This window comes from Streptomyces sp. NPDC107654, from assembly GCF_055639035.1.
The window spans coordinates 56,672-113,031 of the sequence record NZ_JBVKBI010000001.1; the positions used below are offsets into that span (position 1 = coordinate 56,672).

Here is a 56,360-nt window from a genome sequence, read left to right on the forward strand (position 1 = left end):
GCCATGCAGAGCGTGTCCTTCGACGGCGTGACCGGCAAGGTCTCCTTCGACGAGTACGGCGACGCCACCAACAAGCAGCTCACCGTGTACGCCGTGAAGAACGGTGCCTGGGTTCCCGTCAAGTCCGGTACCTACACCGGCTGATCCACGCCTGACCCACTCACGAGCCGCGCGGGGCGCTGTTCCACTGGCGCCCCGCGCGGACTCGCATCCGGCCACATCCCTCGCACTTTCCGAACGTCTCGGAGGACATGCGGTGAACGAACTGCCGCAGCAGCTGGTCAACGGCCTGCTCCTAGGATCCATGTACGGGCTGGTCGCCATCGGCTACACAATGGTCTACGGCATTGTCCAGCTCATCAACTTCGCCCACGGCGAGATATTCATGACGGGAGCGTTCGGCGCTCTCACGGTCTGGCTCTGGCTCCCCGGCGGCACCAGCATGTGGATCGCGCTACCGCTGATGATCATCGGTGCCGTCATCGTCGCCGTCGCCATCGCCGTCGGGGCGGAACGGTTCGCCTACCGGCCCCTGCGCACCGCCCCGCGCCTCGCGCCCCTGATCACCGCCATCGGCCTCTCCCTCGCCCTCCAGCAGGCGGTGTGGGCCTGGTACCCGGAGGCGAAGTCCGCGCGCACCTTCCCGCAGATCGCGGGCGGCCCCTTCGAGATCGGCAGCGTCACCATCCAGACCGGTGACATCTTCCTCGTCGTCGCGGCCCCGATCAGCATGGCGGTCCTCGCCTGGTTCGTGATGAAGACCCGCACCGGCCGCGGCATGCAGGCCACCGCGCAGGACCCGGACACCGCCAAGCTGATGGGCGTCAACACCGACCGCATCATCGTGATCGCGTTCGCGCTCGGCGCCGCGTTCGCCGCCGTCGGGGCCGTCGCCTACGGCCTGAAGTACGGCGAGATCAACTTCCGCATGGGCTTCATCCTCGGTCTGAAGGCGTTCACCGCGGCCGTCCTCGGCGGTATCGGCAACATCTACGGAGCCATGATCGGCGGCGTGGTCCTCGGCGTGGCCGAGACCCTGGCCACCGCCTACATCGCCGACATCCCGGGCATGGACAAGTTCGGCAGCCAGTCCTGGGCCGACGTCTGGGCCTTCGTACTCCTCATCCTCGTACTGCTGTTCAGGCCGCAGGGCCTGCTCGGCGAGCGCGTCGCGGACAGGGCGTGAGACCGATGACCACACAGACCACCGCATCCGAGACCTCCGGCGCCCGCACGGCCGACGCCCCCTCCGGCCTGCTGCCGCTGCCGGAGAAGGCGGCCCGCGCCCTCGCCCTCGGCGGCAGCGCGCTGACGATCGTCTCCGCCTTCCTCGCCTGGACCTGGACCGCCGACTTCCCCGGCGACCTCACCGTCTACGGCTACCCGGGCGGCCTGCAGGTCCTCGTCCTCGTCGGCGCGGCCCTCGCCACCCTGTTCGCGCTGGCCTCCTACGGCGTGCGGGGCCTTCGCTGGCTGACACCCGCCGGCCCCGACGCGGCCCTGCGGTTCGCGACCCTGGCCACCTTCGCCACCAGCTGGTACACGGTCCTCGCGATCACCGTCGACCTCGGCGGACTCGTCAACCTGGAGCCCGGTGGCTTCCTCGTCGCCGTCGCCAGCCTCGCCGCCCTCGCCGGCGCCCTGGCCCTGCCGTTCCGGCGGCCCGAGCCCGAGCCGATCGACCCGGACGACACCGGCTGGGAGAAGTTCAAGCACGGTGCCGCGTACAAGTGGGAGACCACCAAGGCGGTCTTCACCGCCGGCGCGCCCAAGCCCGCGCCCGCCCTCCCGTCGTACGCCGAGATCCTGGTCATCGTCGCGATGCTCGCGCTCGGCCTGGTCGTCTTCACCTACGGCATCGGCACCGAGTACGACGAGCTGTTCATCGGCTTCCTGATCACCGCCGGCTTCGGCTTCGCCGCGCTCAACAAGGCCGGACTGATCGCCCGCGCCTCGCAGATCGCCTCCCGGCACAGCAACATCACCATCTGCGGCGCCTTCGTCGCGGCGGCGCTGTTCCCCTTCACCCAGACCAACGACCAGTACGCGACCCTCGGCGTCTACATCCTCATCTTCGCCACCGTCGCCCTCGGTCTGAACATCGTCGTCGGCCTCGCCGGTCTCCTCGACCTCGGTTACGTCGCCTTCCTCGGCGTCGGCGCCTACGCGGCGGCCCTGGTGTCCGGCTCCCCCAGCTCGCCGTTCGACGTGCACTTCCCGTTCTGGGCCGCCGTCCTCGTCGGCGCCGCCGCCTCCCTGGTCTTCGGCGTGCTCATCGGCGCCCCGACGCTCCGGCTGCGCGGCGACTACCTCGCCATCGTCACCCTCGGCTTCGGTGAGATCTTCCGCATCACGGCCAACAACCTCGACGGCACCTCCGGACCCGACCTCACCAACGGCTCCAACGGCATCTCCTCGATCCCGAACCTGGACGTCCTCGGCTTCGACTTCGGCGCCCAGCACGACATGGGCGGCTTCACCATCGGCCGGTTCGCCAACTACTTCTTCCTCATGCTGATCATCACCGCGGTCGTGGTGCTGGTCTTCCGCCGCAGCGGCAACTCCCGCATCGGACGCGCCTGGGTGGCCATCCGCGAGGACGAGACCGCCGCGCTCGCCATGGGCATCAACGGCTTCCGGGTCAAGCTCATCGCCTTCGCCGTCGGCGCCTCCCTCGCCGGACTCGCGGGCACCGTCCAGGCCCACGTCACCTACACCGTGACGCCCGAGCAGTACCTGTTCGCCGGCCCCATCCCGCCCAACTCCGCCTTCCTGCTCGCCGCGGTCGTCCTCGGCGGCATGGGCACCATCAGCGGTCCGCTGATCGGCGCGGCCCTGCTCTTCCTCATCCCGAACAAGCTCCAGTTCCTGGGCAACTACCAGCTCTTCGCCTTCGGTCTCGCGCTCGTCCTGCTGATGCGCTTCCGCCCCGAGGGCCTCATCCCCAACCGCCGCCGCCAGCTCGAATTCCACGAAGAGGCGGAAGCACCCACCCTCCTGACGAAGGCGGGGGCCTGACCACCATGACCACCGACACCACCACCCAGGACACCGCCCCCGGCGCCGCCGTGCCCGGCGAAACCGTCCTCGACGCCCGCGGCGTGACCATGCGCTTCGGCGGCCTGACCGCCGTGCGCGGCGTCGACCTCACCGTCGGCGCCGGCGAGATCGTCGGCCTCATCGGCCCCAACGGCGCCGGAAAGACGACCTTCTTCAACTGCCTGACCGGCCTGTACGTCCCCACCGAGGGCGAGGTCCGCTACAAGGGCACCGTCCTGCCTCCCAAGTCCTTCAAGGTCACCGCGGCCGGTATCGCGCGCACCTTCCAGAACATCCGGCTGTTCGCCAACATGACCGTCCTGGAGAACGTGCTCGTCGGCCGGCACACCCGCACCAAGGAGGGCTTCTGGTCGGCCGTCCTGCGCGGCCCCGGCTTCCACAAGGCCGAGAAGGCCTCGAAGGACCGGGCGATGGAACTGCTCCGCTTCGTCGGCCTGGACCACAAGGCTGAGCACCTCGCCCGCAACCTCCCCTACGGCGAGCAGCGCAAACTGGAGATCGCCCGCGCCCTGGCCAGCGAACCCGGCCTGCTGCTGCTCGACGAACCGACGGCCGGCATGAACCCGCAGGAGACCCGGACCACCGAGGAACTGGTCTTCGCCATCCGGGACATGGGCATCGCCGTCCTCGTCATCGAGCACGACATGCGGTTCATCTTCAACCTGTGCGACCGCGTGGCCGTGCTCGTGCAGGGCGAGAAGCTGATCGAGGGCGACAGCGCGACCGTCCAGGGCGACGAGCGCGTGGTCGCGGCCTACCTCGGCGAGCCCTTCGAGGACGCGCCCGGCGCCGAGGAGGTGGCCGAGGTGGAGGCCGCCGAGGCACACGCCGGGGCCACGGCCCAGGCGGCCACCGACACTCCGGCCTCGGACGCCGCCGCTCCGGCCGAGGGCTCGGCCGGGGAAACGGACACCGCTGCCGAGGCGACGGACACCCCTGCCGACGGCACGGACGCCCCGGCCGGGGGCACGGACACCTCGGCCGAGGACGCGGACGCCCCTGCCGGGGGCACGGACAGCACGACCGACGCCGCGACCGACGCCGCGACCGGCAAGGAGAACGACCGATGACCGCACTGCTCGAAGTCGAGGACCTGAGGGTCGCCTACGGCAAGATCGAGGCCGTCAAGGGCATCTCCTTCAAGGTCGAGGCCGGTCAGGTCGTCACCCTCATCGGCACCAACGGCGCCGGCAAGACCACCACCCTGCGCACCCTGTCCGGGCTGCTCAAGCCGGTCGGCGGACAGATCAGGTTCAACGGCAGGTCGCTGAAGAAGGTCCCCGCCCACCAGGTGGTCTCCCTGGGCCTCGCCCACTCCCCCGAGGGGCGGCACATCTTCCCGCGCATGAGCATCGAGGACAACCTGCGCCTCGGCGCGTTCCTGCGCAACGACAAGCCCGGCATCGAGAAGGACATCCAGCGCGCCTACGACCTCTTCCCCATCCTCGGGGAGCGGCGCAAGCAGGCCGCGGGCACCCTCTCGGGCGGTGAGCAGCAGATGCTGGCGATGGGCAGGGCGCTGATGTCCCAGCCGAAGCTGCTGATGCTGGACGAGCCGTCGATGGGTCTGTCGCCGATCATGATGCAGAAGATCATGGCGACGATCGTCGAGCTGAAGGCCCAGGGCACCACGATCCTGCTCGTCGAGCAGAACGCCCAGGCGGCGCTCTCCCTCGCCGACCAGGGCCATGTCATGGAGGTCGGCAACATCGTCCTGTCGGGAACGGGACAGGACCTGCTGCACGACGAGTCCGTCCGCAAGGCGTACCTCGGAGAGGACTGACCCCTCCGTGCACGACGACGAGGCCCGCGCCCCCTTCTCCGGGACGCGGGCCTCGTCGTACGAGAGGTCTCAGCCCTTCTTGGCCGCCTTCTTCTCCTCGCTGTCCGCGATGACCGCCTCCGCGACCTGCTGCATCGACATGCGGCGGTCCATCGAGGTCTTCTGGATCCAGCGGAACGCGGCCGGCTCGGTCAGGCCGTACTCGGTCTGGAGGATGGACTTCGCGCGGTCGACCAGCTTGCGGGTCTCCAGCCGCTGGCTGAGGTCGGCGACCTCCTTCTCCAGCTGCTTCAGCTCGGTGAACCGCGAGACGGCCATCTCGATCGCCGGGACGACGTCGCTCTTGCTGAACGGCTTCACCAGGTACGCCATGGCACCGGCGTCCCGGGCCCGCTCCACGAGGTCGCGCTGCGAGAAGGCGGTGAGCATCAGGACCGGCGCGATGGACTCCTCGGCGATCTTCTCGGCCGCGGAGATGCCGTCCAGCTTGGGCATCTTCACGTCCAGGATGACCAGGTCCGGCTTGTGCTCGCGGGCCAGCTCGACGGCCTGCTCACCGTCCCCGGCCTCGCCGACGACCGTGTACCCCTCCTCCTCCAGCATCTCTTTCAGGTCGAGCCGGATCAGTGCCTCGTCCTCGGCGATGACGACACGGGTCGTCAGCGGAGGAACGTGCGACTTGTCGTCGTCGGACACGTCTGCGGGCTGGGGCGACTCGGGGGCGGTCACGGAGGCTCCTTGGTCCAGGGCAGGCACTGCTTCCAGCAGGGTACCTAGCTGCGGTGAGCGGCGGTGAACCGGTACACTCCCGGAAGTGCCGCGCCGGGTTGGCGGAACAGGCAGACGCTGATGTCTCAAACACATCTGTCCGAAAGGACGTGCGGGTTCGAGTCCCGCACCCGGCACTCTGCGAAGCGGAGGATCACCCGCGTGTGATCCTCCGCTTTTGGCTGTTCACGGGCGCGATCGGACACGCCGTGCGCTCATGTCGTCACTTCGGGCTGTCGTCCTCCCCGATGTGGTGGACCCGGACCATGTTGGTCGAGCCGGAGACGCCGGGCGGGGAGCCGGCCGTGATGACCACGACGTCCCCCTTCCGGCAGCGGCCGTACTTCAGGAGCAGTTCGTCCACCTGGTCGACCATGGCGTCCGTGGAGTCCACGTGCGGGCCGAGGAAGGTCTCCGCGCCCCAGGTGAGGCTGAGCTGGGAACGGGTGGCCGGCTCGGGGGTGAAGGCGAGGAGCGGGATGGGCGAGCGGTAGCGGGAGAGCCGGCGGGCGGTGTCCCCGGACTGGGTGAACGCGACGAGGAACTTCGCGCCGAGGAAGTCGCCCATCTCGGCGGCGGCCCGGGCGACCGCGCCGCCCTGGGTGCGGGGCTTGTTGCGCTCGGTCAGCGGGGGCAGGCCCGCCGCGAGCATGTCCTGTTCCGCCGCCGCGACGATCTTCGCCATGGTGCGTACGGTCTCGACCGGGTACTTGCCGACGCTGGTCTCACCGGAGAGCATCACCGCGTCCGTGCCGTCGAGGACCGCGTTGGCGACGTCGGAGGCCTCCGCGCGGGTGGGCCGGGAGTTCTCGATCATCGAGTCGAGCATCTGGGTGGCGACGATCACGGGCTTGGCGTTGCGCCTGGCGAGCTTGATCGCGCGTTTCTGGACGATCGGGACCTGCTCCAGCGGCATCTCGACGCCCAGGTCCCCGCGCGCGACCATCAGCCCGTCGAAGGCGGCGACGATGCCGTCGAGGTTCTGCACCGCCTGCGGCTTCTCGACCTTGGCGATCACCGGGAGGCGTCGGCCCTGCTCGGCCATGATCCGGTGCACGTCGGCGGCGTCGTCGCCGCTGCGGACGAAGGACAGGGCGATCACGTCGAAGCCGGTGCGCAGTGCCCAGCGCAGGTCGTCCTCGTCCTTCTTGGAGAGGGCGGGGACGGAGACGGCGACGCCGGGGAGGTTCAGGCCCTTGTGGTCGGAGATGACTCCGCCTTCGAGGACCCGGGTGCGGACGCGGGGGCCGTCGACGGCGGTGACCTCCAGACAGACCTTGCCGTCGTCGACGAGGATGCGCTCGCCCGGCGTGACGTCGGCGGCGAGACCGGCGTAGGTGGTGCCGCACTGGTGGCGGTCGCCCTCGGCGCCGTCCTCCACGGTGATGGTGAAGGTGTCGTCGCGTTCAAGGAGTACGGGTCCCTCGGTGAAGCGGCCGAGCCGGATCTTCGGACCCTGAAGGTCGGCGAGGACACCGACGCTGCGGCCGGTTTCATCGGCCGCCTTCCGTACGCGCTGGTACCGCTCCTCGTGCTCGGCGTGGGTGCCGTGGCTGAGGTTGAACCGGGCGATGTCCATTCCGGCCTCGACCAGTGCCTTGATCTGGTCGTACGAGTCGGTGGCGGGCCCCAGAGTGCAGACGATCTTTGCTCGGCGCATGGGTCGAGCCTAGGCCTTACCCGCGGGTAGAGAATTGGCGTCGCATGACTACTCAACAGACTTTGGGCAAAGGCTTATTGACAACTGTTGAATTGTGCGGCGCTTCGCTCCTATGAGCGATGGTCACCAGATCGCAACCTCCCGGACCTGTTCTCGGAAGTCATGCTCAGGTCAGAATCTACGCGCGTTGTTGACCATTCGCCAAGGAGACCGAGAGACATGCCGCTGAACCGCCGGAAGTTCCTGAAGAAATCCGCCGTCACCGGAGCGGGAGTGGCGATCGCCGGCGCGGCGGCGGCCCCGGCGGCCGAGGCGGCGGAGGCGAAGAAGCCCGGGCACCCCGTGAAGCGGTACGCCCTGACCGTCATGGGCACCACCGACCTGCACGGCCACGTCTTCAACTGGGACTACTTCAAGGACGCGGAATACGCCGACAAGGCGGGCAACGCCATGGGCCTCGCCCGGATCTCCACCCTGGTCGAGCAGGTGCGCAGGGAGAAGGGCCGGTGCAACACCCTGCTGCTGGACGCCGGTGACACCATCCAGGGCACCCCGCTCACCTACTACTACGCCAAGGTCGACCCGATCACCGCCAAGGGCGGCCCGGTGCACCCGATGGCGCAGGCGATGAACGCGATCGGCTACGACGCGGCGGCCCTCGGCAACCACGAGTTCAACTACGGCATCGAGACCCTGCGGAAGTTCGAGGACCAGCTCGACTTCCCGCTGCTCGGCGCCAACGCCGTGGACGCGAAGACGCTGAAGCCCGCCTTCCCGCCGTACTTCATGAAGACGTTCCACGTGCCGGGCGCCAAGCCGGTCAAGGTCGCCGTCCTCGGTCTGACCAACCCGGGCATCGCGATCTGGGACAAGGCCTACGTCCAGGGCAAGCTGGCCTTCCCGGGGCTGGAGGAGCAGGCCGCGAAGTGGGTGCCGAAGCTGAAGTCCATGGGCGCCGACGTCGTCGTCGTCTCGGCGCACTCGGGTACATCGGGCACCTCGTCCTACGGCGACCAGGTGCCGTACGTGGAGAACGCGGCGGCCAACGTGGCCCGGCAGGTGCCGGGTGTCGACGCGATCCTGGTCGGCCACGCGCACGTGGAGATCCCGGAGCTGAAGGTCGTCAACGAGCAGACCGGCAGGACGGTCGTACTGTCCGAGCCGCTGTGCTACGCCGAGCGGCTCACCCTCTTCGACATCGAGCTGGTGTTCCGCAAGGGCCGCTGGGAGGTCGAGTCGGTCTCCGCCTCGCTGCGCAACTCCAACTCGGTCGCCGACGACCCGAAGATCACCAAGCTGCTCACCGACGAGCACAAGAAGGTCGTCGCGTACGTCAACCAGGTCGTGGGCCGGGCGACGGAGACCCTGACGACCGTCGAGGCCCGCTACAAGGACGCCCCGATCATCGACCTGATCACCAAGGTCCAGGAGGACGTGGTCAAGGCGGCGCTCGCGGGCACCGCGTACGCCTCGCTGCCGGTGATCGCCCAGGCCTCGCCGTTCTCCCGGACCTCGGAGATCCCGGCCGGGGACGTGACCATCCGGGACCTGTCGAGCCTGTACGTCTACGACAACACGCTGGTCGCCAAGCTGCTGACGGGCGCCCAGGTGCGCGCCTACCTGGAGTACTCGGCGGAGTACTACGTCCAGACGGCAGCCGACGCCACGATCGACGTGGAGAAGCTGACCAACGCGGGCGGCCGCCCGGACTACAACTACGACTACGTCTCGGGCCTGTCGTACGACATCGACATCGCCCAGCCGGCCGGTTCGCGGATCAGGAACCTGACCTTCGACGGGGCCGCGCTGGACGACGCCCAGCAGTTCGTGCTCGCGGTGAACAACTACCGCGCGAACGGCGGCGGTGCCTTCCCGCACGTCGCCACCGCGAAGGAGCTGTGGTCGGAATCGACGGAGATCCGCACCCGGATCGCGGAGTGGGTGTCCGCGAAGGGTGTCCTGGACCCGAAGGACTTCGCGTCGGTGGACTGGAAGCTGGTGCGCGACGGCAAGCCCGTCTTCTAGAGGCCCGGCCTCGGCCGGTCGCCCGCCGCCGCTCACCTTCCGTCGACGAGCGGGGTGAGCTGTCTGGCCTCAGGCACCCTGGCCGGGGGCTCCTCCAGGCCGAACGAGGTGAACGCCGTCCGGAGCGGCAGCGGGTACGGCTCCTTGCCGGTGAGGGAGTTGAGGATGGTCGCGCTGCGCCAGGCGGCCATGCCCAGGTCGGGGGCGCCGACGCCGTGCGTGTGCAGCTCGGCGTTCTGGACGTAGACCGCGCCGGTGACCGAGGGGTCGAGGACCAGGCGGTACTCCTGGTCGATGCGGGGGCGCTCGCCGCTGTCGCGGCGGATGTAGGGGTCGAGGCCGGCGAGGATGCGGCCGAGAGGGCGGTCCCGGTAGCCGGTGGCGAGGACGACGGCGTCGGTGGTGAGCCGGGAGCGGCTGCCCTGCTGGAGGTGTTCCAGGTGCAGCTCGATCCGGGTGGTGGCGATCCGGCCCGCGGTGCGGACGCGGACACCGGGGGTGAGGACGGCGTCGGGCCAGCCGCCGTGCAGGGTGCGGCGGTACAGCTCGTCGTGGATGGCGGCGAGGGTGCCGGTGTCGATGCCCTTGTGCAGCTGCCACTGGGCGGCGACCAAGCGGTCGCGGACGGGCTCGGGGAGGGCGTGGAAGTAGCGCGTGTAGTCGGGGGTGAAGTGCTCCAGGCCCAGCTTGGAGTACTCCATCGGCGCGAACGCCTCGGTGCGGCCGATCCAGTGCAGCCTCTCCCCGCCGGCCGGGCGGCGCCGGAGCAGGTCCAGGAAGACCTCGGCGCCGGACTGTCCGGAGCCGACGACGGTGACGTGCCCGGCGGCGAGGATGCTGTCGCGGTGGTCGAGGTAGTCGGCGGCGTGGACGACGGGCACGCCGGGGGCGTCCACGAGGGGCTGCAGGGGGTCGGGCACATAGGGGGCGCTGCCGATGCCGAGGACGATGTTGCGGGTGTGGGTGCGGCCGAGGGCCTCGGCCTCGCCGTCGGCGTCGAGCTGGGTGAAGTCGACCTCGAACACGTCCCGTTCGGGATTCCAGCGGACGGCGTCGACCTGATGGCGGAAGTGCAGCCCGGGGAGTGCCTCGGCGACCCAGCGGCAGTAGGCGTCGTACTCGGCGCGCTGGATGTGGAAGTGCTCGGCGAAGTAGAAGGGGAAGAGCCGCTCGCGGTCCTTGAGGTAGTTGAGGAAGCTCCAGGGGCTGGTGGGGTCGGCGAGGGTCACCAGGTCGGCCAGGAAGGGCACCTGCACGGTGGCGCCCTCGATGAGCAGCCCGGGGTGCCAGTCGAAGCCGGGGCGCTGCTCGTAGAAGACGGCGTCGACTTCGGGCAGGGGGTGGGCGAGGGCGGCGAGGGAGAGGTTGCAGGGGCCGATGCCGATGCCGACCAGGTCGCGTGGGGAGGCGGGCTCGTGGCTTGGTGGGTGGGTCATCCGGGGGTGTTTCCTTCGGCGAGTTCGGCGAGTTTGAGCAGCTGGGACAGGTCGTCCGGCCGGGTGTGGGGGTTGAGGACGGTGGCCTTGAGCCAGAGCCGGCCGCCGAGCCGGGCGCGGCCGAGGACGGCCCGGCCCTCGTGCAGCAGGCCCCGGCGTACGGCGGCCACGGTGTCGTCGTCGGCTCCGGCCGGGCGGAACAGGACGGTGCTGATGACGGGCCGGTCGTACAGCTCGAAGCCGGGGTGCTCGCGGATGAGGGCGGCGAACTCGCGGGCGCGGGCGCAGACCTGGTCGACCAGGGCGCCCAGGCCGCCGCGGCCCAGCGTCTTCAGGGTGACGGCGATCTTCAGGATGTCGGGGCGGCGGGTGGTGCGCAGGGAGCGGCCGAGCAGGTCGGGGAGGCCGGCCTCGGTGTCGTCGTCGGCGTTGAGGTAGTCCGCGCGCTGGTGGAGTGCGGCCAGTTCGTGCGGGCGGGCCACGGCGAGGAGTCCGGCGGCGACGGGCTGCCAGCCGAGTTTGTGCAGGTCGAGGGTGACGGTGTGGGCGGCTTCCAGGCCGGCGAGTCTGTCACGGTGCCGGTCGCTGAACAGGAGGCCGCCGCCGTAGGCCGCGTCGATGTGCAGCCGGGCGCCGTGGGCGGTGCACAGGCCGGCGATCTCGGGCAGCGGGTCGATGAGGCCGGCGTCGGTGGTGCCGGCGGTGGCGGCGACCAGCAGCGGGCCGGGGAGCGTGGTGAGGGCCTCGTGGAGGGCGGCCGGGTCCAGCGTGCCGTGGGGCGTCGGGAGGACGACCGGGTCGGGCAGGCCCAGCAGCCAGGCGGCGCGCGGCAGCGAGTGGTGGGCGTTCGCGCCGCAGACGAGGCGCACACCGCGGTGCGCCTCACGGGCGAGGAGCAGGGCGAGCTGGTTGGACTCGGTGCCGCCGGTGGTGACGAGGGCGTCGGCGAGGCCGGCGGTGCGGGCGAGGGTGCGGGCGACGGCGGACTCCAGGGCGGAGGCGGCCGGGGCCTGGTCCCAGGAGTCGAGGGAGGGGTTGAGGGCGCTCGCGGCGAGGTCGGCGGCGGTGGCCACGGCGAGCGGCGGACAGTGCAGATGGGCCGCGCACAGGGGGTCGGCGGGATCGGCGGCGCCCGCGGCGAGGAGGTGGACGAGAGTGCGCAGGGCGTCCGGGTCGCCGGTGTCCGGCAGGACGTCGCCGAGGGCGTCGGCGACGCGTTCGGCGACGGCCTCCGGTCCGCCGGCGGGCAGGGGGCCGCCTCGCTCTGCGCCGCCGGCCGCGAGCGCGTCGAGGACGGTGGCGAGCAGGGGGCGCAGGGCGTCGGGGCCGGACGGACCGGAGGCGAGGGGCGGCAGGCTCATGGGCTCTCCTCCGGGCAGGGGGACGTCCGGCGGGCCTCCGGGCCCGGGCTTCCGGCTGGGGGTGGAGTTCCAGCTTGTACCGGAAGGGAGCCCTGTGTCCCGGATGCCAGGCGAACGGAACCCGAAAGTGTGTACTGCCGGGCCGGGAAGAGCCGTTGGGGGTGCTCGGGGCCTATGCGCGGAAGTCGTCGGCGTGGTCCCGGGCCCACTGCGCGAAGGTGCGGGCCGGAGTGCCGGTGAGCTGCTCCACCGTGCCGGTGATCTCCGGGGGGACGCCGACGGTCTCCGCGAAGCTCTGCAGCAGCCGTTCGAGCATCTGCGGCGGCACGTGCGGGAAGAGCTCCGGGCCCGCTTCGGCCGGGTCGGTCTCCTCGAACGTCAGCTTGCGGCCGAGGGCCTCGCCGATCGCCGCGACCTGTTCGGCGTTGCTCAGCGCGGCGGGCCCGGTCAGCCGGTGCACGGCGCCCTCGTGGCCGTCGTCGAGCAGGACGCGTTCGGCGACCGCCGCGATGTCGTCCTCGTGGACGGGCGCGGAGAGCCCGTCGGCGAAGACGCCGCGGACGGTGTCGCCGGCACGGATCTGCGGGGCGTACTGGAGGGCGTTGGTGGCGAAGGCGCCGGGCCGCAGGAAGGTCCAGGCGATCCCGCTGTCGCGGATCTGCCGCTCGGCGGTGGCGTGCATGACGTGGATGGGGTGGGTCTCGTCGGCGCCCTCCTGGACGATGGCGCTGGAGAGCAGGACGACGTGCCGTACGCCGTGGTCGCGGGCCGCGTCGAGCAGTGGGGCCGCGTCGGGCAGCGCGTACAGGAAGAGGCTGGTCGCGCCGGTGAACAGGGCGGCGGGGTCGTCCGGCCGGAACCGCACCACCTCGGCCCTCTCGGGCAGCGCGGCCCGCTCGGGGTCGCGGGTCAGGGCCCGGACGGGCTGTCCCGCGGCGAGGAGACGGTCGACGAGGGCTCGGCCGACGTTGCCGGTCGCGCCGGTCACTACGATCACGGTGCCGCCTTTCGGGGGCTGGGTCGACAACTGACCGTACGAGCCTAGGAACGGCGGCCGGTCCCCGCATCGTCGGCGGGGACCAGCCGCGCCCTAGGCCCTCGGACCTACTCCGTCCGCTGCCCTGCCCGTACCCGCAGGGCCCGGGACAGGTCGTCCAGGCGGTCGGCGAGGGTGCGGCGCAGCGCCGGGGTGAGGTCGCCGTCGCGCAGGCAGGCCTCGCCGAGCGCCAGGTTCTCGGCGTCGACGGCATGGGCCGGGAAGCACCAGCGGCCGACGGCGACGGCGATGGCGGGGCCCCGGCGGGCGGCGAGCGCGACCGCGTCCGAGTAGAAGCGCGGCACGTACTCCCGTACCAGATCGGCCTGTTCGGGCTGCCAGAAGCCCTGGGCGGTGGCCGTGAAGAGGTAGTTGGACAGGTCGTCGCCGGAGTACATCGCCTCCCAGGCGGCGCGCTTGGCCTGCGGGTCGGGCAGGGCGGCACGGCAGCGGGCGGCACCCTCCTGGCCGGTGGCGCTGGGGTCGCGCGCCAGCTCGGCGGCGATGGCGTCCTCGTCGGTGGCCCCGAGCACGGCGAGCCGGGCGAGGATGCGCCAGCGCAGCTCGGGGTCGAGTTCCGGACCGCCGGGCACCGTGCCGTCGGCGAGCCAGGCGGCGATGGTCTCGGGGTGGGCGGCCACGGAGATAAGGTGGCGTACGGCGATCAGCCGCAGGCCGGGGTGGTCGCCGTCCTCGGTGCGCCGCAGCAGGTCGCGGCAGAGCGAGGTGAGGGTGGCCAGGGCGGCCGGGCGGTCCTCGGGCGTCAGGTACTGCTCGGTGAGCTGGCCGGCCGCGAAGGCGAGGACGCCCTGGGCGACGGCCAGGTCGGTCTCGTACGGCAGGTGGGCGCGCGCCGCGTCCAGGTAGGCGGCCGGCGGGAGTGCGCCGTCGCGGACGGCGTCCCGCAGGGCGTTCCAGACGACCGCGCGGGTGAGCGGGTCGGGCAGGCCGGACAGTCCGGTGCGGACCGTCTCGAAGGAGGCGGCGTCGAAGCGGACCTTGGCGTAGGTGATGTCGCCGTCGTTGAGGAGGACCAGTGCGGGGCGCTTGCCGATGGGCTGCGGGGCGGTCTGCGGGACGTCGAGGTCGACGCGCTCGCGCAGCACCAGGCGGCCCTCGTCGGCGACGTCGTGGTCGTACAGGCCGGCGCTGAGGCGGTGCGGGCGGCTGCCCGCGCGGTCGGCGGTCAGGGCGCAGGTGCCGCCGGCCGAGGTGATCACCGGGGTGAGCGTGTCGACGCCGGTGGTGCGCAGCCAGCTGTCGGCCCAGGCGTGCACGTCGCGGTCGGTGGCGGAGGCGAGGGAGTCGATGAAGTCGGCGAGGGTGGCGTTGGAGAACTTGTGCCGCTCGAAGTGGGTGTTGATGCCGGCGAGGAAGTCCTTCTCGCCGAGCCAGGCGGCCAGCTGGCGCAGCGCGGAGGCGCCCTTGGCGTAGGAGATGCCGTCGAAGTTGAGCAGGGCGGAGGCCGTGTCGTCGACGTCCTCGGGGGCGACCGGGTGGGTGGTGGGGCGCTGGTCGGCGTCGTAGCCCCAGGCCTTGCGGGTGACGCCGAACTCGGTCCACGGGTCGGTGAACCGGGTGGCCTCGGCGGTGGTCTGGTAGCCCATGTACTCGGCGAAGGACTCGTTCAGCCAGATGTCGTCCCACCACTTGAGGGTGACGAGGTCGCCGAACCACATGTGGGCCATCTCGTGCGCGATGACCATGGCGCGGGTCTGCCGTTCGGTGTCGGTGACGGCGGAGCGGTAGACGAAGTCGTCGCGGAAGGTGACCAGGCCGGGGTTCTCCATGGCGCCCGCGTTGAACTCGGGCACGAACGCCTGGTCGTAGGAGTCGAAGGGGTACGGCTCCTGGAACTTCTCGTGGTAGCGGTCGAAGCACGCGCGCGTGACGTCGAGGATCTCGTCGGCGTCGGTGTCGAGGTGGGGTGCGAGCGAGCGGCGGCAGTGGAGGGCGAAGGGCAGTCCGCGGTGTTCGGTGCGCACCGAGTGCCAGGGGCCGGCGGCGACGGCGACCAGGTAGGTGGAGATCAGCGGGGTGGGCGCGGCCTGCCAGGCACCGTCGTCGCGGCGGGCGGTGACGCCGTTGGCGAGGACGGTCCAGCCCTCGGGCGCCTTGACCGAGACCTCGAAGACGGCCTTGAGGTCGGGCTGGTCGAAGGCGGCGAAGACGCGCTGGACGTCGTCCATGAACAGCTGCGTGTAGACGTACGTCTCGCCGTCGCTGGGATCGGTGAAGCGGTGCATGCCCTCGCCGGTGCGGGAGTAGCGCATGGCCGCGTCGACGCGCAGCTCGTGCTCTCCGGCGGTGAGGTTCCTCAGCGGCAGCCGGTTCTCGCTGAGCGACTCCGGGTCGAGGGGGTGTCCGTCGAGCGTGACGCTGCGCAGCTCGGCGGGCTTCAGCTCGACGAACGTGTCCCCGTCGGCCCGCGCGGTGAAGCGGATCGCGGTACGGGAGTCGAAGGTCTCCGCACCGGTCGTGAGGTCCAGATCGACCGTGTACTGGTGGACGTCGAGGAACTGTGCTCGGAGCTGCGCTTCGTCGCGCGTGAGTACGGACATGCACGCCATGCTGCCTGATGGGACCGACAGCGCACAGGGGCGGACCGGTACACGGCCTTTGTCCCCCGTGCGCGCCCCGGCCGGCCGCCCGGCCGGCTCCCCGGCGAACCGCCGGGCCGTCCCTGGCCAGTGGCTGGTCAGACGCCGGCCGGCCCACGCCGGTCCGTTGTTCAGGCGTCGCGCGCCGGGTGCTCGTTGTGGGTGTCCTCGGCGATCCGCTCGTGGTGCCGGATCACCTCGGCGATGATGAAGTTCAGGAACTTCTCGGCGAACGCCGGGTCGAGCTTGGCGTTCTCGGCGAGGGTGCGCAGCCGGTCGATCTGCCGGGCCTCGCGGGCCGGGTCGGCGGGCGGCAGCTGGTGTTGTGCCTTGAGGCGGCCGACCTGCTGGGTGGCCTTGAAGCGCTCGGCGAGCATGTGGACGACGGCGGCGTCGATGTTGTCGATGCTGTCGCGCAGCCGCTCCAGTTCCTGGCGGACCTCGGGATCGACGGCACCGGAGCCGGTGTTGCTGGTGGTCATGAGGGCCAACCTTATGCGCTGGACCAAACTGCCTCAGGGAGTGTCCGGGGAGTGGATCACGGGTGGATCGGCGGGGTCCGGGACGCGGTCGCTCCAGCCGCCGGGGACGGCACGGCCCTGCTGGGCGCGGAACCGGACGGGGGCGAGGCCGACGCGCCGGGTGAACAGCCGGGAGAAGTAGGCGGGGTCGTCGTAGCCGACGCGGCGGGCGACGGCCGCCACGGGCAGCTCGGTGGCGGCGAGGAGTTCCTTGGCCCGGGCGAGCCGGATGCCGAGCAGGTAGTCCTTCGGGGTGCACCCGGCCGCCCGGCGGACCGCGCCGCGCAGCTCGGCGGTGGTCATCCCGTGCCGTGCGGCGTGGTCGGCGACGCTCAGCGGCGTGCAGGCGTCCCGGGCCAGCGCGGCCAGCACCTGCTCGCCGTCGGGGGCGAGGTCGGCGCGGGCGCGGCGCAGGGCGACGAGGAGTTCGTGGACGGCGGCGGCGGTCTCCACCTCCAGCAGGGGGTTGCCGCGGCGGGCGGCCCGGACGACCCGGGTGATGACCGCGCGCGGGCCGGTGGCGTCGGAGAGCGGGACGACGGGCCGGTCGGGTTCGATGTAGCCGAGTTCGCGGTAGGCCGCGGTGGCGGGCCCGGCGAAGTCGACGAAGCCCTCGTCCCAGCCGGTGTCCGGGTCGGGCGCGTAGTGGTGGGGCACGCCGGGGGTGAGCCACAGCAGGGCGGGCGCGGTGACGGTCGTACGGCGGCCGTCGGCGCCGCGGTACCAGCCGCCGCCCGAGCCGACGACGACGGCCACGTGGTGGTCGAGGGTGCGCGGGCCGACCGTGGGCAGCGCGCCGTGCTGCAGACCGACGCCGAGGCAGACGAGGCCGAGGCGGTGGTGGGCGGGGCCGGGGCTGAAGAACCGCATCCAGGTCCGGTACATCGGCGCTCCTCCTCCCGGCGTTCCGCGCGGCGTGCGTTGTCGTCCGGGCGGCGCGTTGCCATCCGGGCCGCACGTCGTCGGCCGGGCGGCGCCGGCCTCCTTTTGTCCAAGCAGCGCCGATCTTCGTCCATGGCGCCGGTCGCCGGAAGAGGGCGACGGTGGAGCGCATGGACGAGAGCACGGTGGGGCGCGGGCGTATGAGCGCGTTTTCGGTGGGGGAATCGGACTTCCTGCTGGACGGGCGGCCGGTGCGGCTGCTGTCGGGGGCGCTGCACTACTTCCGGGTGCACGAGGCCCAGTGGGGGCACCGGCTCGCGATGCTGCGGGCGATGGGCCTGAACTGCGTGGAGACGTACGTGCCGTGGAATCTGCACCAGCCCCGTCCGGGAGCCTTCCGGGACGTGCGGGCGGTGGGCCGGTTCCTGGACGCGGTCCGGGAGGCGGGCCTGTGGGCGATCGTGCGGCCGGGGCCGTACATCTGCGCCGAGTGGGAGAACGGCGGCCTGCCGGCGTGGCTGACGGGCGAGCCGGGCACGCGCGCGCGTACGCGTGACGAGCGCTACCTGTCCCACGTCCGGGACTGGTTCCACCGGTTGCTGCGGGAGATCGTGCCCCGCCAGCTGGACCGCGGCGGTCCCGTGGTCATGGTCCAGGTGGAGAACGAGTACGGCAGCTACGGCAGCGACACCGGCTATCTGGAGGAGCTGGCCGGCCTGCTGCGCGCGGAGGGGGTCACGGCCGTGCTGTTCACCTCGGACGGCCCCGAGGACCACATGCTGACCGGCGGCTCGCTGCCCGGGGTGCTCGCCACGGTGAACTTCGGCTCCCACGCGCGCGAGGCGTTCGGGACACTGCGCCGCCACCGCCCCGACGGCCCGCTGATGTGCATGGAGTTCTGGTGCGGCTGGTTCGACCACTGGGCCGGCGAGCACGTCGTACGGGATCCCGGCGCCGCCGCCGGAGCGCTGCGGGAGATCCTGGAGTGCGGGGCGTCGGTGAACCTCTACATGGCGCACGGCGGTACGAGTTTCGGGGGCTGGGCGGGCGCCAACCGGGGCGGCGGCGCGCTGCACGAGGGCCCGTTGGAGCCGGACGTGACCTCGTACGACTACGACGCGCCGGTGGACGAGTACGGGCGCCCCACCGAGAAGTTCTGGCACTTCCGCGAGGTGCTGTCCGCGTACCGCCCCGGCCCGCTGCCCGACCTGCCGCCGCCGCCCGTTCCGCTGGGCGCCCCCGCCGGGGCCGTGCTCACCGGGTGGGCGTCCCTGGCGGACGTGCTGGAGGCGCTGGGCGGCCCGGAGACGGCCGCCCCGGTGCCGCCCACGTTCGAGGAGCTGGGGGTCGTCCGGGGGCTGGTGCGTTACGCGCTGGACGTGCCCGGGCCGCGCCGGCCGTACCCGCTGACCGTGCGCGGGCTGCGGGATCTCGCCGTGGTGTACGTCGACGGGGAGCGGGCCGGGGTGCTCACCGAGGACGAGCCGGTGCTGAAGGAGCCCGTCGCGGGCCCCGCGCGCGTGGAGCTGTGGGTGGAGTCGCTGGGACGGGTGAACTACGGGCCGCGGCTCGGCGAGACCAAGGGCGTGACCGGTGGCGTCCTGCACGAGCGGCAGTACCTGCACGGGGTACGCGCGCGTGGGCTGGATCTGGACGCGTTCGCGGACGGTGTGGCCGCGGTGCCCTTCGGCGGGCTGCCCGGGGAGGGGGTGCCGGGCCTGTACCGGGGCACGGTCACGGTCCGCGGGGCCGGTGACGCCCGGCTGGAGCTGCCGGGCCACACGCGGGGCTTCGTCTGGGTCAACGGCTTCGAGCTGGGCCGCTACTGGTCGGTCGGTCCCCAGCGGTCGCTGTACGTGCCCGGGCCGGTGCTGCGGGAGGGCGAGAACGAGGTGTGGCTGCTGGAGCTGGACGGGGCCGGGGCGGACGGGTCGGCGCCGCGCCTGCTGCCCGTGTGACCGTCACGTCCGTCGCGGGCCCGCGGCCTACAGTGGAGGGAAGTTCCGGCGTCTTTGGGGGTGCCGAGGTGGCGAACGGCGGACCGGTCGAGCACGGCTACCCGCACCTGGAGACGGTGCGGGCCGCCGTCACCGCCCTGTACCGGCGGCTCTCACGGGACACGATCGAGACGTTCTCGTCCAGCGTGGCCCCCGCCGACGTGGCCTTCTGCGACACCGACGACCTGCATCTGGGCGCGCAGCGCGTGGCCCGGGAGATCGTGCGGCACTTCCGGTTGCCGGACGCGCGGCTGATCGTCGGGTTCCGGGAGATGACCCACGCGGCGAACGTGGAACTGGCGGCGGGCCCGGAGTACTTCGTGGAGCTGAACGACCGGTTCCGCACCCACCGCAGGGACATCGGCGCGGCCCTCGCCCACGAGGTGGCGCACGTCTACCTGCACCGCCTCGACCTCTCCTTCCCCACCACGGCGGAGAACGAGATCCTGACGGACACGGCGACGGCCTACCTGGGCGCGGGCTGGCTGCTGCTGGACGCCTACCGGGAGGACGGGGTCTCCTCGCAGAAGCTGGGCTACCTCACCCCGGAGGAGTTCGGGTACGTCGTGGCCAAGCGGGCCCTGCTCTTCGGTGAGGACCCGTCCGTGTGGTTCACCAGCCCGCAGGCCTACACCGCCTACGCCAAGGGGATGGACCGGGCCCGCCGGGACGGGCAGCAGCCGCCGCTGACCGGGGCCGGCTGGGCGGGCCGCCGCCGCTACGCCCACGACCGCCGCTACGCCCGCGACCACCGGCACGACTCGCCCGCCCCGCCGTCCGCCGTGTACTCCTTCACTCCCGACGGCGACGGCCGGCTCCGGGTGAGTTTCCCCTGCCCGACCTGTCACCAGCGGATCAGGGTGCCGGTGCGGGGGCGGGTGCGGGCGCGGTGCGGGTTGTGCCGGACGGTGCTGGAGTGCGACACGTAGGCTGCCGCCGCTGGGCCCGCCGCCAGGTGCCGGACCAGCCCGCGTGGTCCGGCACCCGCCCGGAGGCGGTGGTCCTGGCCCGGTGTCCCGACCGTGGCGGCGGAACGGCGGCGTGCGTCCGCCGCCCGGCTCGTCTCGCGGGAGGGCCGCGGGGGCTACGCCCCGTACACCCGCCCCGGCGGCTCCGCCTCCGCCAGCAGTCCCCGGGCCGCCTCGCCCGCCTCGGCCGGGGTCCAGCGGGCCCCCTTGTCGAGGGTGGGGCCGGGGCGCCAGCCCTCCATGACGGTGATCCGGCCGCCCTCCGCCTCGAACACCCGGCCGGTCACCCCGGCGCTCCGGGCCGAACCGAGCCAGACCACGAGCGGGGAGACGTTCTCGGGCGCCATGGCGTCGAAACCGGCGGCCGGTGCCGCCATGGTCGCGGCGAAGGTACGTTCCGTCATGCGGGTCCGGGCGGCCGGCGCGACGGCGTTGACCTGGACGCCGTACCGGGCCAGCTCGGCCGCCGCGACCAGGGTGAGGCCGACGATCCCGGCCTTGGCCGCGCTGTAGTTCGCCTGCCCGACCGAGCCGAGCAGGCCCGCTCCGCTGCCGGTGTGGACGACCCGGGCCACCGGGGTGCGCCCGGCCCCGGCCTCGGCCCGCCAGTGGGCGGCGGCGTGCCTCAACGGCAGGAAGTGGCCCTTGAGATGCACACGGATCACGGCGTCCCAGTCGTCCTCACCGAGGTTGACCAGCATGCGGTCGCGCAGGAATCCGGCGTTGCTGACGAGGGTGTCGAGCCGGCCGTAGGTCTCCACGGCGGTGCGGATCAGGTCCGCCGCCCCCGCGCTCGTGGCGATGTCCCCGCCGTGCGCGGACGCCTCACCGCCCGCCGCCCGGATCTCCGTGACGACGGCCTCCGCCGGACTGTCCGCGTCCGGCGCCCCGTCCAGCCCCACACCCAGGTCGTTGACGACGACCCGGGCGCCCTCGGCCGCGAAGGCGAGTGCGTGGGCGCGGCCCAGCCCGCGGCCGGCACCGGTGACGACGACGACCCGGCCCGCGCAGATTCCGTCCATCTCAGCTCTCCTTGTCGGCGGTCGCGGCATCGAGGAAGGCGGGCCGTTCCCCGCCGCCGTGCACGTGCAGGCCGGCCCCGCTGACGTAGGCGGCGGCGTCGGAGGCGAGGAAGACGGCGGCGGCGCCGACGTCGGCCGGGACGGCCAGCCGGCCCAGCGGGACGGTGCGGGCGACGGCGGCGACGCCGTCGGGGCCGCCGTAGTGGAGGTGGGCCAGATCCGTGTGGACCATGCCGACGACGAGGGTGTTGACGCGGACCTCCGGCGCCCACTCCACGGCCATGGTGGCGGCCAGGTGGGCGAGTCCGGCCTTGGCCGCGCCGTAGGCGGCCGAGCCGGGTGAGGGGCGGTCCCCGCTGACGCTGCCGACCATCACGATCGAGCCCCTGCTGCGCCGGAGGTGGTCGTAGGCGGCGAGGGACGCGGTCAGCGGGGCGACCAGGTTCAGCTCGACGACCTTGGCGTGCCGTTCGGCGTCGGCGTCGGCGAGACGCCGGTACGGGGTGCCGCCGGCGTTGTTGACGAGCACGTCGAGCCGGGGCAGTCCGGCGAAGAAGGCCCGGACGGCGGGCGGGTCGCGCAGGTCGAGGGGGGTGAACTCGACCCCGGGCAGGGGCTGTTCCGGAGGTCGGCGGGCGCAGGCCAGGACGTGTGCGCCCGCCTCGGCGAAGGCCCGGGCGATCCCGGCGCCCACTCCCCTGGTGCCGCCGGTGACGACGACGGTGGTGCCGCGCAGTGAAGTGCCTGCGGGGCCGTTGGCTGCGGGGCCGTTGGCCGCAGGGCCGTTGGCCGAAGGCCCTTTGTCCACAAGGTGGTTGTCCACAGGGCGGTTGTCCACAGGGCCTCCCGCTTGTCCGCGCCGACTGCTAGCTTCGAAGCCTCACACCTAACAAATGTTTGGTGGAAAGGTAGCTGATGCGCCCATGGGTGTCTCCTGTTCGTCCCCGGAAAAGGGGATTTCCGTGGTCACCGTCGACTATCCGCCGGTCAACGCGGTGCCGGTGCGCGGCTGGTTCGCGCTGGCGGAGGCCGTGCGCACGGCCGGCCAGGACTCCGGGATCCGGTGCGTGGTCCTTGCCGCCGAGGGCCGGGGGTTCAACGCGGGCGTGGACATCAAGGAGATACAGGCGGCCGGACACGAAGCCCTGATCGGCGCCAACCAGGGCTGCGCGGAGGCCTTCGCCGCGGTCTACGAGTGCGAGACCCCGGTGGTCGCCGCGGTGCACGGCTTCTGCCTGGGCGGAGGGATCGGGCTGGTGGGCAACGCGGACGCGGTGGTGGCGAGCGAGGACGCGACCTTCGGGCTGCCCGAGCTGGACCGGGGCGCACTGGGCGCGGCGACCCATCTGGCCCGGCTGGTCCCGCAGCACCTGATGCGCGCGCTGTACTACACCGGGCGCACGGCGAGCGCCGCCGAGCTGCACGGGCACGGCTCGGTCTGGGCGGTGGTGCCGCGCGCGGAGCTGCCGGGGGCGGCTCTGGAACTGGCCCGGCAGATCGCCGCCAAGGACGGACGGCTGCTGCGCATGGCCAAGTCCGCCCTCAACGGCATCGATCCGGTCGATGTGCGCCGCAGCTACCGCTTCGAGCAGGGCTTCACCTTCGAGGCGAACCTGAGCGGACTGGCCGACCGGGTCCGCGACACGTTCGGCGGGTCCTCGACGGAGGGGGTGTAGATGGCCGACAAGACGATGACCGCCGAGGAGGTGGTGTCCCGGCTGGCGAGCGGGATGACCCTCGGCATCGGCGGCTGGGGTTCGCGCCGCAAGCCGATGGCGCTGGTCCGGGCGCTGCTGCGGTCCGGCATCGGTGATCTGACGGTCGTCTCGTACGGCGGCCCGGACGTCGGCATGCTGGCCGCCGCCGGCCGGATCCGCCGGCTGGTCACCGCGTTCGTCACCCTCGACTCCATCCCGCTGGAACCGCACTACCGGGCGGCGCGCGAGGGCGGCGGCTTTGAACTGACGGAGGTGGACGAGGGGATGTTCCAGTGCGGGCTGCGGGCGGCGGCACAGCGGCTGCCCTTCCTGCCGGTGCGGGCGGGGATCGGCTCGGACGTCATGCGGGTCGATCCGCGGCTGAGGACGGTGACCTCGCCGTACGCGGACGGGGAGACGCTCGTGGCCATGCCCGCGCTGCGGCTGGACGCGGCCCTGGTGCACGTCAACCGCGCCGACCGGCTGGGCAACGGCCGGTATCTGGGCCCGGATCCGTACTTCGACGACCTGTTCTGCGAGGCGGCGGACGCGGCCTACGTCTCCTGCGAGCGGATCGTGGACACGGCGGAGCTGAGCAAGGAGGCGGCCCCGCAGTCGCTGCTGCTGAAACGGCTCGCGGTGACCGGGGTGGTGGAGGCGCCGGGCGGCGCGCACTTCACCTCCTGTGCGCCGGAGTACGGCCGGGACGAGGAGTTCCAGCGGCGGTACGCGACCACGCCCTGGACCGAGTTCGCCGCGACGTTCCTCGGCGCCGACGAGGCCGCCTACCGGTCGGCGGTCCGGGAGTGGCGGAAGGAGCGGGAGCGATGAGGGCGACCCGCGCGGAGTACTGCGTGATCGCCTGCGCGGAGGCCTGGCGGGGCGCCGGTGAGGTGCTGGCGAGCCCGATGGGCCTGATTCCGTCGCTGGGCGCGCGGCTGGCCCGGCTCACCTTCGCGCCGGACCTGCTGCTGACCGACGGCGAGGCCCTGCTGGTGCGCCCGGACGGCACCCCGGAGGGCTGGCTGCCCTACCGGCAGCACCTGGAGCTGGTGGCGGGCGGCCGGCGGCACGTGATGATGGGCGCGAGCCAGCTCGACCGGTACGGCAACCAGAACATCTCCTGCGTCGGCGACTGGACGCGCCCCCGCAGACAGCTGCTCGGGGTGCGCGGAGCCCCCCTCAACACACTGAACAACCCCACGAGTTACTGGGTTCCGAGACACTCCCGGCGGGTGTTCGTGGAGCGGGTGGACCTGGTGTGCGGCGTGGGGTACGACCGGGCGGCGGAGCTGGGCGGCGCGGCCCGCTACCACCACATCGCGCGGGTCGTCACCGACCTCGCCGTGCTCGACTTCGCCACGCCCGACCGCACCATGCGGCTGGCGTCGGTGCACCCGGGAGTGAGCGTGGCGGAGGTGCGGGAGGCGACGGGGTTCCCGCTGGCCGTGCCGGACGAGGTGCCGTGCACCCGGGAGCCGGAGGCGGCCGAGCTGCGGCTGGTCCGTGAGGTGCTGGACCCGCAGGGGGCGCGCACGCGCGAGGTGCCGGAGGGGGCGGGGAGCTGATGGAGACCGCGCTCACCCGGCTGGTCGGGGTCCGTCATCCGATCGTGCAGACCGGGATGGGCTGGGTGGCCGGGCCGCGCCTGGTCTCGGCGGCGGCGAACGCCGGCGCCCTCGGCGTGCTGGCCTCCGCGACGATGACGCTCGACCGGCTGCGCGACGCGATACGGGAGGTGCGGTCCCGTACGGACGCGCCGTTCGGGGTGAACCTCCGGGCCGACGCGGGCGACGCACCGGACCGGGTGCGGATCCTGCTGGAGGAGGGGGTCCGGGTGGCCTCCTTCGCGCTGGCCCCGTCCGCCGGGCTGATCGCCGAGCTGAAGGCGGCCGGGGTGGTGGTGATCCCGTCCGTCGGGGCCCGGCGGCACGCCGAGAAGGTGGCGGCCTGGGGCGCGGACGCGGTGCTGGTGCAGGGCGGTGAGGGCGGCGGCCACACCGGCGAGGTGGCGACGAGCGTGCTGCTGCCGCAGGTGGTGGACGCGGTGCGGATACCGGTGGTGGCGGCGGGCGGCTTCTTCGACGGGCGGGGCCTGGTGGCGGCGCTGGCGTACGGGGCGGCCGGGGTGGCGATGGGCACGCGGTTCCTGCTCACGTCCGACTCGACGGTGCCGGACGCGGTGAAGGCCCGGTATCTGGCGGCGACGGTCCGGGACGTCACGGTGACCCGGGCGGTGGACGGCCTGCCGCACCGGATGCTGCACACCGACCTGGTGGCGGCGCTGGAGCGGTCGGGGCGGATACGGGCCTTCGGGCACGCGGTGCGGCGGGCGGCGGGCTTCCGGCGGCTGTCGGGGCTCACCTGGCGGCAGCTGGTCCGCGACGGTCTCGCCCTCCGGCACGGCAAGGAGCTGTCCTGGAGTCAGGTGCTGCTCGCCGCGAACACGCCGGTGCTGCTCAGGTCGGCGATGGTGGACGGGCGTACGGACCTGGGGGTGATGGCGGCCGGGCAGGTCGCCGGAGTGATCGACGACCTGCCGTCCTGCGCGGAGCTGGTGGACCGGATCATGCGGGAGGCGGAGGGGGTGCTGACCGGACTGACGGGACTCGGGACCGCTCGGTGAGCCCCGAGCGACCGCCGCGCCGGTGCCGCCCGGTCACAGCCGTTCGATGATCGTCACGTTGGCCTGGCCGCCGCCCTCGCACATGGTCTGGAGGCCGTACCGGCCGCCGGTGCGCTCCAGTTCGTGGAGCAGGGTCGTCATCAGCCGGGCGCCGGTCGCGCCGAGCGGGTGGCCGAGGGCGATCGCGCCGCCGTTGACGTTGACCTTGGCGGGGTCGGCGCCGGTCTCCTTCAGCCAGGCGAGGACGACCGGTGCGAAGGCCTCGTTGATCTCCACGAGGTCGATGGCGTCGAGGGTCAGGCCGGTCTTCTTCAAGGCGTGCGCGGTGGCCGGGATGGGCGCGGTGAGCATGCGGATGGGGTCCTCGCCGCGCGCGGAGAGGTGGTGGACGCGGGCGCGCGGGCGCAGTCCGTGGTCGCGTACCGCCCGCTCGGAGGCGAGCAGCAGGGCCGCGGCTCCGTCGGAGACCTGGGAGGAGCAGGCCGCGGTGACGGTGCCGCCCTCCAGGACGGGCTTGAGCGCGGCCATCTTCTCGGGGGAGGTGTCCCGGCGCGGCCCCTCGTCCACGGTGGTCCCGTCGTAGGGGACGGTCTCGCGGGAGAAGCGGCCGGTGTCGATCGCCCAGATCGCGCGCCGGTGCGAACGCAGGGCGAACTCCTCCTGTTCCTCGCGGGAGATGCCCCACTGGGCGGCGATCATCTCGGCGCCGGCGAACTGGTTGACGGGCCGGTCGCCGTACCGGGCGCGCCAGCCGGTGCTGCCGAGGAAGGGTCCCTCGGTCAGGCCGAGGGGGACGGCGGCCTGCCGGGAGGCGAAGGCGATGGGGACCTGGGACATGTTCTGCACGCCGCCCGCGACCACCAGGTCCTGGGTGCCGGAGAGCACGGCCTGCGCGGCGAAGTGCACGGCCTGCTGGGAGGAGCCGCACTGCCGGTCGACGGTGACGCCGGGTACCTCCTCGGGGAGGCCCGCGGCCAGCCAGCAGGTGCGCGCGATGTCCCCGGCCTGCGGTCCGACCGTGTCGAGGCAGCCGAAGACCACGTCGTCCACGGCGACCGGGTCGATCCCGGAGCGCTCCACCAGCGCGCTCAGCACCCGCGCGCCCAGGTCGGCCGGGTGGACCGCGCCGAGTCCTCCTCCGCGCCGGCCGACCGGTGTGCGGACCGCTTCGACGATGTAGGCCTCGGCCATGGCAACTCCCTCGGGTGGAAAGGGCTATGCGCGTACGGCGATCCCGTCCAGCACCATCGACAGGTACTGGCGGGCGATCTCCTCGGGGCTGTGCTTGCCGCCGGGCCGGTACCAGGAGGCGGCGACCCACACGGTGTCGCGGACGAACCGGTAGGTGAGCCGGACGTCCAGGTCGGCGCGGAAGACCTGTTCGGCGACACCGCGTTCCAGCGTGCTGAGCCACGCCTTCTCGAACCGGCGCTGGGACTCGGCGAGGAAGGCGAAGCGGTCCTGGGCGACGAGCTGCTTGCTCTCCTTCTGGTAGATCGCGACGGCCGCACGGTGCCGGTCGATCTCCCGGAAGGACTCGGTGACCAGCGCCTGAAGCGTTTCCCGGGGCCCGAGTCCGGAGGCGAGGACGGTGTCGTAGCCGTCCCACAGCTCGTCGAGGAAGGTCCGGAGGATCTCCTCCAGCATCGACTCCTTGGAGTCGAAGTGATAGTAGAGGCTGCCCGCGAGCATCCCGGCGTGGTCGGCGATCCTGCGGACGGTGGTGGCGTTGTAGCCGTGCTCGGCGAAGACCTCGGCGGCGGTGCTCAGGAGTTCTCCGCGCCGGGCCGCTGCCGCGGTCACCTGGGGCTTCTTCTTGGTCGGCACGCACCCATTGTGATCTGCTCCGCCGCTCAGGGGTGCTGGCTGCTGACGGCGACGACCTCGCCGGTCATGTAGGAGGAGTAGCCGGAGGCGAGGAAGACGATGACGTTGGCCACCTCCCACGGCTCCGCGTACCGCCCGTAGGCCTCCCGTTCCGTCAGTTCGGCGAGCAGTTCGGCGGAGGTGACCTTCGCCAGGTGCGGGTGCATGGCGAGGCTGGGGGCGACGGCGTTGACGCGCACGCCGTAGGCGGCGGCCTCGATCGCCGCGCACCGGGTCAGCGCCATCACGCCGGCCTTGGCGGCGGCGTAGTGGGCCTGCCCGGCCTGGGCGCGCCAGCCGGCGACGGAGGCGTTGTTGACGATCACCCCGCCGCCGGTCCGGCGCATGGCGCGCAGGGCGGCCCGGGTGCAGCGGAAGGTGCCGGTCAGGGTGACGTCCAGCACGCGGGACCACTGCTCGTCGGTCATGTCGGCCAGCTCCGCCGTGCCGCCGAGTCCGGCGTTGTTGACGACGACGTCCAGCCGTCCGTGCGCGGCCAGGGCGGCCTCGAACAGGGTGCGCACCTGGTCCTCGTCGGTGACGTCGCACGGCACCGCGGCGACCGCGCCGGGGAACTCCCGGCCCAGTTCGGCCTCGTGCTCCTTCAGCCGGCGCGGGTGGGCGTCGCTGATCAGCACGCGTGCGCCCTCCTCCAGGAAGCGGCGGGCGGTGGCACCGCCGATACCGGTGCCGGCCGCGGCGGTGACGACGGCGGTACGGCCGCGCAGCAGCCCGTGTCCGGGAACGGGGACGGGGCTCTCGACGCCTTTCATGGGGGCACGCTAACCTACCAAACACTTGTTAGGGAAGGGCGGTGACGTCACCGTGGATCTGACCCACTCCCCGGCCGACGAGGAGTTCCGCATCCAGGCCCGGGCCTGGCTCGACGCGCACGTCCCGCGCACGCCGCTGCCGTCCCTGGAGACGGAGGAGGGTTTCGCGGCGCACCGCGCGTGGGAGGCCGAACTGGCCGCGGACCGCTGGTCGGTGGTGTCGTGGCCGGAGCGGTACGGCGGGCGGGACTCCGGTCTGCTGCGCTGGCTGGTGTTCGAGGAGGAGTACTGGGCGGCGGGCGCGCCGGGCCGCGTCGGCCAGAACGGCATCGGCCTGCTCGCGCCGACGCTCTTCGCGTACGGCACGGAGGAGCAACGCGCGCGCGTGCTGCCGCCGATGGCCGGCGGTGAGGCGGTCTGGGCGCAGGCCTGGTCCGAGCCGGGGGCGGGCTCGGACCTCGCCGCGCTGACCTCCCGGGCGGTGCGCACGGACGGCGGCTGGCTGTTGCGCGGGCTGAAGACCTGGTCCTCGCGCGCCGCGTTCGCCGACCGGGCCTTCGGCCTGTTCCGCAGCGACCCGGAGACCGAGAGGCCGCATCAGGGGCTCACCTACCTGATGTTCGACCTGCGGGCCCCCGGCGTCACCGTCCGCCCGATCGGCCGGCTCGACGGCAGGCCGGCCTTCGCGGAGCTGTCCCTGGACGACGTGTTCGTCCCGGACGAGGACGTGATCGGCGAGCCGGGCCAGGGCTGGCGGATCGCGATGTCCACGACGGCCGACGAGCGCGGGCTCACCCTGCGCTCGCCGGGCCGCTTCCTCGCCTCCGCCGCCCGGCTGTGGCGGCTGTGGCGGGCCCAGGGGTCGCCCGGGCACGCCCGGGACCGGGTGGCCGACGCCCTGGTCGCGGCCCGCGCCTACCAGTTGTTCACGTACGCCGCCGCCTCCCGGGTCCTGGACGGCGCCCGGCTCGGCCCGGAGTCCAGCATGAACAAGGTGTTCTGGTCCGAGCTGGACCTCGCGCTGCACGAGACGGCCCTGGACCTGCTGGGGCATGAGGGCGAACTCGCGGACGGCGCCTGGGCGGAGGGGTACGTCTTCTCCCTGGCCGGACCCATCTACGCGGGCACGAACGAGATCCAGCGGGACATCGTCGCCGAGCGGCTGCTCGGCCTGCCGAAGGGACGCCGCTGATGCGCTTCCTCCTCGACCCGGGCCAGCGCGCCTTCGCCGACGCGCTGCGGGCGATGCTCACCGCCGCGGACACCCCCGCGGTGATCCGCGCCTGGAGCCGCGGCGACCACGCGCGCGGGCGCGCGCTGTGGTCGCGGATCGCCGAGGCGGGGGTGTTCGGCCTCGCGGTACCGGAGGAGTACGGCGGGGCGGGGCCGCACCCGGTGGAGCTGGCGGTGGCCTTCGTGGAACTGGGCCGGCACGCCGTGCCCGGTCCGCTCGCGGAGACGGTCGGGGCGGCCGTACTCCTCGACGGTCCCGCGCTGGCGGCGCGCTTCCTGCCCGGGCTCGCGGCCGGCAAGGAAGCGGCGACGGTGGCGGCGCCCGGCGGGTACGCCCTCGACGGCGACGCGTCCTCGCTGCGCCTGTCTCCCGCCCCCGACGGTCTCTACCTGTCCACGGCGGCCCCCGGCCCGGTGCGCCGTTCCCTGGACCCCGCCCGCCGGCTGACCCGGCTCGCCCCCGCCGGTGAACTCCTCGCCCGCGGGGAACCGTACGACCGGGCGCTCACCTGGATCCGGCTGGCCACCGCCGCGCAGGCGCTCGGCGTCGGCCTCGCCCTGCTCGACCGGACCGTCACCCATGTGCGGCGGCGCACCCAGTTCGGGGTGCCGATCGGCTCCTTCCAGGCCGTCAAACACCGGCTGGCCGACGCCAGGACGGCCCTGGAGTTCGCCCGCCCCCTGCTGTTCGGCGCGGCGGCGTCCCTGCGCCCGGCGGAGGTGGCCGCCGCCAAGCTCACGGCGTGCGAGGCGGCGTACCGCACGGCCCGTACGGCCCTGCACCTGCACGGTGCGATCGGCTACACGGCGGAGTACGACCTGTCGCTGTGGCTCACCAAGGCCCGGGCCCTGCGCTCGGCGTGGGGGACGCCCCAGGAGTGCCGGGACGTGGTGCTCACGGACGGACTCCTGGAGCCGGAGGGACTCCGGGACCCGGACGGGCTCTGGGAGGCGGGGATGCGGTAGGAGACGGTGCCGGACCGTCGGCTCGTTCCGGCCGTACGACGCCCGCCGCCCGTGCGGACGCGAGCCACTTCGGGAACTCTCCGACGAGCCGGTCGTACAGCTCGGCGTCGGAGACCCGGCGCGGGTCGCGGCCGGCGTGGAAGAAGCCGGCGTTGTCCAGGAGGCGCTTGCCGGGGACCGCCAGCTCGTCCAGTGTGCGCAGGAACTCGAACTGCCGGCTGCCCGGGTCGCCGAAGCCGACGAACTGCCAGAACAGCGGAAGCGGCGCGGCCTTGCAGAGATGGCGCTCGGCGGCGAGCCTGTTGATCGGGCCGCCGTCGGTCTGGAAGACGACCAGGGCGGGTGCGGTGGCACCGCTGTCCAGGTAGTGGTCGATGACCGCGTCCATCGCCAGGTGGTAGCTGGTCCTGCCCATGTGCCCGAGCCCGGCCGCGATCCGCTCGATGCGGCCCTCGTGTCCGTCGAGGGTGATGTCGGTGACCGCGTCGACGTCCGTGGAGAAGAACACCACGGGCACCCGGCCGTCGTCGTCCAGGTGCGCGGACAGGCCCAGCACCCGGTCGGCGAGCGCCTGCACGCTGCCGTCCCGGTAGTAGGGCTTCATGGAGCCCGAGTAGTCGACCACGAGGTAGACGGCGGCCCGCAGTCCGTCCAGGCCGTGCTTGCGCAGGGACACCCCCGCCGACCGGTAGGCGCCGGCCAGCCCGGGCGCGGTCTCCTCCACCTTGGTCAGGCTGATCGCGGCCATGCGGACTCCTTCGGGGCGGTCACCGGGCAGGAGGGCCGAGGCTACGGCACCGCGGCCCCGGGCTCGCCGGCCCGTCGTTCCCCGCATGACCTCTGCAACTGGCACCGGCGGCCCACGAGTGCTCCCGGGGGTCCAGGACATGCGGCGGCGCCTGCCCGGGAGTCCGGTCGGGGACTGGTGGGCAGGCGCCGTCTGTGTTCCGTACGCCTTTGTACGGGACGTCTCTTGGGGGTTTCCCCGGGGCCGTCAGACCATCAGCGCGCGGTCCGTCGGGCGGATCGGGGCCGGCAGGTCGCTGGCTCCGGTCAGGAAGCGGTCGACTCCGCGGGCGGCCGAGCGGCCCTCCGCGATCGCCCACACGATGAGGGACTGCCCGCGGCCGGCGTCGCCGGCGACGAACACACCCGGCACGTTGGTCTGGAAGTCGGCGTCGCGGGCGATGTTACCGCGTTCGTCGAGGTCCAGACCAAACTGCTCGACCAGGCCGTTCTCCCGGTCGGTGCCGGTGAAGCCCATGGCGAGGGTGACCAGCTGGGCCGGGATCTTGCGCTCGGTGCCCGGCTTGGGGGTCAGCTTGCCGTCCACGAACTCGACCTCGGTGAGGTGCAGCCACTGGACGTTGCCGTCCTCGTCGCCCTCGAAGTGGGTGGTGGAGACCGAGTAGACGCGGTCGCCGCCCTCCTCGTGGGCGCTGGTGACCTTGTAGAGCATCGGGAAGGTCGGCCAGGGCTGGTTGGTCGGGTGCCGCTCGTCGCCCGGGCGGGGCATGATCTCCAGCTGGGTGACGGAGGCGGCACCCTGGCGGTGGGCGGTGCCCACGCAGTCCGCGCCGGTGTCACCGCCGCCGATCACGACGACGTGCTTGCCCTCGGCCGAGAGGGGAGCCGTGACGTAGTCGCCCTCCTGCACCTTGTTGGCCAGGGGCAGGTACTCCATCGCCTGGTGGATGCCCTTCAGCTCGCGGCCGGGCACCGGCAGGTCACGTGCGGTCGTGGCGCCGGCGGCGATGACGATCGCGTCGTACCGCTTCTTCAGGTCGCGGGCGTTGATGTCGCGGCCGATCTCCACGCCGGTGCGGAAGCGGGTGCCCTCCGCGCGCATCTGCTCGATACGGCGGTTGATGTGCCGCTTCTCCATCTTGAACTCGGGGATGCCGTACCGGAGGAGGCCTCCGATACGGTCCGCGCGCTCGTAGACGGCGACCGTGTGGCCGGCCCGGGTCAGCTGCTGGGCGGCGGCGAGGCCCGCGGGGCCCGAACCGATGACCGCGACCGTCTTGCCGGAGAGGCGCTCGGGGATCTGCGGGGCGACGTCCCCGGTCTCCCACGCCTTGTCGATGATCGAGACCTCGACGTTCTTGATGGTGACCGGCGGCTGGTTGATGCCCAGCACGCACGCCGACTCGCAGGGGGCCGGGCAGAGGCGACCGGTGAACTCGGGGAAGTTGTTGGTCGCGTGCAGCCGCTCCTGCGCGGCCGACCAGTCCTCGCGGTAGGCGTAGTCGTTCCACTCGGGGATCAGGTTCCCCAGCGGACAGCCGTTGTGGCAGAACGGGATGCCGCAGTCCATGCAGCGGCTGGCCTGCTTGCTGATGATCGGCAGCAGGGAGCCGGGGACGTAGACCTCGTTCCAGTCCTTGACCCGCTCGGCGACGGGGCGGGTCTGGGCGACCTCACGGCCGTGGTTCAGGAAGCCCTTCGGGTCAGCCATTGATCGCCGCCTCCATCATCTTCTCGGTGATCTCGGTCTCGGAGAGACCGGCTCGCTCGGCGGCGTCCTTGGCGGCGAGCACTGCCTTGTACGTGCTGGGGATGATCTTGCTGAACCGCTCCACGGCCGTGTCCCAGTCGGCGAGCAGCTTCTCGGCGACCGTCGAGCCGGTCTCCTCGGCGTGGCGGCGCACCACGTCGTGCAGCCACTGCTTGTCGGTCTCGTCCAGCGCCTCGACGGACCCGGCGTTGCCGGCGTTGACGTTGTCGCGGTCGAGGTCGACTACGTAGGCGACACCGCCGGACATACCCGCCGCGAAGTTGCGGCCGGTCGGGCCGAGGACGACCGCGTGACCGCCGGTCATGTACTCGCAGCCGTGGTCGCCCACGCCCTCGGAGACGACCAGCGCCCCGGAGTTGCGGACGCAGAACCGCTCACCGGTGCGGCCGCGCAGGAACAGCTCGCCGCCGGTGGCGCCGTAGGCGATGGTGTTGCCCGCGATGGTCGAGTACTCGGCGAGGTGGTCGGCGGCCCGGTCCGGGCGGACGACGATCCGGCCGCCGGAGAGGCCCTTGCCGACGTAGTCGTTGGCGTCGCCCTCCAGGCGCAGCGTGACACCGCGCGGCAGGAACGCGCCGAAGGACTGGCCCGCGGAGCCGGTGAAGGTGATGTCGATGGTGTCGTCGGGCAGGCCCGCGCCACCGAACTTCTTCGTCACCTCGTGGCCGAGCATGGTGCCGACCGTGCGGTTGATGTTGCGGATGGCGACCTGGGCGCGCACCGGCTGGGCCTCGGTCGCGTCGCCCGCGGCCAGGGCGTCGGCGGCGAGCTTGATCAGCTCGTTGTCCAGGGCCTTCTCCAGGCCGTGGTCCTGGGCGGCGATCTGGTGACGGACGGCGCCCTCGGGCAGGTCCGGCACGTGGAACAGCGGCTCCAGGTCCAGGCCCTGCGCCTTCCAGTGGTCGACGGCGCGCTCGACGTCCAGCACCTCGGCGTGGCCGACGGCCTCCTCGATGGAGCGGAAGCCCAGCTCGGCCAGCAGCTCGCGGACCTCCTCGGCGATGAACCGGAAGAAGTTCACCACGTGCTCGGCCTTGCCGGCGAAGCGGTCGCGCAGGGCCGGGTTCTGGGTGGCGATGCCGACCGGGCAGGTGTCCAGGTGGCAGACGCGCATCATCACACAGCCGGAGACGACGAGCGGGGCGGTCGCGAAACCGAACTCCTCGGCGCCGAGCAGCGCGGCGATGACCACGTCACGGCCGGTCTTCAGCTGGCCGTCGGTCTGGACGACGATGCGGTCGCGCAGGCCGTTGAGCAGCAGGGTCTGCTGGGTCTCGGCGAGGCCCAGCTCCCAGGGGCCGCCCGCGTGCTTCAGCGAGGTGAGCGGGGAGGCGCCCGTACCACCGTCGTGACCGGAGATCAGGACGACGTCCGCGTGCGCCTTGGAGACACCCGCGGCGACCGTTCCGACGCCGACCTCGGAGACCAGCTTCACGTGGACCCGCGCCTGCGGGTTCGCGTTCTTCAGGTCGTGGATCAGCTGGGCCAGGTCCTCGATGGAGTAGATGTCGTGGTGCGGCGGCGGGGAGATCAGGCCCACGCCCGGCGTCGAGTGACGGGTCTTGGCGACCCACGGGTAGACCTTGTGACCGGGCAGCTGGCCGCCCTCGCCGGGCTTGGCGCCCTGGGCCATCTTGATCTGGATGTCGTCCGCGTTGACCAGGTACTCGGAGGTCACGCCGAACCGGCCGGAGGCGACCTGCTTGATCGCGCTGCGCCGCGCCGGGTCGTACAGGCGCTCCGGGTCCTCGCCGCCCTCGCCGGTGTTGGACTTGGCGCCCAGCTGGTTCATGGCGATGGCGAGGGTCTCGTGCGCCTCCTTGGAGATGGAGCCGTACGACATCGCGCCCGTGGAGAAGCGCTTGACGATCTCGGAGACCGGCTCGACCTCGTCGACGGGGATCGGGCCGCGGTCGGACTTGAAGCCGAACAGGCCGCGCAGCGTCATCAGGCGCTCGGACTGCTCGTTCACGCGGGACGTGTACTTCTTGAAGATGTCGTACCGGCCGGTGCGCGTGGAGTGCTGGAGGCGGAAGACCGTCTCCGGGTCGAACAGGTGCGGCTCGCCCTCGCGGCGCCACTGGTACTCGCCGCCGATCTCCAGCGCGCGGTGCGCGGGAGCGATACCGGAGGCCGGGTAGGCCTTGGCGTGGCGGGCGGCGACCTCCCGGGCGATGACGTCGATGCCGACGCCGCCGATCTTGGTGGCGGTGCCGTTGAAGTACTTCTCCACGAAGGCCTCGTCCAGGCCGACGGCCTCGAAGACCTGGGCGCCGCGGTAGGAGGCGACGGTGGAGATGCCCATCTTGGACATGACCTTCAGCACGCCCTTGCCGAGGGCGTAGATCAGGTTCTTGATGGCCTGCTCGGGCTCCAGGCCGTCGAGGAAGGTGCCCGCGCGCAGCAGGTCCTCCACCGACTCCATCGCCAGGTACGGGTTGACGGCGGCGGCGCCGTAGCCGATGAGCAGGGCGACGTGGTGGACCTCGCGGACGTCGCCGGCCTCGACCAGCAGGCCCACGTGGGTGCGCTGCTTGGTGCGGATGAGGTGGTGGTGGACGGCCGCGGTGAGCAGCAGCGACGGGATCGGCGCGTGCTCGGCGTCGGAGTGGCGGTCCGACAGGACGATCAGGCGGGCGCCGTTCTCGATGGCCGCGTCGGCCTCGGCGCAGATCTCCTCGATCCGCGCGGCGAGGGCGTCGCCGCCGCCGGAGACCCGGTACAGGCCGGAGAGGGTCGCGGCCTTGAAGCCGGGCATGTCGCCGTCGGCGTTGATGTGGATGAGCTTGGCCAGCTCGTCGTTGTCGATGACCGGGAAGGGCAGTACGACGGACCGGCAGGAGGCCGCGGTCGGGTCGAGCAGGTTGCCCTGCGGGCCCAGGGAGGAGCGCAGGGAGGTGACCAGCTCCTCGCGGATCGCGTCCAGCGGCGGGTTGGTGACCTGCGCGAACAGCTGGGTGAAGTAGTCGAAGAGCAGCCGCGGGCGCTCGGACAGGGCCGCGATCGGCGAGTCGGTGCCCATGGAGCCGATCGGCTCGGCGGCGGTGCGGGCCATCGGGGCGAGGATGACGCGCAGCTCCTCCTCGGTGTACCCGAAGGTCTGCTGACGGCGGGTGACCGAGGCGTGGGTGTGGACGATGTGCTCGCGCTCGGGCAGGTCGCCCAGCTCGATCTCGCCGGCCTCCAGCCACTCGGCGTACGGCTTCTCGGCGGCGAGGGACGCCTTGATCTCGTCGTCCTCGATGATGCGGTGCTCGGCGGTGTCGACGAGGAACATCCTGCCGGGCTGCAGGCGGCCCTTGCGGACGACCCTGGCCGGGTCGATGTCGAGGACGCCGACCTCGGAGCCGAGGACGACGAGGCCGTCGTCGGTGACCCAGTAGCGGCCGGGGCGCAGACCGTTGCGGTCGAGCACGGCGCCGACCTGGGTGCCGTCGGTGAAGGTGACGCAGGCGGGGCCGTCCCAGGGCTCCATCATCGTGGAGTGGAACTGGTAGAAGGCGCGCCGGGCCGGGTCCATGGAGGCGTGGTTCTCCCACGCCTCCGGGATCATCATCAGCACGGAGTGCGGCAGCGAACGGCCGCCCAGGTGCAGCAGCTCCAGGACCTCGTCGAAGGAGGCGGAGTCGGAGGCGTCCGGCGTGCAGACCGGGAAGATGCGCTCCAGCCCCTTGTCGGAGGTGCCGAACAGGTCGGAGACCAGCTGCGACTCACGGGCGACCATCCAGTTGCGGTTGCCCTTGACGGTGTTGATCTCACCGTTGTGCGCGACGAAGCGGTACGGGTGCGCGAGCGGCCACGACGGGAAGGTGTTCGTGGAGAACCGGGAGTGCACGAGCGCGATCGCGGAGGCGAAGCGGCGGTCGGACAGGTCCGGGAAGAAGGGCTCCAGCTGGCCGGTGGTCAGCATGCCCTTGTAGACGATCGTCCGGGCGGACAGGGACGGGAAGTAGACCCCGGCCTCGCGCTCGGCGCGCTTGCGCAGCACGAAGGCCCTGCGGTCCAGCGCGATGCCCTCGTCGGCGCCGTCCCCGGACTCCGTCCCGGAGGGGCCTCCGGCCACGAAGATCTGCCGGAAGACAGGCATGGTGGAGCGGGCGGTGGCGCCCAGCAGTTCGGGGGCGACCGGGACCTCGCGCCAGCCGAGGACCGTGAGGCCCTCCTCGGCGGCGATCGTCTCGATACGTGAGACGGCGTCCTCGGTGCCCTCCTCCGGCAGGAACGCGATGCCTACCGCGTAGGCACCGGCCACGGGAAGGTCGAATCCGGCCACTTCGCGGAGGAAGGCATCGGGCACCTGGGAGAGGATGCCCGCGCCGTCGCCCGAGTCGGGCTCGGAGCCGGTGGCGCCACGGTGCTCCAGGTTGCGCAGGACGGTGAGGGCCTGCTCGACCAGGGTGTGGGACGCCTCGCCGGTGAGAGTGGCGACGAAACCGACGCCGCAGGCGTCGTGTTCGTTGCGGGGGTCGTACATACCCTGCGCAGCAGGGCGAGCATCCATGAACGACCGGTTCTGGCCGTTCTCGGAATGCTGGGACGGCTGGCGCGGCGTACGCATCGGCTCTCCCGTCGTCGTCATGTGGCATGTGGCAGGTGCCGAGGGACGACGTTGGCCCTCTGCGTGAGATCTGCTAGGAGATCAAAATTTCGTGCAGGTTACATGATGGAGCGGTTCTCGGGAACCGGATACACCGTTCCAACATGCGGACGCCGCGGTCGCGGCGGAGGTGCCGCGTGAACGCGGCGCGTGCCGTGCGGTGGCGGCAGCTGCCGTGTGACGGCGGGGGCCGCGCGGTGGCGGCCGACGGTGTGCGGGGCGGCCGTTACGGACAGGATCGGTCGGATCGTCGTCCGGCGGCCCGGAGGGGGTCCGGGGGGGCCTCGTCGCCCACCCCGCGGGGGCGCGGCAGGCGTCATTGCCCGCAGCGCTTACGGCTCATGCCCGGTGGCCTAGGATTCGAAACCAGCGAGTAACGGGTACTTATGCGGCCCATCGCATAGGTACCGGTCGCGCTATCCTACGGCCGTTCCGAACAACGTGCCCAGGGCGTACGTCACACCGGCCGCCGCGCCGCCGAGCGCCAGCTGCCGCAGACCGCTGAACCACCAGGTCCGCGCGGTCACCTTGGCCACGACGGCACCGCAGGCGAAGAGTCCGACCAGGGCGAGCAGCACGGCGGGCCACAACGCGCCGGCGCCGAGCAGGTACGGCAGGACGGGCAGCAGGGCGCCGAGGGCGAACGCGCCGAAGGACGACACGGCCGCGACCAGCGGCGAGGGCAGATCACCGGGGTCGATGCCCAGCTCCTCACGGGCGTGGATCTCCAGAGCCTGCTCGGGATCCTTGGACAGCTGCCGCGCGACCTGGCGGGCCAGCTCCGGCTCGACCCCGCGCGCCACGTACAGCGCGGCCAGCTCGTCCTCCTCGTCCTGCGGGTGCCGGCGCAGCTCGCGGCGCTCGACGTCGAGTTCCGCCTCGACCAGTTCCCGCTGGGAGGCGACGGAGGTGTACTCGCCGGCCGCCATGGAGAAGGCGCCCGCGGCGAGGCCCGCGAGGCCGGTGAGGACGATGGTCTGCTGGGCCACGGATCCGCCGGCCACGCCCGTCATCAGGGCGAGGTTGGAGACCAGGCCGTCCATCGCGCCGAAGACGGCGGGGCGCAGCCAGCCTCCGTTCACATCCCGGTGGGTGTGGTTGTCGCGGTGCGCCTCGTGCAGCGCGGCCTCGGTTTCGATGATGGCCATGCGGGCCCCCCAGGGAAGCTTAGCCAAAGCTAACTTTGGATGAGTTCTACTTTTCGACAACACTGAATCTACGCCTTTCCTTCCCTCCGTACCAGCAAGGAAAGGCTGTGCTAACCTGCGCTTTTCCCCAAAGGCGCTCACCTGTGCGAGAGATTGCTCACTTGCCGAGCGGGTGACAGAAGAGGCCCTTGCGCTCACCCTGCCCGCTGCCGTGGGACACATCCGCAAAGGGTCCCCGCGGCCCGCGGAAGGAGGCCGTCCATGGCATCTGTCGCCTGCACTCCCCCGGTCCCGGCGCCCGAGGGAGCCGTCGGACTCCGTGAACGGGCCCGCGGTGCGCTGCTCGGCCTGGCCGTCGGGGACGCGCTCGGGGCTCCGGCGGAGAACCTCAAGCCCTCCGAGATCCGCGCCCGCTGGGGCCGGATCACCGGGTACGTCGCCGAGCGCCCCCAGGGCACGGACGACACCGAGTACGCGATCTTCTCCGGACTGCTGCTGGCCCGGCACGGCTCGGCACTCACCCCGGCGGACGCGGAGGCGGCCTGGCACGAGTGGATCGCCGACCGGGCCGAGGGTCCTTTCCGCGGCGCGGGATTCAGCGAGCGCGGCACGCTGGAGAACCTCCGCCGCGGCCTCGCCGCCCCCATCTCGGCCCAGCACCGGCACGCCTGGAGCGACGGCCTCGCCATGCGGGCGACACCCTTCGGCGTCTTCGCTGCCGGGCGCCCCGCCGAGGCGGCCCGGCTGGTGGCCGTGGACGGCTCGGTCAGCCACGAGGGCGAGGGCATCTACGGCGGCCAGGCCGTCGCGGCGGGGGTGGCGGCGGCGATGACCGGTGCCACGGTCCCGGTGGTGATCGCCGCCGCCCTCGCGGTCGTCCCGGACGACTCCTGGACGGCCCGCTCCCTGCGGCGTGCGGTGGCGGTGGCCCACCGCGGCGAACGCGCGGTCCGCTCCGCCGTCGTCATCGGCGGCTACCCGTGGACCGACCTCGCCCCCGAAGCGGTCGCCCTCGCGTTCGGCGCGTACGCGGCGGCCGACGGCGACTTCCGGGAGGCGGTCCTGACGGCCGTCAACATGGGGCGCGACGCGGACACCACGGCGGCGGTGGCAGGCGCCCTCTCCGGCGCGACCCTCGGCCTCGCCGCGATCCCCGCTCCCTGGGCCTCCGCCATCGGCCCGGCCCGGGGCCGGTGCCTGCCGTCGATGGCCGGGCACCACGTGCTGGAGGTGGCGGAACTGCTGGTGGAGGCGGCGGAGAGGCAGACCGCGGAGACGATGACGGTGACCGGACCCCTCCCGCCCCTGCCGGCCACCACCCGGCCGACCGGGCACCAGCCGCCCTTCCCGGCCACCACCCGGCCGACCGAACCCGTCCCGCCCCTCCCCACCCTCGCCCAACCGACCGAACCCGTCCCGCCCCTCCCCGCCCTCGCCCAACCGACCGAACCCCTCCCGCCCCTCCCGGCCACCCAGCCCGCGGAAGTCCCCCCGCCCCTCCCCGCCGCCGCCCAACCCCCCGAACTCCCCCCGCCCCCCGCCTGCGCCCCCCGGCCCGCCGAGCCCCCGGTGGAAGGCCGGGAGCCCAGGGAGCGGACCCCGCTGGTGGGGGCCGGTAACGCGGGGCAGGGCGACGGTGAGGGGCGGGGATGAGCGCGCGCCGTATCGAGGGGCTCCTGCTCGGCCTCGCCGCGGGAGACGCCGCCGGCTGGCCCGCGGCACGCCACCGCGCCGTCCGGATGCCCGAGTGGACCCGCCGCCTCACCCGGGAGCTGGACACCTTCGCCGAGCAGAACGCCACCACCACCCTCCCGGTCCCGATCGCCCTCAACCAACCCCCCGAACCCCTCCGCCTCGGTCCCTCCGACGACGCCGAGTGGGCGGCGTTCGCCGCGGAGGCGGTCCTCAGGGCCGGCGACGACGACGTCCTCGGCGATCTCAGCCGGGCCCGCCGCATGCGCGCCGCCATCGACCTCACCTGGACCGCCGCCGCCTCCGAGGTCGCCGCCGCCGCGGACCGCGCCCCGGAGATCGAGTCCGCCGTACTCCCCCTGCGCGCCCGCATCTCCGTGCGCGCCGGCCTCGGCAACCTCGCCGCCGGCCTGCGCCCGCCCGCCACCGGCCACGACAACCCGCACTACTTCGACGACGCCGCCTGCGTCCGCGCCTGCGTCCTCGCCGTGGCCCACCCCGGTGACCCGCGCCAGGCCGCCGCCCTCGCCGAGTTCGACGCCCGCTACACCCAGGACGGGGACGGCGTGCACGGCGCCCGCGCCATGGCGGCGGCCCTCTCCCTCGCCCTCGCCGACGCGGACACCGACACCTGCGTGACCGCCGCCCTCGCCGAGCTGCCCGCCGACACGGAGATCGGCCGCAACACCCGTCACGCCCTCGCCCTGGCCGAGGACGGCGCGTCCGCCTTCGCCCTCGTACCCCTCCTGGAACACCAGATCGTCGACCACGTCTACAGCTACGGCATCGCCGCCGCCGAGACCGTCCCCGTCGCGCTCGCCCTGGCCACCGCCGCCCGGGGCCGCATCGCCGAGGCGGTACCGGCCGCCGCCTGCCTGTCCCGGGTCGCCGACTCCGCCCCCGCCCTGGCGGGTGCCCTCACCGGTGCCCTCGGCGGCGGCGCGGCCGTCCCGGAGACCTGGCGGGACGCCTGCCGCATCCTGTCCGGCTGCACCCTGCCCCGCCTCACCGGCACCGACCTGGTGGAACTCGCCGGATTCCTGGAAGCCGCACAACCGGCCCGCCCAGGAGGATGATTCGGGGCATGGCACCCGAAGAGCCCACACACGCCCGAACCCCGCAGAAACCGGGCCGAACCTCCTCGTACACCCTCGCCGACCGCGTCACCGCCGCCCTGGTCGGTGCCGCCGTGGGCGACGCCCTCGGCGGTCCGGTCGAGGGCTACACCCCCGAGCAGATCACCGAGCGCCACGGCGGCCGGGTACGCGGCGTCGTCGGCCCCTGGCACGGCGACGCCTGGCGCACCGCCCGCCCCATCGCGCCGTACCACAAGGGCGACGGCCACGTCACCGACGACACCCTGATGACACACGCGCTGATCCGGGTCTACGACCGGGTCCGCGACCACCTCGACGCCTACGCGATCGCCGACCACCTGGTCCCCGACCTGATGACGACCCCGCGCTGGATCCCCGAGCTGGAGGCGGATGCCCTGCCGTTGCACCGCCTCTTCCTCGCCGAGAAGTGGCTGGTGGCCCGGCTCGCCTACGGTCACACCGACCCCCGGGAGGCGGGCGTCGGCAACATCGTCAACTGCGGTGCCGCGATGTACATGGCACCCGTCGGCCTGGTCAACGCGGCCAACCCGGCCGGCGCCTACGCCGAGGCGCTGGACGTCGCGGGCGCGCACCAGTCGTCGTACGGCCGTGAGGCGGCCGGGGTCCTCGCCGCCGCCGTGGCCGCCGCGGCCGGTCCCGGCGCGACCCCGGACTCGGTGGTGGCCGCCTGCCTCTCCCTGGCCAGGGACGGCACCCGCACCGCGATCGAGAGGGTCTGCGAAGTCGCCGCCCGGTACCGGGACTTCGAGGCGGCGCTCGGTCCGCTGCGCGCGGCGGTGGCCCCGTACGACACCGTCGGCCCGGACTACCGCGCCCCCTCCCTCGCCGCCCGCCGCCCCTCCCGGCTGCACTCCGTCGAGGAACTCCCCGTCGCCCTGGGCATGCTGGTCGTCTCCGGCGGCGACTACCGGCACGCCGTGCTCGGCTCGGTCAACTACGGCCGTGACTGCGACTCGATCGCCACGATGGCCGGTGCCCTCGCGGGCGCCCTCGGCTCACCCCCACCCGAGGAGTGGGCGAAGACGGTCGCCGACGCCAGCCGCCTGGACCTGTGGGCGCCGGCCCGGACGCTCACCGAGGTCACCCACGAGATCTTCGACCGGGACGTCCGCCGCCGGCGCGCCCACGAGGAGGCGTTCACCGCGCTCGGAGGCCGCCCGTGCTCCGGCTGACCTGGGTCCAGCCGGAGGACCTGCTGGGCCACGAGCTGCGCCAGGCCCGCCTGGACGGGCGCGAACCGGCGGCGATCGAGGCCCGCTGGCGAGCGGCGGGCGGCCCGGACGCCCCGGAGCGGGCGGGCGCGTCCGCGCACCGCGCGTCCCGCTACCTGCGGCTGCTGGCCGAGGACCTGCTGGACGAACTCGCCGACCTGCCCAGCCGCTTCGCCGAGGACGAGCCGACGGACCTGGCCCGCATCCGGTCCCGGTGCCCGCACTGGCCCGCCGGAGGGTCCGCCACCGCGCCGGACCCGCGCGCCCTGGAGGCCGCCTGGCTCGGCCGGGCCGTCGGCTGCCTCCTCGGCAAACCGGTGGAGAAGCTCCCCCTGGACGGCATCCGCGCCCTCGCCCGGGCCGCCGGGAACTGGCCCCTCACCACCTACTTCACCGGCAGGGGGGTTCCCGAGGACCTCCTGCGCGCACACCCCTGGAACCGCCGCTCCGCCGCCACCTCCCTCGCCGAGAACATCGACGGCATGCCGCAGGACGACGACCTCGACTACCCCCTGCTCAACCTCCTCCTGCTCCAGCGCCACGGCAGGGACTTCACCACCGACGACGTCGCCCGGCTCTGGCTGGAGGAACTCCCGCCCGGCCGCGCCTTCACCGCCGAGCGCGTCGCGTACCGCAATCTCCTCGCCGGTGTCGAGCCCCCGCACACGGCCCGCCACCGCAACCCGTTCCGCGAGTGGATCGGCGCCCTGATCCGCGCGGACATGCACGGCTGGAGCAACCCCGGCGACCCGGCCGCCGCCGCCGAACAGGCACACCGCGACGCGGTCCTCACCCACACCGCCAACGGCGTCTACGCGGCGATGTTCGCGGCCGCCGCCATCGCCGCGGCCGCCACCGGCACCCATGACGTCCACACCTGCCTGCGCACCGGCCGCGCGGTGGTCCCGGCCCGCTCCCGCCTGGCGAAGGCGATCGACCACGCCGTCCACCTGGCCACGACGACCGGTGACTTCGACGACGTGGTGGACGCGCTCCACGCCCGCCACGCGCCCGGCCACCACTGGGTCCACGCCGTCCCCAACACCGCGCTGACCGTCGCCGCCCTCACCCATGCCGACGGCGACTTCACCGGCTCCGTCTGCCGTGCCGTGTCGGGCGGCTGGGACACCGACTCCAACGGCGCGACCGCCGGCAGCATCGCCGGTCTCCTCGCCGGCACCCCCGACGCGCTGCCCGACCGCTGGCGGTTCCCGCTGAAGAACCGGCTCGCCACCACCGTCGCCGACTTCGACGGCACCGGCTTCGACACCCTCGCCCACCTCACCCACCTGGAGGCGATCCGCCCATGACCCATATCGCCGTCCTCGGCAGCATCAACATGGACCTCGTCACCTACGTCGCCAAGGCCCCGCAGCGCGGGGAGACCGTGACGGGGCGGGAGTTCCGTACGATTCCCGGCGGCAAGGGCGCCAACCAGGCGGTCGCCGCGGCCCGCGCCGGCGCCACCGTCTCGATGATGGGAGCGGTCGGCAACGACGCCTACGGCGCACGGCTGCGCGACACCCTCGAACACTCCGGCGTGGACACCGACTTCCTGCGCACCGTGGAAGGGCCGTCCGGCACCGCGCACATCGTGGTGGACGACGAGGGTGGCAACGCGATCGTCGTCGTCCCCGGCGCGAACGGCACCGTCGACCACCTCTCCCCCGGCGACGAGGGGGTGATCGCCACCGCCGACGCCCTGCTGCTGCAACTGGAGATCCCACTGGCCGCCGTCGTCGCGGGCGCGGAGGCGGCCCGCCGGCACGGCGTCCGTACGGTCCTCACCCCGGCGCCGGCCCAGCCGCTTCCCCCCGAACTCCTGCGCGCCACCGACCTGCTGGTGCCGAACGAGTACGAGGCCGTCACCCTCACCGGCCGCACCGACCCGCGCGAGGCGGCGGCCGCCCTGCTGGAGCAGGTGCCGCAGGTCGTCGTCACTCTGGGCGCCACGGGCTGCCTGTACCTGGCCCGGGGCACCGTCCCCCTCGTGGTCCCCGCGCCCCGGGTGACCGCCGTGGACTCCACCGGTGCGGGCGACACGTTCGTCGGCGCGCTCGCCGTTGCCCTCGCCGAGGAGAGACCGGTACGGGAGGCCCTGTCCTGGGCGGCCGCCGCGGCGGCGGTCTCCGTCCAGCGGGAGGGCGCGTCGGTGTCGATGCCGTACCGACCGGAGATCGAGGCGCAGTACAGCGCATGAGGACGACGACACGGACCCCCTTCGCGCTCGACGGCCTGCGCGTACTGGACCTGGCGACCCTCTTCGCCGGACCGATGGCCGCCACCCTGCTCGGGGACTTCGGCGCCGAAGTGATCAAGGTCGAGCACCCCCGGCGGCCCGACCCGTCCCGGGGCCACGGCCCGGCCAAGGACGGCGTCGGCCTGTGGTGGAAGGTGCTCGGCCGCAACAAGCGGAACCTCACCCTGGACCTGTCCACGCGCGGCGGCCGGACGACCCTGCTGCGGCTCGCCGCCACCGCCGACGTGGTGATCGAGAACTTCCGCCCCGGCACCCTGGAGAAATGGGACCTGGGCTGGGCCGAGCTGTCCGCGGCCAATCCCCGGCTGGTGCTCGCCCGGGTCACCGCCTTCGGCCAGTTCGGCCCCTTCGCGCGCCGCCCGGGGTTCGGCACCCTCGCCGAGGCGATGAGCGGCTTCGCCGCGGTCACCGGCGAACCGGACGCGCCCCCGACGCTGCCCCCGTTCGGTCTCGCCGACTCGATCGCGGGCCTGGCGACCGCGTACGCCGTGCTGACGGCACTGGCGGCGCGCGAGCGCACCGGCGCCGGGCAGGTGGTCGACATGGCGATCATCGAACCGATCCTGTCCGTCCTCGGACCCCACCCCACCTGGTACGACCAGCTCGGCTACGTCCAGGAACGCACCGGCAACCGGTCCGCGAACAACGCCCCCCGCAACACCTACCGCACCGCCGACGGCTGCTGGATCGCCGTCTCCACCTCCGCGCAGTCGGTCGCCGAGCGGGTGCTGCGGCTGGTGGGCCGCCCGGAGCTGACCGAGGAGCCGTGGTTCGCCACCGGCACGGGCCGGGCCGCCCACGCCGACGTCCTGGACGAGGCGGTCGGCTCCTGGATCGCCGGCCGCACCCGCGCCGAGGTGCTCGCCGCCTTCGAGAAGGCGGAGGCCGCGGCGGCGCCGGTGCAGGACGTCCGGGACGTGCTGGCGGACCCCCAGTACCAGGCCCTGGACACGGTCACCACCGTGGACGACCCGGAGCTGGGTCCCCTGCGCATGCAGAACGTTCTGTTCCGCCTGTCCGCCACGCCCGGCGCGATCCGCTGGGCCGGCCGTCCGCACGGCGCCGACACGGAGGCCTTGCTCACCGAACTGGGCCTCGGCCCGGCCGACATCGCGGCCCTGCGCGCGGAGGGCGCCCTGTGACCGGGTTCCCGCTGACCTGGCTGTACGCCCCCGGCGACCGCCCGCACGTCGTGGCCAAGGCCCTGGCGGCGGGCGCCGACGTGGTGGTGGTCGACCTGGAGGACGCGGTCGCCCCGGCCCGCAAGGGCTACGCCCGCACGGCGACCGCGGAACTCCTCACGGAGCCCCAGCCGGTTCCGGTGCACGTCCGCGTCAACGCCCCGGACACCCCCTGGGCCGCGGACGACCTCGCCGCCCTGGCCGGCCTGCCCGGGCTGTCCGGGCTACGGCTGCCGAAGGTGACGAGCCCGGCCCAGGTACGGCAGGTCGCCGTGGCCACCCCGGTGCCCCTCTACGCGCTGCTGGAGTCGGCCCTCGCCGTCGAGCAGGCCTACGCCATCGCCACCGCCCACCCCGCCCTGAGGGGCATCGCCCTGGGCGAGGCGGACCTCCGGGCCGACCTGGGAGTACGGGCCGACGCGGGTCTGGACTGGCCGCGATCCCGGGTGGTCGTCGCCGCGCGCGCGGCGGGGCTGGCCCCACCGTCCCAGACCGTCCACCCGGACATCCGCGACCTCGACGGCCTGTCCGCCTCCTGCGCCCACGGCCGCGCCCTGGGCTTCCTGGGCCGTGCCGCGATCCACCCCCGCCAGCTCCCGGTGATCGAGCGGGCCTATCTGCCCACGGCGGCGGAGATCGAGCACGCCGAGACGGTCATCAAGGCGGCCTCGGCCGAAGAGGGCGCCCAGGCCCTCCCGGACGGCCGCTTCATCGACGCGGCGGTGGTGGCGATGGCCCGGCGCACCCTGTCCCTGGCGGGCAGAGCGTACCGAGCCGACGGCTGAGGTGCTTCGCGTCGCAGCGGCGACCGGCCCCGCCGGCGCAGACCCGGCGGGGCCGCGTCCACCGCGGCCGGTCGCCGGCACACGCCGAGGGCGCCCGGCCGTTTCCGTGCGGCTGCCGCCGCGTGGCCGGGCGCCCTCGGCGCAGTGATGACCAGCGGTCAGCTCTTCCTGGCCGACTCCGCCTCGTCCTTCGGCGACCCCTCGGAGTCCCCGGCCTTCTCCTCCCCCTCGTCAACAGCCTGCGCGGCCTCGGCCGAACCACCGGAGGCGCTCTCCGCCGAACCACCGGAGGCACCCTCGGCCGAACCACCGGAGGCGCTCTCCGCCGAACCAGCGGAGGCACCCGGCTCCACCACCGCTTCCCGGCCCGGCCGCTTCTTCGACGACACGACGATGTACGCCACCGCCAGCAGGAAGACGATCAGGGCGGTCCAGTCGTTGAGGCGGAGGCCCAGGATGTGGTGGGCGTCGTCCACCCGCATGTACTCGATCCAGCCGCGGCCCACGCAGTACGCGGCGACGTAGAGGGCGAACGCCCGGCCATGACCCAGCTTGAAGCGGCGGTCCGCCCAGATGACCAGCAGACCGACGCCGATGCACCACAGGGACTCGTAGAGGAAGGTCGGGTGGTAGTAGCCCGGGACCCGGCCGCCCTCGGAGGAGGTGATGTGCAGCGCCCAGGGCAGATGCGTCTCCCGGCCGTAGAGCTCCTGGTTGAACCAGTTGCCCCAGCGGCCGAGGGCCTGCGCGAAGGCGATGCCGGGCGCGACCGCGTCGGCGTACGCGGGCATCGGCACGCCCCGGCGCCGCGCGCCGATCCACGCGCCGAGCGCACCGAGCGCGATCGCGCCCCAGATGCCCAGGCCGCCCTCCCACACCTTGAAGGCGTCCACCCAGTCGCGGCCCTCGCTGAAGTACAGCTCGTAGTCCGTGATCACGTGGTAGAGCCGGCCGCCGACCAGGCCGAACGGCACGGCCCAGACGGCGATGTCGGCGACCGTGCCGGACTGCCCGCCACGGGCGATCCAGCGCCTGTTGCCGAACCAGACGGCGACGAAGACGCCGATGATGATGCAGAAGGCGTAGCCGCGCAGCGGGATGGGGCCGAGATACAGCACCCCGTGCGACGGGCTGGGGATATAGGCAAGGTTCATGGCAGGTCCGACGCTACCGTGCCGGGCCGTGGGGACGGCAAGCAGCCCGGCTACGGGTCCATAACGGGGCGTGAGAAACGCTTACCGTCGGTCGGCGTCCTCCACCATCTGCTTGAGCTTGGCCGGGGTCATCGTCTGGTCCTGGTAGATGTTCTTGCCGCCGAGCAGGACCGTGGGCGTGCCGGTGAGGCCGCCGGTCCGGAAGGCCTCGTTGGACTTGTTCACCCAGGTGTCGTGGGTGCCGTCCTTGACGCACCTGCGGAAGGCGGGGGTGTCGAGGCCCTTCACCTTGCCGGCCAGCTTGATCAGCGTGTCGTTGTTCGCGAAGGCGTCGTCGGTCTCCTTCGGCTGGTTCGCGTACAGCACGTCGTGGTAGTCACGGAACCTGCCGGCGTCCTGGGCGCAGGCCGCGGCGTTGGCGGCGCGCAGCGAACCGCTGCCGCCGAGGTTGCCGTCGATCAGCCGGACCAGGTGGTACTCGACTCTGAGCTTGCCGGCGTCGGTCAGTTCGTGGAGTGTCGGGCGGTACGCCACCTCGAAGGCCTGGCAGGCCGGGCAGCGGAAGTCCTCCCAGACGGTGAGCGTCGACTTGGCGCCGTCCTTGCCGACCGGGAGGGCGAGGCTGTCCTTGCCCTGTGCGCCCGAGGGTGCCACGGCCGGGCCGGCGCTGCTCTTCTTGTCCTTGCCGGCGTTCGCGGCGAGGACGCCGATCACCGCCGCGAGGCCCAGGACGCAGACGACGCTCGCGCCCACGATCAGCGCGCGCCGTCGCCTCTCCGCGGACTTCTGCTTCTCGCGCTCGACCGCCAGCCGCTCCCGGGCGGTGCGCTTTCCGTCACGGTTCTTCTCGCTCACACCCCCAGAACGAACCGGGGAGGCGCAGCGCGCCTCCCCGGCCCGAGGTCCACCCGTTCGAGTGATCGAATCATCCGGGACGGGACATGCAGCGGACGGTGAGGCCCGTCCGCTGGGACCTTCTACGCCTGTCCGCGCACGCCCTTCGCCAGGTCCCCGGCCAGTTCGCGGACCGCCGCGATGCCGGAGGCGTGGTCGGGGGCGTCCAGCATCCGCTTCACGAACGCCGAACCGACGATCACGCCGTCGGCGAAGCCGGCGACCTCGGCGGCCTGGGCCTGGTTGGAGACGCCGAGCCCGACGCAGACGGGCAGCTCGGTGCCCGTGCCGCGGGTGCGCCGGACCAGGTCCTGGGCCTGCTCGCCGACCGACTCACGGGTGCCGGTGACGCCCATCAGCGAGGCCGCGTAGACGAAGCCGCTGCCCGCCGCGGTGATCTCGGCGAGGCGCTCGTCCCTGCTGCTCGGCGCCACGACGAAGACCGTCGCCAGGCCGTGCTTCTCGGCGTGCTCGCGCCACAGCGCCGACTCCTGCACCGGCAGGTCGGGCAGGATGCAGCCCGCGCCGCCCGCCTCGGCCAGCTCGGCGGTGAAGCGCTCGACGCCGTAGCGGTCGATGGGGTTCCAGTAGGTCATGACGAGTACCGGCTTCCCGGTGGCCTCGTACGCCTCCCGGACCGTGCGCATGACGTCGGCGATCTTCACACCGCCCCGCAGGGCGAGGTCGTCGGCGGTCTGGATGACCGGGCCGTCGAGGACCGGGTCGCTGTGCGGCAGGCCCACCTCGACGATGTCGGCACCGCCGTCCAGGACGGCCTTGACCGCGTCGATGCCGCCGTCCACGGTCGGGAAACCCGCCGGGAGGTAGGCGATGAGCGCGGAGCGTCCCTCGGCCCTGGCGGCGGCGAGGGTGTCGGTCAGCAGCTGGATGGTCCCGCTCACTTGGCGTCCCCCTCGATCTCGGCGGTGTCGGCCGCGTTGGCGGCCACCTCGGCGTCGGTGTCGTACAGGCCGAAGTAGCGGGCGGCGGTGTCCATGTCCTTGTCGCCGCGGCCGGACAGGTTGACGACGATCAGGCCGTCCCTGCCCAGCTCCTTCCCGACCTCCAGGGCTCCGGCCAGCGCGTGGGCGCTCTCGATGGCCGGGATGATGCCCTCGGTCCGCGACAGCAGGCGCAGTGCCTGCATGGCGGCGTCGTCGGTGACCGCGCGGTACTCGGCGCGACCGCTGTCCTTGAGGTAGGAGTGCTCGGGGCCGATACCCGGGTAGTCGAGACCGGCCGAGATCGAGTAGGGCTCGGTGATCTGGCCCTCGTCGTCCTGCAGGACGTAGGACCGGGAGCCGTGCAGGATGCCGGGCTCGCCGGCGGTGAGGGTGGCCGCGTGCTCGCCGGTCTCGATGCCGTGGCCGGCGGGCTCGCAGCCGATGAGGCGGACACCCTCGTCGGGGATGAAGGCGTGGAAGAGGCCGATGGCGTTGGAGCCGCCGCCGACGCAGGCGATGGCCGCGTCCGGGAGGCGGCTGGCGCGCTCCAGGAGCTGGCGGCGGGCCTCGACGCCGATGACCCGGTGGAAGTCGCGGACCATGGCCGGGAAGGGGTGCGGGCCGGCGACCGTGCCGAACAGGTAGTGGGTGTGGTCGACGTCGGCGACCCAGTCCCGGAACGCCTCGTTGATGGCGTCCTTGAGGGTGCGGCTGCCGGACTTCACGGCGACGACCTCGGCGCCGAGCATGCGCATCCGGGCGACGTTGAGGGCCTGGCGCCGGGTGTCGACCTCGCCCATGTAGATGGTGCAGTCGAGGCCGAACAGCGCGCAGGCGGTGGCCGTCGCGACGCCGTGCTGGCCGGCGCCGGTCTCGGCGATGACCCGCGTCTTGCCCATGCGCTTGGTGAGCAGGGCCTGGCCGAGCACGTTGTTGATCTTGTGGGAGCCGGTGTGGTTGAGGTCCTCGCGCTTGAGGAACACGCGGGCGCCGCCGGCGTGCTCGGCGAAACGGGGGACCTCGGTGAGCGCCGACGGACGGCCGGTGTAGTTGACCAGCAGGTCGTCCAGCTCGCGGGCGAACTCCGGGTCGTTCTTGGCCTTCTCGTACTCGACGGCGACCTCGTCCACGGCGGCGACGAGGGCCTCCGGGATGAACTTGCCGCCGAACGCGCCGAAGTAGCCCTCGGCGCTGGGGATGTGACCCTCGGGGTCGGGAATGAAGTAGTCGCTGGGCATGCGGAAACCTCACGGTGAGTGTGCGGAAAAGACACTGATCGCCGTGGGGGCGGGGTTGTCGTACGGCCTCAGGCCGTGTGGGGTCGCTCGTGCGCGCGCGGCGACAGCCGCACCTCGGACAGGGCCCCGCGCCCCTTGGGGGCGCGCTGCCATCGCATGCCGTTGACCTGCCCGGGTTCGTCACCGATGACGTACCGCACCCGACGCCCGTGCACGCGCCTCGCGGGCGCACGGCAACCACGGGGCCGGCAGCCGCGCGCGAGGCGGGCGTACGGGTCCCTGGTCGGGTGGGTGGTCTCCGTGGTCATCGCGGTCAGCCTACCGGGGTTCAGCTCCGCCCGTGGCGCAAAGCGGGATGTTCGCCGGCCGCCACCAGATCGGCGACCGCCGCCTTCGGGTCGCGCCCGGTCACCAGGGACTCGCCGACCAGTACCGCGTCGGCGCCGGCGTTGGCGTAGGCGATCAGGTCGTGCGGGCCGCGCACGCCGGACTCGGCGACCTTGACGATGTGGTCCGGGATCTCGGGGGCGACCCGCTCGAAGGTGCCTCGGTCGACCTCCAGCGTCTTCAGGTCGCGCGCGTTGACGCCGATGATCCTGGCGCCCGCGTCCACCGCCCGCTCGACCTCGTCCTCGTCGTGCACCTCGACCAGCGGCGTCAGGCCGATGGACACCGCCCGCTCGATCAGCGACTCGAGGGCCGGCTGGTCCAGGGCGGCCACGATCAGCAGCACGAGGTCGGCGCCGTACGCCCGGGCCTCCCAGAGCTGGTACGACGTGACGATGAAGTCCTTGCGCAGGACGGGGATGTCCACGCGCGCGCGGACGGTCTCCAGGTCGGCGAGCGAACCGCCGAAGCGGCGCTGTTCGGTGAGGACGGAGATGACGGCGGCGCCGCCCGCCTCGTAGTCCGCGGCGAGTCCGGCCGGGTCGGCGATCGCGGCCAGCGCGCCCTTGGAGGGGCTGGAGCGCTTGACCTCGCAGATCACCTTGACGCCGTCGCCCTTGAGCGCGGCCACCCCGTCCTTGGCGGCGGGGGCCTTCGCCGCACGCTCCTTGAGCTCGTCGAGGGTGACGCGTGCCTGCCGCTCCGCGAGGTCGGCACGGACTCCGTCGATGATCTCGTCGAGCACACTCACGCGAGCGGCCCCCTTCCAGACGGTGGTTCCTTCAGGTTCTGAAAACCCGTGGTCAATGCGATGGTATCCGCACGAACGCCCTGGCTTCGCATCCGGCGGAGGCCGGTCCCACTACCTGGACATTCGTCGTTCGATCAAGGGTGGAGCCAGCCACCGAACGGCAGGTTCCGGACGACGGTGAACGTCAGCAGCGCCGCTCCGAGGGCCCACAGCCGGGCCGTTCCGAGCCCGATCCGCACCGGCCGGCCGCGCGCCGCACGGGCCGTCCAGAGGGTCCACAGCACGCCGAATCCCAGGCAGGCCACCACAGCGAGCGCGTTGTCGCGCAGCGCGGCGAGCAGATCGCCGTGCACGAGGGCGTGTGTGCCGCGCAGTCCGCCGCAGCCCGGGCAGTACAGCCCGGTGAGCTGGTACAGCGGGCAGACGGGGTAGTGCCCGGGCTGGTTCGGGTCCACGGCCCCCACGTACGCGAGGGCCCCGGACACGGCCGCGAGCAGCGCCACCGGTACGGCGATCCGCCGCCGGACGGGGACGGGGGGCGCGGCCGGTCGGCTGGAGACGTTCACGCGGGCATTCTCCCCCGCCGGTCACGACCCCGCCTCACGGGCGCGCGCCCCTGCCTCTGCCGCATGCGCCTGCCTCGGGGGCGAACGCGAGGGGCGGTCCGCAGCACCCCTTCGGATGCCGGACCGCCCCTCGCGACAACCCGGGACTCAGCTCTTCGCGGCCGCCGGCTCGCGCGTCGCCGCAGGGGCCGTGTGCGGCAGGGAGCGGGCCTGCTTCGGCTGGCCGAGGCCCATGGCGCGCATGATGCCGCCGACCACGCCCCCGAGGAGGATCAGCGCCATGCCGGCCCAGAAGCCGACGGGCTGGGCCATCACCATGAAGGCACCCGCGACGCAGAAACCGATGAAGGCGATGATGACACCGGTCCAGGCGGCCGGGGTGTGACCGTGGCTGCTGCCCGCCATGACTTGCTCCTCGTTGCTGTCTGTGTGTCGTACGAGCCGGACGCTCGTCGTCCATTGTCCCGTACGCGTGCGTGTGCCGGACGCGGGGGTGGCGTCTGGTTCACCACATCCCCACCGCGCGTCCGGGGTTCAGGCGCCCGTGGGGTCCTCGCCCCGGTCCAGGGCCTTCCAGATCTCCTCCGGGCGCTCCGGGTCGGCCGGGCGGGCGCCGCGCCGCGGGCGGGCGGTGCCGCGCTCGTAGCGCCCGGACATCGCGGGCCACAGGCCGCCGTAGCGCAGGGCGAGAAGACCGGCGAGCAGGATCAGCAGGCCGCCGGCGGCCGCGACGTAGGGCCAGGCGGTGTGGGTGAGCGCGTCGACCGTGGCGGAGGTGTCGCCGCTGGCCTTGGCGGCCTGCTCGTCCAGGGCGGAGCCGTCGGCGGCGGCCGCCAGGGCCGCGGCGGCGATCCCGGCGCCGGACAGCGTGAGCAGCCCGGAGACGAGGAGCCGGCCGGCACGGCGGACGGCGAAGACGGCGACGAGGGCGGCGAGGCCCACTATGGCGAGGGCCGCGGGGACGCCCGTGACGTCGCTGCCCTTGGCGGTCAGGGGGAACGCGCCGCCGGCCACCGTCGCGGTGCCCTCCGCCCAGCGCTGCCGGGTCGCGAGCAGCGTCACGGCCGCGCCGAGCGCACCGCACAGGAGGGCCACGGCGAGGCTCCGCCGGCCGGACCGGACGGTCGCGGCGGCTTCGGAACGGGGGTGAGGTACAGCAGTCACGTACTCCACTATCGCCTGAACCCCGGGCGAACCGTCACCCGGGGTTGGTATGAGACGCGCCCTACCGCCCCAGGCGGTTCGCCGTGTGCACCGCCCGCAGCACCGCCGCCGCCTTGTTGCGGCACTCCTGGTCCTCCGCGACCGGGTCGGAGTCGGCCACGACGCCGGCGCCCGCCTGGACGTGGGCGGTGCCGTCGCGGAGCAGGGCCGTACGGATGGCGATCGCGGTGTCGGAGTCCCCGGCGAAGTCCAGGTAGCCGACGCAGCCGCCGTACAGACCGCGGCGGGACGGCTCCAGTTCGTCGATGATCTGCATCGCGCGGGGCTTGGGGGCGCCGGAGAGGGTGCCGGCCGGGAAGCACGCGGTGAGCACGTCGAAGGCCGTGCGGCCGGGGGCCACCCTGCCGGTGACGGTGGAGACGATGTGCATCACGTGCGAGTACCGCTCGATGGACATGAAGTCGACCACCTCGACGGAGCCGGGTTCGCAGACCCGGCCGAGGTCGTTGCGGCCCAGGTCGACCAGCATCAGGTGCTCGGCGCGCTCCTTGGGGTCGGCGAGCAGCTCCTCGGCGAGGGCCTGGTCCTCCTGCGGGGTGGCCCCGCGGTGCCGGGTGCCGGCGATGGGGTGGACCATCGCGCGCCCGTCCTCCACCTTCACCAGGGCCTCGGGGGAGGAGCCGACGACGTCGAAGCCCTCGAAGCGGAACAGGTACATGTACGGGGAGGGGTTGGTGGCCCTCAGGACCCGGTAGACGTCCAGGGCACTCGCCGTGCACGGGGTCTCGAAGCGCTGGGAGGGCACCACCTGGAAGGCCTCGCCGGCGCGGATGCGCTCCTTGACGTCCTCGACGGCCCGCTGGAAGTCGGGGCCGCCCCACCGGGCGGTGTACTCGGGCAGCTCGGAGGGCGGGAGGTGGGCCGGGGGCTGGGCGACCGGGCGGGTCAGGTCCGCCTCCATGGCGTCCAGGCGGGCCACGGCGTCCGCGTGGGCCTCGTCGACGCCGGTGTCGAGGTCGTTGTGGTTGATCGCGTTGGCGATCAGCAGGACCGAGCCCTCCCAGTGGTCCATCACCGCGAGGTCGCTGGTCAGCAGCATGGTCAGTTCGGGCAGCCGCAGGTCGTCGTGCTCGCCGGGACCGATCTTCTCCAGGCGGCGGACGATGTCGTAGCCCAGGTAGCCGACCATGCCGCCGGTGAAGGGGGGCAGGCCCTCCTGGTGCGGGGTGTGGAGGGCCTGGAGGGTGGCGCGCAGGGCCTGGAGGGGGTCGCCGTCCGTGGGGACGCCGACGGGCGGGACGCCGAGCCAGTGGGCCTCGCCGTCGCGGACGGTGAGCGTGGCGGCGCTGCGGACGCCGACGAAGGAGTAGCGCGACCAGGAACGGCCGTTCTCCGCGGACTCCAGCAGGAAGGTGCCGGGGCGTTCGGCGGCGAGCTTGCGGTAGAGCGCGACCGGGGTGTCGCCGTCGGCGAGCAGCTTGCGCGTGACCGGGATGACGCGCCGGTCGGTGGCCAGCTTGCGGAAGGTCTCCAGTTCCATGGCGGCTGACCCTACTGACCGGATCCGGGTACGCCGGAACCGGCGTCCTCGAGCAGCACGTCCGCGTCGAAGCAGGTGCGCGCGCCGGTGTGGCAGGCGGCCCCCACCTGGTCGACCCTGACCAGCAGGGTGTCGGCGTCACAGTCCAGGGCGACCGACTTCACCCGCTGGAAGTGGCCGGAGGTGTCGCCCTTGACCCAGTACTCCTGCCGGCTGCGCGACCAGTAGGTGCAGCGGCCGGTGGTCAGCGTCCGGTGCAGCGCCTCGTCGTCCATCCAGCCGAGCATGAGCACCTCGCCGGTGTCGTACTGCTGGGCGATGGCGGGGACGAGCCCGTCGGCGCTGCGCTTGAGCCGCGCGGCGATCTCCGGGTCGAGGCTGCTGGGCCGGGGTGCACCGGTCGTACTGGTCATGGGTCACATTCTGCCGCGTGGGACCGACAGCGGGACACGGCCGTCCAGGGAGTGGTCGGAGCCGGTGCGAAAGCGGCCCCGTGAGGGTGGCGCCCGGGGCGACGGGTGGGCGGGACGTTTACGTGGTCGTAGGCTGACACCATGTCGACCTTTGCCAAGCGTGAACGGCTTCTCCTCGCCGACCTCTTGGAAACCGTCGGGCCGGATGCCGACACCCTCTGCGAGGGCTGGCGCACCCGGGACCTGGCCGCGCACGTGGTCGTGCGCGAGCGCCGCCCGGACGCGGCCGGGGGCGCGCTGCTCAAGCAGCTCGCGCCGCGTCTGGAGAAGGTGATGGCCGAGTACGCCGCGAAGCCGTACGAGGAGCTGATCCAGCTGATCCGTACCGGTCCGCCGCGGTTCTCCCCCTTCCAGCTCAAGCAGGTCGACGAGGCGGCCAACATCGTGGAGTTCTACGTCCACACGGAGGACGTCCGCCGCGCCCAGCCGGACTGGGGCCCGCGCGAGCTGGACCCGGTG

At 73.0% G+C, this 56,360-nt stretch carries 50 protein-coding genes and 1 tRNA gene (2 of these 51 running past the window's edge); 23 read left to right on the plus strand and 28 right to left on the minus strand.

Features of this window, described 5'->3' with window-relative positions; all coding sequences use genetic code 11:
• The 5 genes from ACZ7N4_RS00250 to ACZ7N4_RS00270 all read left to right on the plus strand — a co-directional run.
• Window positions 1-144, plus strand: the end of a protein-coding gene (locus ACZ7N4_RS00250; protein ID WP_471351990.1) for a branched-chain amino acid ABC transporter substrate-binding protein. It extends 1,092 nt beyond the left edge of the window; 144 of the gene's 1,236 nt are visible here — the last part of the coding sequence; its start codon lies off the left edge, out of view; it ends in the stop codon at window positions 142-144.
• A 112-nt stretch (window positions 145-256) separates the two neighbouring features.
• On the plus strand, window positions 257-1,186 hold the full coding sequence (locus ACZ7N4_RS00255; RefSeq protein WP_470601068.1) for a branched-chain amino acid ABC transporter permease: 930 nt from the start codon (window positions 257-259) through the stop codon (window positions 1,184-1,186).
• A 5-nt stretch (window positions 1,187-1,191) separates the two neighbouring features.
• Window positions 1,192-3,018, plus strand: coding sequence for a branched-chain amino acid ABC transporter permease (locus tag ACZ7N4_RS00260; RefSeq protein ID WP_471351993.1), 1,827 nt, complete (start codon window positions 1,192-1,194; stop codon window positions 3,016-3,018).
• 5 nt (window positions 3,019-3,023) lie between these two features.
• Window positions 3,024-4,130, plus strand: coding sequence for an ABC transporter ATP-binding protein (locus ACZ7N4_RS00265; protein WP_471351997.1), 1,107 nt, complete (start codon window positions 3,024-3,026; stop codon window positions 4,128-4,130).
• Window positions 4,127-4,843, plus strand: coding sequence for an ABC transporter ATP-binding protein (locus tag ACZ7N4_RS00270; protein WP_471351999.1), 717 nt, complete (start codon window positions 4,127-4,129; stop codon window positions 4,841-4,843). Before ACZ7N4_RS00265 ends, ACZ7N4_RS00270 begins: the two co-directional genes overlap by 4 nt.
• Window positions 4,844-4,912: 69 nt before the next feature.
• Here the strand turns inward: ACZ7N4_RS00270 and ACZ7N4_RS00275 are convergent, their stop codons facing one another.
• Complete coding sequence (locus tag ACZ7N4_RS00275) at window positions 4,913-5,572, minus strand: ANTAR domain-containing response regulator (RefSeq protein ID WP_471352002.1); 660 nt, start codon at window positions 5,570-5,572, stop codon at window positions 4,913-4,915.
• Window positions 5,573-5,664: 92 nt separating this feature from the next.
• Here ACZ7N4_RS00275 and ACZ7N4_RS00280 point away from each other — a divergent pair.
• A tRNA-Leu gene (locus ACZ7N4_RS00280) sits at window positions 5,665-5,748 on the plus strand.
• Window positions 5,749-5,834: 86 nt separating this feature from the next.
• On the opposite strand, the gene pyk is transcribed toward ACZ7N4_RS00280, so the two are convergent.
• Window positions 5,835-7,271, minus strand: coding sequence for a pyruvate kinase (pyk, locus tag ACZ7N4_RS00285; RefSeq protein WP_471352004.1), 1,437 nt, complete (start codon window positions 7,269-7,271; stop codon window positions 5,835-5,837).
• Between the two features lie 219 nt (window positions 7,272-7,490).
• Here pyk and ACZ7N4_RS00290 point away from each other — a divergent pair, with 219 nt between their 5' ends.
• Entirely contained in the window at window positions 7,491-9,296 is a 1,806-nt protein-coding gene (locus ACZ7N4_RS00290) for a bifunctional metallophosphatase/5'-nucleotidase (protein WP_471352006.1), read from the plus strand.
• 32 nt (window positions 9,297-9,328) lie between these two features.
• On the opposite strand, the gene ACZ7N4_RS00295 is transcribed toward ACZ7N4_RS00290, so the two are convergent.
• The 6 genes from ACZ7N4_RS00295 to ACZ7N4_RS00320 all read right to left on the minus strand — a co-directional run bounded on the left by ACZ7N4_RS00295 (window position 9,329) and on the right by ACZ7N4_RS00320 (window position 17,135).
• Complete coding sequence (locus tag ACZ7N4_RS00295) at window positions 9,329-10,732, minus strand: lysine N(6)-hydroxylase/L-ornithine N(5)-oxygenase family protein (protein WP_471352009.1); 1,404 nt, start codon at window positions 10,730-10,732, stop codon at window positions 9,329-9,331.
• Window positions 10,729-12,093 (minus strand): pyridoxal phosphate-dependent decarboxylase family protein, encoded by a 1,365-nt coding sequence (locus ACZ7N4_RS00300; protein ID WP_471352011.1) that lies wholly within the window; start codon window positions 12,091-12,093, stop codon window positions 10,729-10,731. Before ACZ7N4_RS00300 ends, ACZ7N4_RS00295 begins: the two co-directional genes overlap by 4 nt.
• A 172-nt stretch (window positions 12,094-12,265) precedes the next feature.
• Window positions 12,266-13,090: an NAD(P)H-binding protein gene (locus ACZ7N4_RS00305; protein ID WP_471352013.1), complete on the minus strand. Its 825-nt coding sequence runs from the start codon at window positions 13,088-13,090 to the stop codon at window positions 12,266-12,268.
• Between the two features lie 107 nt (window positions 13,091-13,197).
• Window positions 13,198-15,690, minus strand: coding sequence for an aminopeptidase N (gene pepN / locus ACZ7N4_RS00310; RefSeq protein WP_471352016.1), 2,493 nt, complete (start codon window positions 15,688-15,690; stop codon window positions 13,198-13,200).
• A 170-nt stretch (window positions 15,691-15,860) separates the two neighbouring features.
• On the minus strand, window positions 15,861-16,211 hold the full coding sequence (locus tag ACZ7N4_RS00315) for a chorismate mutase (protein WP_471352018.1): 351 nt from the start codon (window positions 16,209-16,211) through the stop codon (window positions 15,861-15,863).
• Between the two features lie 33 nt (window positions 16,212-16,244).
• Entirely contained in the window at window positions 16,245-17,135 is an 891-nt protein-coding gene (locus ACZ7N4_RS00320) for a helix-turn-helix domain-containing protein (protein WP_471352020.1), read from the minus strand.
• 197 nt (window positions 17,136-17,332) lie between these two features.
• On the opposite strand from ACZ7N4_RS00320, the gene ACZ7N4_RS00325 reads away from it, so the two are divergent.
• Entirely contained in the window at window positions 17,333-19,090 is a 1,758-nt protein-coding gene (locus ACZ7N4_RS00325) for a glycoside hydrolase family 35 protein (protein ID WP_471353116.1), read from the plus strand.
• A gap of 68 nt (window positions 19,091-19,158) precedes the next feature.
• On the plus strand, window positions 19,159-20,058 hold the full coding sequence (locus ACZ7N4_RS00330; RefSeq protein WP_471352022.1) for a hypothetical protein: 900 nt from the start codon (window positions 19,159-19,161) through the stop codon (window positions 20,056-20,058).
• A gap of 155 nt (window positions 20,059-20,213) precedes the next feature.
• Here the strand turns inward: ACZ7N4_RS00330 and ACZ7N4_RS00335 are convergent, their stop codons facing one another.
• Both ACZ7N4_RS00335 and ACZ7N4_RS00340 read right to left on the minus strand, forming a co-directional pair.
• Window positions 20,214-21,119, minus strand: coding sequence for an SDR family oxidoreductase (locus ACZ7N4_RS00335; protein WP_471352024.1), 906 nt, complete (start codon window positions 21,117-21,119; stop codon window positions 20,214-20,216).
• A 1-nt stretch (window position 21,120) separates the two neighbouring features.
• Window positions 21,121-21,855: an SDR family oxidoreductase gene (locus ACZ7N4_RS00340; protein ID WP_471353118.1), complete on the minus strand. Its 735-nt coding sequence runs from the start codon at window positions 21,853-21,855 to the stop codon at window positions 21,121-21,123.
• A 187-nt stretch (window positions 21,856-22,042) separates the two neighbouring features.
• Between ACZ7N4_RS00340 and ACZ7N4_RS00345 the strand changes: the two genes are divergently transcribed.
• From ACZ7N4_RS00345 to ACZ7N4_RS00360, 4 genes are read left to right on the plus strand one after another with little or no spacing between them, the layout of a single operon-like run.
• Window positions 22,043-22,795, plus strand: coding sequence for an enoyl-CoA hydratase family protein (locus ACZ7N4_RS00345; RefSeq protein ID WP_471352026.1), 753 nt, complete (start codon window positions 22,043-22,045; stop codon window positions 22,793-22,795).
• Window positions 22,796-23,647 carry a CoA transferase subunit A gene (locus tag ACZ7N4_RS00350; RefSeq protein WP_471352030.1) on the plus strand — a complete coding sequence of 284 codons (852 nt, stop codon included), beginning with the start codon at window positions 22,796-22,798 and terminating at the stop codon, window positions 23,645-23,647.
• On the plus strand, window positions 23,644-24,384 hold the full coding sequence (locus tag ACZ7N4_RS00355) for a CoA-transferase subunit beta (protein WP_471352033.1): 741 nt from the start codon (window positions 23,644-23,646) through the stop codon (window positions 24,382-24,384). The genes ACZ7N4_RS00350 and ACZ7N4_RS00355 overlap by 4 nt, the downstream gene beginning before the upstream one ends.
• Complete coding sequence (locus ACZ7N4_RS00360; RefSeq protein WP_471352036.1) at window positions 24,384-25,442, plus strand: NAD(P)H-dependent flavin oxidoreductase; 1,059 nt, start codon at window positions 24,384-24,386, stop codon at window positions 25,440-25,442. The genes ACZ7N4_RS00355 and ACZ7N4_RS00360 overlap by 1 nt, the downstream gene beginning before the upstream one ends.
• Before the next feature lie 33 nt (window positions 25,443-25,475).
• Here ACZ7N4_RS00360 and ACZ7N4_RS00365 read toward each other — a convergent pair whose 3' ends face one another.
• Genes ACZ7N4_RS00365 through ACZ7N4_RS00375 form a run of 3 tightly spaced genes read right to left on the minus strand, consistent with a single transcriptional unit; the run spans window position 25,476 to window position 28,081 of the window.
• A complete protein-coding gene (locus ACZ7N4_RS00365; protein WP_471352038.1) occupies window positions 25,476-26,633 on the minus strand; it encodes an acetyl-CoA C-acetyltransferase in 1,158 nt (385 codons plus the stop codon).
• A gap of 24 nt (window positions 26,634-26,657) precedes the next feature.
• Entirely contained in the window at window positions 26,658-27,269 is a 612-nt protein-coding gene (locus tag ACZ7N4_RS00370) for a TetR/AcrR family transcriptional regulator (protein ID WP_471352040.1), read from the minus strand.
• Between the two features lie 26 nt (window positions 27,270-27,295).
• On the minus strand, window positions 27,296-28,081 hold the full coding sequence (locus ACZ7N4_RS00375) for an SDR family oxidoreductase (protein WP_471352042.1): 786 nt from the start codon (window positions 28,079-28,081) through the stop codon (window positions 27,296-27,298).
• 52 nt (window positions 28,082-28,133) lie between these two features.
• On the opposite strand from ACZ7N4_RS00375, the gene ACZ7N4_RS00380 reads away from it, so the two are divergent.
• Window positions 28,134-29,273, plus strand: a complete 1,140-nt coding sequence (locus tag ACZ7N4_RS00380) for an acyl-CoA dehydrogenase family protein (protein WP_471352044.1) — start codon at window positions 28,134-28,136, stop codon at window positions 29,271-29,273.
• Entirely contained in the window at window positions 29,273-30,280 is a 1,008-nt protein-coding gene (locus tag ACZ7N4_RS00385) for an acyl-CoA dehydrogenase family protein (RefSeq protein ID WP_471352046.1), read from the plus strand. Before ACZ7N4_RS00380 ends, ACZ7N4_RS00385 begins: the two co-directional genes overlap by 1 nt.
• Here the strand turns inward: ACZ7N4_RS00385 and ACZ7N4_RS00390 are convergent.
• The 4 genes from ACZ7N4_RS00390 to ACZ7N4_RS00405 all read right to left on the minus strand — a co-directional run bounded on the left by ACZ7N4_RS00390 (window position 30,210) and on the right by ACZ7N4_RS00405 (window position 38,543).
• Complete coding sequence (locus ACZ7N4_RS00390; RefSeq protein ID WP_471352048.1) at window positions 30,210-31,028, minus strand: VWA domain-containing protein; 819 nt, start codon at window positions 31,026-31,028, stop codon at window positions 30,210-30,212. The two genes, ACZ7N4_RS00385 and ACZ7N4_RS00390, sit on opposite strands and share 71 nt — an antisense overlap.
• A 246-nt stretch (window positions 31,029-31,274) precedes the next feature.
• Window positions 31,275-32,738 (minus strand): glutamate synthase subunit beta, encoded by a 1,464-nt coding sequence (locus ACZ7N4_RS00395; protein ID WP_471352050.1) that lies wholly within the window; start codon window positions 32,736-32,738, stop codon window positions 31,275-31,277.
• On the minus strand, window positions 32,731-37,272 hold the full coding sequence (gene gltB / locus ACZ7N4_RS00400) for a glutamate synthase large subunit (protein WP_471352052.1): 4,542 nt from the start codon (window positions 37,270-37,272) through the stop codon (window positions 32,731-32,733). The genes ACZ7N4_RS00395 and gltB overlap by 8 nt, the downstream gene beginning before the upstream one ends.
• A gap of 539 nt (window positions 37,273-37,811) precedes the next feature.
• Window positions 37,812-38,543 carry a VIT1/CCC1 transporter family protein gene (locus ACZ7N4_RS00405; RefSeq protein WP_471352055.1) on the minus strand — a complete coding sequence of 244 codons (732 nt, stop codon included), beginning with the start codon at window positions 38,541-38,543 and terminating at the stop codon, window positions 37,812-37,814.
• Between the two features lie 261 nt (window positions 38,544-38,804).
• Here ACZ7N4_RS00405 and ACZ7N4_RS00410 point away from each other — a divergent pair, with 261 nt between their 5' ends.
• The 7 genes from ACZ7N4_RS00410 to ACZ7N4_RS00440 are packed head-to-tail and all read left to right on the plus strand — an operon-like array spanning window position 38,805 to window position 46,790.
• A complete protein-coding gene (locus tag ACZ7N4_RS00410) occupies window positions 38,805-40,196 on the plus strand; it encodes an ADP-ribosylglycohydrolase family protein (RefSeq protein ID WP_471352058.1) in 1,392 nt (463 codons plus the stop codon).
• Window positions 40,193-41,311, plus strand: coding sequence for an ADP-ribosylglycohydrolase family protein (locus tag ACZ7N4_RS00415; RefSeq protein WP_471352060.1), 1,119 nt, complete (start codon window positions 40,193-40,195; stop codon window positions 41,309-41,311). The genes ACZ7N4_RS00410 and ACZ7N4_RS00415 overlap by 4 nt, the downstream gene beginning before the upstream one ends.
• An 8-nt stretch (window positions 41,312-41,319) precedes the next feature.
• Window positions 41,320-42,525 (plus strand): ADP-ribosylglycohydrolase family protein, encoded by a 1,206-nt coding sequence (locus ACZ7N4_RS00420; protein ID WP_471352062.1) that lies wholly within the window; start codon window positions 41,320-41,322, stop codon window positions 42,523-42,525.
• On the plus strand, window positions 42,513-43,874 hold the full coding sequence (locus ACZ7N4_RS00425; RefSeq protein ID WP_471352065.1) for an ADP-ribosylglycohydrolase family protein: 1,362 nt from the start codon (window positions 42,513-42,515) through the stop codon (window positions 43,872-43,874). The genes ACZ7N4_RS00420 and ACZ7N4_RS00425 overlap by 13 nt, the downstream gene beginning before the upstream one ends.
• A complete protein-coding gene (gene rbsK, locus ACZ7N4_RS00430) occupies window positions 43,871-44,764 on the plus strand; it encodes a ribokinase (RefSeq protein ID WP_471352067.1) in 894 nt (297 codons plus the stop codon). Before ACZ7N4_RS00425 ends, rbsK begins: the two co-directional genes overlap by 4 nt.
• Window positions 44,761-45,966: a CaiB/BaiF CoA transferase family protein gene (locus ACZ7N4_RS00435; RefSeq protein WP_471352070.1), complete on the plus strand. Its 1,206-nt coding sequence runs from the start codon at window positions 44,761-44,763 to the stop codon at window positions 45,964-45,966. The genes rbsK and ACZ7N4_RS00435 overlap by 4 nt, the downstream gene beginning before the upstream one ends.
• On the plus strand, window positions 45,963-46,790 hold the full coding sequence (locus ACZ7N4_RS00440; RefSeq protein ID WP_471352074.1) for an HpcH/HpaI aldolase/citrate lyase family protein: 828 nt from the start codon (window positions 45,963-45,965) through the stop codon (window positions 46,788-46,790). Before ACZ7N4_RS00435 ends, ACZ7N4_RS00440 begins: the two co-directional genes overlap by 4 nt.
• Before the next feature lie 158 nt (window positions 46,791-46,948).
• Here ACZ7N4_RS00440 and lgt read toward each other — a convergent pair whose 3' ends face one another.
• The 11 genes from lgt to hisI form a co-directional block, all read right to left on the minus strand.
• A complete protein-coding gene (gene lgt, locus ACZ7N4_RS00445; RefSeq protein WP_471352078.1) occupies window positions 46,949-47,944 on the minus strand; it encodes a prolipoprotein diacylglyceryl transferase in 996 nt (331 codons plus the stop codon).
• A gap of 81 nt (window positions 47,945-48,025) precedes the next feature.
• Window positions 48,026-48,799 (minus strand): DsbA family protein, encoded by a 774-nt coding sequence (locus ACZ7N4_RS00450; protein ID WP_471352081.1) that lies wholly within the window; start codon window positions 48,797-48,799, stop codon window positions 48,026-48,028.
• Window positions 48,800-48,921: 122 nt separating this feature from the next.
• Window positions 48,922-49,740 carry a tryptophan synthase subunit alpha gene (trpA, locus tag ACZ7N4_RS00455; RefSeq protein WP_471352082.1) on the minus strand — a complete coding sequence of 273 codons (819 nt, stop codon included), beginning with the start codon at window positions 49,738-49,740 and terminating at the stop codon, window positions 48,922-48,924.
• Complete coding sequence (trpB, locus tag ACZ7N4_RS00460; RefSeq protein ID WP_471352085.1) at window positions 49,737-51,020, minus strand: tryptophan synthase subunit beta; 1,284 nt, start codon at window positions 51,018-51,020, stop codon at window positions 49,737-49,739. The genes trpA and trpB overlap by 4 nt, the downstream gene beginning before the upstream one ends.
• A gap of 68 nt (window positions 51,021-51,088) precedes the next feature.
• Window positions 51,089-51,328, minus strand: a complete 240-nt coding sequence (gene trpM / locus ACZ7N4_RS00465; protein WP_471352087.1) for a tryptophan biosynthesis modulator TrpM — start codon at window positions 51,326-51,328, stop codon at window positions 51,089-51,091.
• Between the two features lie 20 nt (window positions 51,329-51,348).
• Complete coding sequence (gene trpC / locus ACZ7N4_RS00470) at window positions 51,349-52,158, minus strand: indole-3-glycerol phosphate synthase TrpC (protein ID WP_471352090.1); 810 nt, start codon at window positions 52,156-52,158, stop codon at window positions 51,349-51,351.
• Between the two features lie 134 nt (window positions 52,159-52,292).
• Entirely contained in the window at window positions 52,293-52,724 is a 432-nt protein-coding gene (locus tag ACZ7N4_RS00475) for a DUF2752 domain-containing protein (RefSeq protein ID WP_471352094.1), read from the minus strand.
• Between the two features lie 147 nt (window positions 52,725-52,871).
• The gene (locus ACZ7N4_RS00480; RefSeq protein WP_471352097.1) at window positions 52,872-53,129 is read right to left on the minus strand and encodes an HGxxPAAW family protein; all 258 of its coding nucleotides are present in this window, start codon (window positions 53,127-53,129) and stop codon (window positions 52,872-52,874) included.
• 129 nt (window positions 53,130-53,258) lie between these two features.
• Complete coding sequence (locus ACZ7N4_RS00485; RefSeq protein WP_471352099.1) at window positions 53,259-53,897, minus strand: TIGR02234 family membrane protein; 639 nt, start codon at window positions 53,895-53,897, stop codon at window positions 53,259-53,261.
• A 52-nt stretch (window positions 53,898-53,949) separates the two neighbouring features.
• Window positions 53,950-55,428, minus strand: coding sequence for an anthranilate synthase component I (locus ACZ7N4_RS00490; protein ID WP_471352102.1), 1,479 nt, complete (start codon window positions 55,426-55,428; stop codon window positions 53,950-53,952).
• Window positions 55,429-55,439: 11 nt separating this feature from the next.
• A complete protein-coding gene (gene hisI / locus ACZ7N4_RS00495) occupies window positions 55,440-55,841 on the minus strand; it encodes a phosphoribosyl-AMP cyclohydrolase (protein ID WP_471352107.1) in 402 nt (133 codons plus the stop codon).
• Between the two features lie 141 nt (window positions 55,842-55,982).
• Between hisI and ACZ7N4_RS00500 the strand changes: the two genes are divergently transcribed.
• On the plus strand, window positions 55,983-56,360 hold the 5' portion of the coding sequence (locus ACZ7N4_RS00500) for a TIGR03085 family metal-binding protein (RefSeq protein ID WP_471352110.1). 258 nt of this gene lie beyond the right edge of the window; 378 of the gene's 636 nt are visible here — the first part of the coding sequence; the start codon lies at window positions 55,983-55,985; the stop codon falls past the right edge of the window.

Bases quoted from the DNA above. Each gene is read 5' to 3' on its own strand.
- ACZ7N4_RS00260 (WP_471351993.1), top strand. From the start codon at position 1,192: ATGACCACACAGACCACCGCATCCGAGACCTCCGGCGCCCGCACGGCC.
- ACZ7N4_RS00265 (WP_471351997.1), top strand. From the start codon at position 3,024: ATGACCACCGACACCACCACCCAGGACACCGCCCCCGGCGCCGCCGTG.
- ACZ7N4_RS00270 (WP_471351999.1), top strand. From the start codon at position 4,127: ATGACCGCACTGCTCGAAGTCGAGGACCTGAGGGTCGCCTACGGCAAG.
- pyk (WP_471352004.1), bottom strand. From the start codon at position 7,271: ATGCGCCGAGCAAAGATCGTCTGCACTCTGGGGCCCGCCACCGACTCG.
- ACZ7N4_RS00290 (WP_471352006.1), top strand. From the start codon at position 7,491: ATGCCGCTGAACCGCCGGAAGTTCCTGAAGAAATCCGCCGTCACCGGA.
- ACZ7N4_RS00295 (WP_471352009.1), bottom strand. From the start codon at position 10,732: ATGACCCACCCACCAAGCCACGAGCCCGCCTCCCCACGCGACCTGGTC.
- ACZ7N4_RS00300 (WP_471352011.1), bottom strand. From the start codon at position 12,093: ATGAGCCTGCCGCCCCTCGCCTCCGGTCCGTCCGGCCCCGACGCCCTG.
- pepN (WP_471352016.1), bottom strand. From the start codon at position 15,690: ATGTCCGTACTCACGCGCGACGAAGCGCAGCTCCGAGCACAGTTCCTC.
- ACZ7N4_RS00315 (WP_471352018.1), bottom strand. From the start codon at position 16,211: ATGACCACCAGCAACACCGGCTCCGGTGCCGTCGATCCCGAGGTCCGC.
- ACZ7N4_RS00320 (WP_471352020.1), bottom strand. From the start codon at position 17,135: ATGTACCGGACCTGGATGCGGTTCTTCAGCCCCGGCCCCGCCCACCAC.
- ACZ7N4_RS00325 (WP_471353116.1), top strand. From the start codon at position 17,333: ATGAGCGCGTTTTCGGTGGGGGAATCGGACTTCCTGCTGGACGGGCGG.
- ACZ7N4_RS00335 (WP_471352024.1), bottom strand. From the start codon at position 21,119: ATGGACGGAATCTGCGCGGGCCGGGTCGTCGTCGTCACCGGTGCCGGC.
- ACZ7N4_RS00345 (WP_471352026.1), top strand. From the start codon at position 22,043: ATGGGTGTCTCCTGTTCGTCCCCGGAAAAGGGGATTTCCGTGGTCACC.
- ACZ7N4_RS00350 (WP_471352030.1), top strand. From the start codon at position 22,796: ATGGCCGACAAGACGATGACCGCCGAGGAGGTGGTGTCCCGGCTGGCG.
- ACZ7N4_RS00355 (WP_471352033.1), top strand. From the start codon at position 23,644: ATGAGGGCGACCCGCGCGGAGTACTGCGTGATCGCCTGCGCGGAGGCC.
- ACZ7N4_RS00360 (WP_471352036.1), top strand. From the start codon at position 24,384: ATGGAGACCGCGCTCACCCGGCTGGTCGGGGTCCGTCATCCGATCGTG.
- ACZ7N4_RS00365 (WP_471352038.1), bottom strand. From the start codon at position 26,633: ATGGCCGAGGCCTACATCGTCGAAGCGGTCCGCACACCGGTCGGCCGG.
- ACZ7N4_RS00375 (WP_471352042.1), bottom strand. From the start codon at position 28,081: ATGAAAGGCGTCGAGAGCCCCGTCCCCGTTCCCGGACACGGGCTGCTG.
- ACZ7N4_RS00385 (WP_471352046.1), top strand. From the start codon at position 29,273: ATGCGCTTCCTCCTCGACCCGGGCCAGCGCGCCTTCGCCGACGCGCTG.
- ACZ7N4_RS00390 (WP_471352048.1), bottom strand. From the start codon at position 31,028: ATGGCCGCGATCAGCCTGACCAAGGTGGAGGAGACCGCGCCCGGGCTG.
- ACZ7N4_RS00395 (WP_471352050.1), bottom strand. From the start codon at position 32,738: ATGGCTGACCCGAAGGGCTTCCTGAACCACGGCCGTGAGGTCGCCCAG.
- gltB (WP_471352052.1), bottom strand. From the start codon at position 37,272: ATGTACGACCCCCGCAACGAACACGACGCCTGCGGCGTCGGTTTCGTC.
- ACZ7N4_RS00405 (WP_471352055.1), bottom strand. From the start codon at position 38,543: ATGGCCATCATCGAAACCGAGGCCGCGCTGCACGAGGCGCACCGCGAC.
- ACZ7N4_RS00410 (WP_471352058.1), top strand. From the start codon at position 38,805: ATGGCATCTGTCGCCTGCACTCCCCCGGTCCCGGCGCCCGAGGGAGCC.
- ACZ7N4_RS00415 (WP_471352060.1), top strand. From the start codon at position 40,193: ATGAGCGCGCGCCGTATCGAGGGGCTCCTGCTCGGCCTCGCCGCGGGA.
- ACZ7N4_RS00420 (WP_471352062.1), top strand. From the start codon at position 41,320: ATGGCACCCGAAGAGCCCACACACGCCCGAACCCCGCAGAAACCGGGC.
- rbsK (WP_471352067.1), top strand. From the start codon at position 43,871: ATGACCCATATCGCCGTCCTCGGCAGCATCAACATGGACCTCGTCACC.
- ACZ7N4_RS00435 (WP_471352070.1), top strand. From the start codon at position 44,761: ATGAGGACGACGACACGGACCCCCTTCGCGCTCGACGGCCTGCGCGTA.
- lgt (WP_471352078.1), bottom strand. From the start codon at position 47,944: ATGAACCTTGCCTATATCCCCAGCCCGTCGCACGGGGTGCTGTATCTC.
- trpB (WP_471352085.1), bottom strand. From the start codon at position 51,020: ATGCCCAGCGACTACTTCATTCCCGACCCCGAGGGTCACATCCCCAGC.
- trpM (WP_471352087.1), bottom strand. From the start codon at position 51,328: ATGACCACGGAGACCACCCACCCGACCAGGGACCCGTACGCCCGCCTC.
- ACZ7N4_RS00480 (WP_471352097.1), bottom strand. From the start codon at position 53,129: ATGGCGGGCAGCAGCCACGGTCACACCCCGGCCGCCTGGACCGGTGTC.
- ACZ7N4_RS00490 (WP_471352102.1), bottom strand. From the start codon at position 55,428: ATGGAACTGGAGACCTTCCGCAAGCTGGCCACCGACCGGCGCGTCATC.
- hisI (WP_471352107.1), bottom strand. From the start codon at position 55,841: ATGACCAGTACGACCGGTGCACCCCGGCCCAGCAGCCTCGACCCGGAG.